Consider the following 56695-nt stretch of genomic DNA (forward strand, 5'->3'; position numbering starts at 1 on the left):
GGTTGCCCACCAGCTCAGCCAGCATGTTGTTGACGCCATCGCTCATCGGGGTGAAGCGGGTGAGCGGCGAGCGCGTCACCACCACAAATACGCCGACGTTGTGCTGTGGCACCATCGCCATGTAGGTGATGAAGCCGCCGCCGCCGCCGGTTTTCTGAATGATGCCCGGATGGCCCGCCTTCGGTGCCATGTAAACCCAGCCCATGCCCAGCGCGTCGGCGCGTCCTGGCACGTCCATGCCTTCCACTTTGGTCAGCTGGTCGCGGCGATAAATCAGCGTTTGCAGCCGATCGATCTGCGGCGTGCGGTGATTCACCGCCGAGTTGAGAAACTGCTGCATCCAGCGTCCCATATCGTCCGGCGTGGAATACACGCCGCCGCTGCCGATGGCTGCCAGCGTGTTATTGCACGGGCTGGCCCCTTTTTCGGCAATCATCAGGCGCTGGCACTGGTCCGGTGATGGCGTGAAAGTGGTGTCCTTCATGCCGAGCGGACGCGTTACCAGCTGCTGCAGTAGGGCCGGATAAGGCATACCGGCGGCTTTAGCCAGCGCGTCGCCCAGCAGATCGAAGGCGAGGTTGGAGTAAGCCGCCTGCGTGCCCGGCGCGGCTTTTAGCTGCGCGCCACGCAGCCACTGCCAGCGATCCGCTTTGGTTGGCCAGACAAACACCGGACGATGCGGTTTGCCGCCGGGCTGCTCGCGCGGCAGGCTGCTGGTGTGGGTGGCGAGATTGATCAGCCGAATCGGCTGGCCGTTGTAAGTCGGTACGCGGGCACCTGGCGGCGCGTATTTGCTCAGCGGATCGTCAAGACGAATCTGGCCGCGCTCGGCCATCTTCACCATTACTTCGCTGGTCATCAGTTTGCTCAGCGAGGCGATACGGATCAGTGAGTCCTGCTGTGGGCGCACATTATTGCCGGGACGGGTTTCGCCAAAGCTGGCGAACACGCGCTGATTACCGTCAATCGCCACCAGCGCCATGCCGGTCGCACCGCTGCCATAGAAGATGTGTTCGGCATAACGATCGACAATCTGCGAGGCCAGCAGCGGATCGGGTGATACCTGCGCCGCGCTGGTAAAGGGCAGCACGGCAACCATTAAGGCCAGTAAAAAAGGAGTACGTTTTTTCAACGGGAAAGCGTCCGCTATAGGAATCGGAGGAAAACCTATAGTAATCAGTTTGCGCAAAGCGGGAAGGGGGCGGGGCGGATTTTTTTCTGTATCAGGCTGTGAAATAAAACGGCCCTCTCCCGGTAGCGGGAAAGGGCCAGACACTCAGGCAGGCTTAAGCAGCGATTCGGCGTGGCTCACCACGTTCTCGACGGTAAAGCCAAAGGCCGGGAACAGCTTGCCGGCTGGCGCGGATTCGCCGAAGGTGGTCATGCCGACAATTTTGCCGTCGATGCCGACGTATTTGTACCAGTAGTCGGCAATACCGGCTTCAACCGCCACGCGCGCGCGCACGGTGGAAGGCAGCACCGATTCACGATAGGCCACGTCCTGTTTATCAAACACGTCAGTGCTCGGCAGCGACACCACGCGCACCTTGTGGCCGTCGGCAGTGAGTTTCGCTTCGGCGCCCAGCGTGATCTCCACTTCAGAACCGGTGGCAATCAGGATGACGTCCGGCGTGCCGTCACAATCCTTGAGGATGTAGCCGCCGCGCGCGATGTTCTCAACCTGTTGCGCGCTGCGCTCCGGCTGCAGCAGGTTCTGACGCGACAGAATCAGCGCGGTCGGACCGTGATGGCGCTCAATCGCCGCTTTCCACGCCACGGCGGTCTCGACCTGATCGCACGGTCGCCAGGTGCTGAAGTTTGGCGTCACGCGCAGGCTGGCCAGCTGTTCAACCGGCTGGTGCGTCGGGCCATCTTCGCCCAGACCAATTGAGTCGTGGGTGTAGACCATAATCTGGCGCGCTTTCATCAGGGCGGCCATGCGCGCTGCGTTACGCGCGTATTCCACGAACATCAGGAAGGTGGCGGTATAAGGCACAAAGCCACCGTGATGCGCGATACCGTTGGCAATCGCCGTCATGCCAAATTCGCGTACGCCGTAATGAATGTAGTTACCGGCGTGATCCTCTTTGATCGGCTTCGAACCGGACCAGATGGTGAGGTTGCTGGGTGCGAGGTCGGCGGAACCGCCGAGGAACTCCGGCAGCAGTTTACCGAAGGCTTCCAGCGTGTTCTGTGAGGCTTTACGGCTGGCGATCTTCTGCGGGTTAGCCTGCAGATCGCGAATGAACTGGCTGGTTTTGTTTTCCCAGTCAGCCGGCATTTCGCCCTTCAGGCGGCGGCTGAATTCGTCCGCCAGCTGCGGATGTGCCTGCTGATAAGCCGTGAACTTCTCTTCCCAGGATTGCTCCTGCGCGGCCCCGGCTTCTCTGGCATCCCACTGCTGATAAATATCCTGCGGGATCTCAAACGGACCGTAATTCCAGCCGAGCTGTTTACGCGTCAGCGCCACTTCTTCTTCGCCCAGCGCGGCCCCGTGCGACTCCTCTTTGCCGGCTTTGTTTGGCGAGCCAAAGCCGATTACCGTACGGCAGATGATCAGCGAAGGCTTGTCGGTGACGCTTTGCGCTTCTTTGATGGCCGCCGCGATGGCGTCCGGATCGTGGCCGTCGATGCCTTCGGCGCTGCCCACCACGTGCCAGTTATAAGCTTCAAAACGCTTGTGGGTGTCGTCGGTGAACCAGCCTTCGGTTTCGCCGTCTATGGAGATACCGTTGTGATCGTAGAAGCCAATCAGTTTGCCGAGGCCCAGCGTGCCGGCCAGCGAACAGACTTCGTGCGAGATGCCTTCCATCAGACAGCCGTCGCCCATAAATACATAGGTAAAGTGGTCGACGATATCGTGGCCCGGCTGGTTGAACTGGGCCGCCAGCGTGCGCTCGGCAATCGCCAGACCGACGGCGTTGGCCAGCCCCTGGCCGAGCGGGCCGGTGGTGGTTTCAACGCCCGGCGTGTAGCCAATTTCCGGGTGGCCCGGCGTTTTTGAGTGCAGCTGGCGGAAGTTTTTCAGCTCTTCCAGCGGCAGATCATAGCCGGTGAGATGCAGCAGGCTATACAGCAGCATCGAGCCATGCCCGTTAGACAGAATGAAGCGATCGCGATCCGCCCAAGCCGGGTTGGTCGGGTTGTGCTTCAGGAAGTCGCGCCACAGCACCTCGGCGATGTCAGCCATGCCCATCGGCATACCTGGGTGGCCGGAATTTGCTTTCTGTACCGCATCCATGCTCAGGGCGCGGATCGCGTTAGCCAACTCTCTGCGTGAAGACATAGGGTTCTCCCTTGTGATTGGGCAAAAGCGGACGGGCCGCGACCCGTCCGGCAGAAGGTGAGGTCAGGATTACAGGCGGGCGGCCAGCACGTCTTCCAGCTTCTGCTGGTCAACGGCAAACTGGCGGATACCGTCGGACAGTTTCTCCACCGCCATCGCATCCTGGTTATGCTCCCAGCGGAACTCCGCTTCGGAGAGCGGTGCCGGCTGGTGGAAGCCCTCGGTTGATGGCTCCAGTTTGCGCTCCACCGGCGCTTCGCTGTTGGCCAGCTCTTCCAGCAGGTTCGGGGAGATGGTCAGGCGATCGCAGCCGGCCAGCGCCACAATCTGCTCCACTTTACGGAAGCTGGCACCCATGATGACGGTGTTGTAACGGTGCTTTTTGTAGTAGTCGTAAATACGACGCACCGATTTAACGCCCGGATCTTCGTCGACCACATACGGATCGAGCGGTTTGCGCGTGTTGTACCAGTCGTAGATTCGGCCGACAAACGGCGAAATCAGGAACACGCCGGCTTCGGCACAGGCGCGCGCCTGGGCGAAGGAGAACAGCAGCGTCAGGTTACAGTTGATGCCGTTCTTCTCCAGCTCTTCCGCCGCTTTGATGCCTTCCCAGGTGGACGCCAGTTTGATCAGAATACGTGAGCGGTCGATGCCGTTCTCTTCATACAGGCGGACCAGTTTCTCCGCTTTGGTCACACACATGCCACGATCGAAAGAGAGGCGCGCATCCACTTCGGTCGAAACACGGCCCGGTACGCTTTTCAGAATTTCCATACCGAGGTTGATCGCCACTTTATCGCTGGCGTTGATGATTTGCGTCTCTTTGCTGCCGCCCTGTTTTTTCGCGTACTCAATGGCGTCATCAATCAGGTGTTTGTAAGCGTCGAGGCCGGCAGCTTTGAGGATCAGGGATGGGTTAGTGGTGGCATCTTCCGGATGGTAATGGCGAATGGATTCGATATCGCCGCTGTCCGCCACCACGGTGGTGAACTGTTTTAATGCATCTAGCTGGTTCATCGCTTAACTCCTTGATTAGCAATAATGTGGGCAAAACAGGCACCCGGGCAGTCATCGTCTTAGGTGCGCCCTTATCGGGGAAGGGAGGTTCCACACAGTGCAACAGACGCCGGATGAAGAAAATGCGTTTTCTCTGATTGTGACGTCGGGGCGCGTTTCTGATAGTCAGGCCTGCCTGATCGGTTCAGCTCAGCGTTTTGCCACCCTTAAGCATAGCAGGCTGTCCCAAAGCCGCAGGCGAAGCCGTGGCAATCCGTGCCCTGGCGACTGTGCGTTCTTTGAGCGCCTTCACCCTCTTTTGCGCCGCGCGTTCTTATACTGAGGGCTTTTCAGCCGTGCAAAAGGATGTCTGATGGACGATCAACTCAAGCAAAGCGCGCTCGATTTTCACCAATATCCCACCCCCGGAAAAATTCAGGTGTCACCCACTAAGCCGCTGGCGACGCAGCGCGATCTGGCACTGGCCTATTCCCCCGGTGTGGCGGCACCCTGTCTGGAAATTGCCGCCGATCCGCTGGCCGCGCACAAATACACCGCGCGCGGCAATCTGGTGGCGGTGATCTCCAACGGCACGGCGGTGCTGGGGCTCGGTAATATTGGCGCGCTGGCCGGCAAGCCAGTGATGGAAGGCAAGGGCGTGCTGTTCAAAAAGTTTGCCGGCATTGATGTGTTCGACATCGAAATCGACGAGCACGATCCGGACAAGCTGATTGAGGTGATCGCCGCGCTGGAGCCGACGTTCGGCGGCATCAACCTTGAGGACATTAAAGCGCCGGAGTGTTTTTACATTGAGCAGCAGCTGCGGCAGCGCATGCAGATCCCAGTGTTTCATGACGATCAGCACGGCACCGCCATCATCTGTACCGCGGCAGTGCTTAACGGCCTGACTATCGTGAATAAGGCGATTGCCGACGTGCGGCTGGTGGTGTCGGGCGCTGGCGCGTCAGCCATTGCCTGCCTCAATCTGCTGGTGGCGCTTGGCATGCAGCAGAAAAATATCGTGGTGTGTGATTCAAAAGGCGTGATTTACCGCGATCGCGAAGCGGACATGACGCCGACCAAAGCCGCCTATGCCGTGGAAGACAGCGGGGCGCGCACGCTGGATGAGGTGATTGGCGGCGCGGATATTTTTCTCGGCTGCTCCGGTCCGAAAGCGCTGACGCCAGCGATGGTGCAGAAGATGGCGCCAAATCCGCTGATTCTGGCGCTGGCCAATCCGGAGCCGGAGATCATGCCGCCGCTGGCGAAGCAGGTGCGGCCGGATGCGATTATCTGCACCGGGCGCTCGGATTTCCCCAACCAGGTGAATAACGTGCTGTGCTTCCCGTTCATCTTCCGCGGCGCGCTGGACGTCGGTGCCACCGCCATCAACGAAGAGATGAAGCTGGCGGCGGTACATGCGATTGCCGCCCTGGCGCAGGCGGAACAGAGCGACGTGGTGGCGTCCGCTTACGACGATCAGGATCTGAGCTTTGGCCCGGAATACCTGATTCCCAAACCGTTCGATCCGCGTTTGATTGTGCAGATAGCTCCGGCCGTTGCCAGAGCGGCGATGGATTCCGGCGTGGCGACGCGACCGATTGCTGACTTTGACGCCTACCGCGAGCAGCTCACCGAGTTCGTGTATAAAACCAATCTGTTCATGAAGCCGATCTTCTCGCAGGCGCGTAAAGCGCCGCAGCGCGTGGTGCTGGCGGAAGGCGAAGAGGTGCGGGTGCTGCACGCCACTCAGGAGCTGGTGTCGCTCGGGCTGGCGAAGCCGATCCTGATTGGTCGTCCCAACGTGATTGCCATGCGTTTGCAAAAGCAGGGGCTGAAAATCGAGGCCGGGCGTGATTTTGAGATCGTGAACAACGAGTCCGACCCGCGCTTTAAGGAGTACTGGAATGAATATTATCAGCTGATGAAGCGGCGCGGCGTCACGCCGGAAACCGCCCAGCGCGCGGTGATTGGCAATCCCACGCTGATCGGCGCCATCATGGTGCATCGCGGCGAAGCGGACGCGATGATTTGCGGTACCATCGGCGACTACCGTGAACATTATGACGTGGTGGAGAAGGTGTTTGGCTTCCGCGATGACGTCAAGGTCGCCGGGGCGATGAACGCGCTGCTGCTGCCGAGCGGCAACACGTTTATTGCCGATACTTATGTGAATGAGGATCCCAGCGCTGAGCAGCTGGCGGATATCACGCTGCTGGCGGCAGAAACCGTGCGGCGTTTCGGCATCGAACCGCGCGTGGCGCTGCTGTCGCACTCCAGTTTCGGCACTTCGAACGCCCCCGGCGCGCGGAAGATGCGTGAGGCGCTGGCGCTGATTCAGCAGCGAGCACCGGAACTGGAAATTGATGGCGAGATGCACGGCGATGCAGCGCTGGTGGAGAGTATTCGTCGCGAGCTGATGCCGGACAGCCCGCTGAAAGGTACCGCCAATCTGCTGATCATGCCGAACGTTGAGGCCGCACGCATCAGCTACAACCTGCTGCGCGTGTCCTGTTCGGAAGGGGTGACGGTGGGGCCGGTGCTGATGGGCATCCGCAAGCCGGTGCATGTGCTGACGCGCATCGCCTCGGTGCGACGCATTGTTAACATGGTGGCGCTGGCGGTGGTGGAGGCGCAGACCGAGCCGTTGTAAGCGGCAGGGCGACCCCACGGGGGCGCGTTTTATCGGGTTATTTAGCAGGATGCGCATGAATGCGCACCTGGCTTATTTTTCCAGCCCCAGCCAATCCTGCACCGGCAGGAAATCGCGGGTCAGCGCGGCTTCCGGGGAGTCGTCGGCGGGTTGATAATCATATTCCCAGCGCACCAGCGGCGGCATCGACATCAGAATCGATTCGGTGCGACCGCCGGTCTGCAATCCGAACAGCGTGCCGCGATCCCACACCAGATTGAACTCAACGTAGCGGCCCCGGCGGTAAAGCTGGAACTGACGCTCGCGCTCGCCCCATGCCACCTGTTTACGCTTTGCCACAATCGGCTGATAGGCCTGCATGAAACCGTTGCCGACCGCCTGCATGAAATCAAAGCAGTGGTCAAAATCCGGCGTATTCAAATCATCAAAAAACAGGCCGCCAATGCCGCGCTGCTCGTTGCGGTGTTTCAGGTAGAAGTAGTCGTCACACCACTTTTTGTAGCGCGCATAGACGTCGTCGCCAAACGGCTGGCACAGATCGAACGCGGTCTGATGCCAGTGCCGGGCATCTTCTGTGAAACCGTAATAAGGGGTGAGATCGAAACCGCCACCAAACCACCAGACCGGATCGGCGCCCGGCTTTTCGGCAATGAAAAAGCGCACGTTGGCGTGGCTGGTTGGCACATACGGATTTTCCGGGTGTACCACCAGCGACACGCCCATCGCTTCGAAGCTGCGGCCCGCCAGCTCCGGGCGGTGCGCGGTGGCTGAGGCGGGCATCTGCTCGCCATACACATGGGAGAAATTAACCCCAGCCTGCTCGAACACCTTGCCATTACGCAGCACGCGGCTGCGTCCACCGCCGCCGCCGGGGCGTTGCCAGGTGTCTTCGGCAAAGCTGGCGCTGCCGTCTTCCGCCGCCAGACCGGCGCAAATATCATCCTGCAGCGCCAGCAGATAGGCTTTGACGCGCGAAATATCGGGATTGCTCATGGCTCACTCATTGCAAAAATTTGCCGCGATTCTAGCACAAAACGCTATCAGGCCTGGCGACGATCGTACTCATCAAAGTAATTGACGATACCGTCGGCAATCGCCCGGGCAATTTTCTGGCGAAACGCCGTGGTGCCCAACAGCTGTTCTTCACGCGGGTTGGTGATAAACGAGGTTTCCACCAGCACCGACGGAATGGACGGGGATTTTAGCACCGCGAACGCCGCCTGCTCGGTGTGCTGGCTGTGCAGGTGATGCACCGGACGAATCTGGTCCAGCACGTGTTTACCCAGCGTCAGGCTGTTGCGAATGGTATCGGTCTGCACCAGGTCGAACAGGATCTGGTTAAGGTAATTATCTTTTTCCTGTACCGCCGCGCCGCCCACTTTATCGGCGTCGTTTTCGCGCTGCGACATATAGCGCGCCATGGCGCTGCTGGCACCGCGATTGGAGAGGGCAAACACCGACGCACCGTTAGCTTCCGGGCTGGTGTAGCCGTCGGCGTGAATCGACATAAACAGGTTGGCGCCGTGCTGATGCGCAATCTCCACGCGCTGGTAGAGCGGAATGAAGTGGTCGCTGTCGCGCGTCAGCCGCACTTCCACCTTCGGGTGGTTCTGCAGCAGCGTACGCACGGTGTTGGCGATCTCCAGTACGATGTGCTTCTCTTCTGAGCCTTCCTGACCCACCGCGCCAGAATCAATGCCGCCGTGACCGGGATCGATCATCACAATGCGCTTGCCGCTGGTGGCCGGTTTCGGCGGTGTATGGCGTGCGCTGACGGGCACTGCCGCGCGCGTTTCCTGCGCCTGGACCGCGCGCGGCGACAGCACCGCCAGCGCCAGGCCGGAGAGGATCAGCTGGCGGCGATTGGTCAGGCGCCGCAACAGTGAAATCTTGTTCATTAACATGTCCCTGAGAGTAAACCTGCCCCGTGTTATAGCCTAAGCGCCGTCCGGCGGCGACTGCCGAACCATTTCAGGACATTACTTTGTATTTCAGGCCGCGAATCGCTATTTAGCCGTTTTTTTCAGCCGTTGCGCCCTGCGAGGGTTGCGCCTGGCAAAGAATGCGTGATAATCAGCGAATTGTGCCTCATTGCAGGGTAACGCCGATGGAAATCCGCTCCTTCCGCCAGGAAGATTTTGAAGAAGTCATTACGCTCTGGGAGCGTTGCGATCTGTTACGGCCGTGGAACGATCCGGAACTCGACATCGAACGCAAAATGAACCATGACCCGGAGCTGTTTCTGGTGGCTGAGGTAGGCGGCGAGGTCGTGGGCACGCTGATGGGCGGCTACGATGGCCATCGCGGCTCCGCCTACTATCTGGCGGTGCATCCTGATTATCAGGGCCGGGGATTTGCCAATGCGCTGATGAACCGGCTGGAGAAAAAGCTGATTGCGCGCGGCTGCCCGAAAATCCATCTGATGGTGCGCGAAGAGAACGATCAGGTGGTGGCTTTCTACGAGAAGCTGGATTACGAGCCGGTCGACTCGCTGCTGCTGGGCAAACGCCTGATTGAAGACCGTGAATACTGATTCCACGCGTCGCGCGGCCGGGTTTCTGCCCGCCATGCAGCAAAGCGAATAAACTTTTTGCCGGTTTGCGACTCCAACAGGCACGCCAGTCGGCACAAAAGAAAGGAGTTTGCATGAAAGTTGTTCGTCCCGCCCTGCTGGTCAGCGCCCTGGTGCTGGCCGGTTGCGCCAGTTCCGGTTCCTCTTCCCCTGCCAGCACCAGCGAAAGTCACTGGTACAATCCGCTCAGCTATCACTGGTCGGCGCTCAATCCGTTTAGCTGGTTTGGCAGTTCGCTCACTGTCACCGAGCAGGGCGTCGCCGGGCTGAACAGCAACACGGCAATGTCGGAGTCCACCATTAGCGCCGCGCTGAACAATGATTATCAGCTGCGTCAGGGTATGCGCACGCAGAACGGGCAGGTGGTGGATTTCTGGCAGGCGCTGGATGACGGTAAGGTTAAGCTGGTGATCAATGGCCAGCGCAGCGTCGAGCGCATTGAAGTGCTCGATAGCGACGCGCGCAGCGCCGACGGCAGTAAAATCGGTGATGCGTTCAGCGATAAATTCAGCAAAGCGTTTGATAACTGCAAAATGGTTGCCGGGCTGGATGTGCGCGATGTTGAGTGCCGCGCGCCGGGTAGTCAGCATATCGCCTATATCTACAGCGGCGAGTGGCACGGTCCGACCGGGCTGATGCCGTCAGATGATACGTTAAAAAGCTGGAAAATCAGTAAGATCGTCTGGCAGCGTTAACTGGCGAAAAATTGCGTTAACGCATCTTCTGCGCAGGGCTTTCCGGTATGATACCGGCGAAAAAACGCCGTTAACTTTTATGCCGGAGAGCATTGTCATGTCTCAGTTTCAGAGCGGGATCCTGCTGGAGCACCGCCGTTTCGCCATTTGGCTGGAAGCCCGCGCCACCGGCGACCTCGCTGCGCTGCGTCAGGGTTGCCACGCCTTTCTGCAACAGCTGGCTGCGCTACAGCAGCAATTCCCGGACGCCGGTCTCGGTGCGGTCATCGCCTTTGGTGATGCGCTGTGGCGCGATCTGCAGGGCACCGACTCAGCTCCCGAACTCAAAGCTTTCACGCCGCTCGGCAAAGGTGCGGCACCGGCGACCCAGCGCGATCTGTTGATCCATATTCAGTCGCTGCGTCACGACGTGAACTTTTCGCTGGCGCAGGCGGCGCTGACGGCGTTTGCCGGCGCGGTCGCCATTGAAGAAGAGACGCACGGTTTCCGCTGGGTCGAGGATCGCGATCTTTCCGGTTTTGTTGATGGCACCGAAAACCCGCAGGGCGAGGCGCGCCAGCAGGTGGCGATCATTGCTGACGGCCCGGATGCCGGCGGCAGCTATGTGTTTACCCAGCGCTGGGAGCATAACCTGCCGCAGTTCAACCGGCTGGCGATTGATAAGCAGGAAGCGATTATTGGCCGCACCAAACAGGACAATGAAGAGCTGCCGGGCGATCAGCGGCCAGCGACGTCGCACCTGAGCCGCGTGGATTTGAAAGAAGCGGGCAAAGGCCTGAAGATTCTGCGCCAGAGCCTGCCGTACGGCACCGTCAGCGGTCGCCATGGCCTCTATTTTATTTCGTACTGTCATCGCCTGTATAACATCGAGCAGCAGCTGCTGAGCATGTTTGGCGAGCGCGACGGTAAGATGGATGCCATGTTACGGTTCACCAAACCGGTGAGCGGCAGCTACTTCTTTGCCCCTTCGCTGACGGCGCTGCAGGCGCTGTCACGTTAATCCATCGTGTTTTACCGGTGCGCCGCCGTGCGCACCTCATCCCCGCTTGACGCGGCTCAGTTAATCCCGCCCTGCGCATAAACTCTGCCGCTGGCTTATGCCTTTTTAGACTTTGAAATCCCTAAACGATATATAAAACCGTTACAGCTTTCGCCAGAGTTATAAATACACTGACAGCATCTAATGGCATAGGCTCGAACTCCATTTCTCAGGGTGCAGCATGACACGTTCGGTTTCGAAAAAATGGCTTGGCGGTATAGCGCTGTCGCTGAGTTTAGCGGGCGCGGCACAGGCAACAGAGCTGCTCAATAGCTCTTACGATGTGTCACGTGAACTGTTTGTTGCCCTGAATGCGCCGTTTGAACAGCAGTGGGACGCGGCGCACCCTGACGACAAGCTGACCATTAAGCAGTCACATGCGGGCTCCTCAAAACAGGCGCTGGCCATTCTGCAGGGGCTGCGTGCTGATGTTGTCACGTACAACCAGGTGACCGATGTGCAGGTGCTGCACGACAAAGGCAACCTGATCCCGGCCGACTGGCAGAGCCGTCTGCCTAACAGCAGCTCACCGTTTTATTCCACCATGGCGTTCCTGGTGCGCAAGGGGAATCCAAAGCAGATTCACGACTGGGCCGATCTGGCGCGCGATAACGTGAAACTGATTTTCCCGAATCCGAAAACCTCCGGTAACGGCCGTTACACCTATCTGGCCGCGTGGGGCGCAGCCGACCAGGCGGACGGCAAAGATCAGGCCAAAACCGAAGCGTTTATGACGAAGTTCCTGAAAAACGTCGAAGTGTTTGATACCGGCGGCCGTGGTGCCACCACCACTTTTGCCGAGCGCGGGCTGGGTGATGTGCTGATCAGCTTTGAATCGGAAGTGAACAATATCCGTAACCAGTACGGCAAAGACCAATACGAAGTGATTGTGCCGAAAACCAACATTCTTGCTGAATTCCCGGTCGCGTGGGTCGATAAAAACGTCGAACACAATGGCACGGCGGAAGCGGCGAAAGCCTATCTTAACTACCTCTACACGCCGCAGGCACAGAAAATCATCACCGGCTTTTACTATCGCGTGAACAACCCGCAGCTGATGGCGGAGCAGAAAGATCGCTTCCCGCAGACTGCGCTGTTCAATGTTAATGACGCGTTTGGCGGCTGGCCACAGGTGATGAAAACCCATTTCGCCAGCGGCGGTGAGCTGGATAAATTACTGGCAGCGGGGCGCGGCTGATGTTGGCTTCTGCACAGAAACGCGTTCTGCCCGGTTTTGGTCTCAGCCTTGGCACCAGCCTGCTGTTTACCTGCCTGATTCTGCTGCTGCCGATCAGCGCGCTGATCATGCAGCTGTCGCAGATGACGCTGGCGCAGTACTGGCAGGTGATCAGCAATCCGCAGCTGGTGGCGGCGTATAAAGTTACGCTGCTGTCAGCGGGCGTGGCCTCGCTGTTTAACGCGGTGTTTGGCATGCTGATGGCGTGGATTCTGACCCGCTATCGCTTTCCCGGCCGTACGCTGCTGGATGGCCTGATGGACCTGCCGTTTGCGCTGCCGACGGCGGTGGCCGGCCTGACGCTGGCCGGGCTGTTTTCGGTTAACGGCTGGTACGGTCAGTGGCTGGCACATTTTGATATCAAAGTGTCTTACACCTGGCTCGGTATCGCGGTGGCGATGGCTTTCACCAGCATTCCGTTTGTGGTGCGTACCGTGCAGCCGGTGCTGGAAGAGTTAGGCCCGGAGTATGAGGAAGCGGCGGAAACCCTCGGTGCCACGCCGTGGCAGAGTTTCCGGCGCGTAGTGCTGCCGGAAGTCGCGCCGGCGCTGCTGGCCGGGACCGCGCTGTCGTTTACCCGCAGCCTCGGTGAATTTGGCGCGGTGATCTTTATCGCCGGTAACATCGCCTGGAAAACTGAAGTGACCTCGCTGATGATTTTTGTTCGCCTGCAGGAGTTTGATTATCCGGCTGCCAGCGCCATCGCTTCGGTGATCCTCGCGGCGTCGTTGCTGCTGCTGTTTGCGATTAACACCCTGCAGAGCCGCTTTGGCCGCCGTCTGGGAGGTCACTGATGGCTGAGATTTCACAGATCAATCATGCCGAGCGTCAGCCGGTGAACTGGGGCAAATGGCTGCTGATCGGCATTGGCGTGCTGGTATCGATTGGCCTGCTGGTGGTGCCGATGGTCTCCATCTTCTGGGAGGCGCTGGGGCAGGGCATCGGCAAGGCCTTTAGCAACCTGCAGGATGGTGACATGCTGCATGCTATCTGGCTGACGGTGCTGGTGGCGCTGATTACCGTGCCGGTTAACCTGGTGTTCGGCACGCTGCTGGCCTGGCTGGTGACGCGCTTCACTTTCCCCGGTCGCCAGCTGCTGCTGACCCTGTTCGATATTCCGTTTGCCGTGTCGCCGGTGGTGGCTGGTCTGATGTATCTGCTGTTCTGGGGCGTGAACGGCCCGGCTGGCGGCTGGCTTGATGCGCACAACATCCAGGTGATGTTTGCCTGGCCGGGTATGGTGCTGGCAACGATTTTCGTCACCTGTCCGTTTGTGGTGCGCGAGCTGGTGCCGGTGATGCTGAGCCAGGGCAGCCATGAAGATGAAGCCGCCGTGCTGCTGGGCGCGTCTGGCTGGCAGATGTTCCGCCGCGTGACGCTGCCAAATATCCGCTGGGCGCTGCTGTACGGCGTGGTGCTTACCAACGCGCGCGCCATCGGCGAATTTGGTGCGGTATCGGTAGTGTCCGGCTCGATTCGCGGCGAAACCTATACCTTACCTTTACAGGTTGAATTACTGCATCAGGATTACAACACCGTGGGCGCTTTTACCGCCGCCGCGCTGCTGACCCTGATGGCAATTGTGACGCTGTTTCTGAAAAGCGTGGTGCAGTGGCGATTAGAGCATCAGCAGAAGCGCCAACAGGAGGAAAATCATGAGCATTGAGATTAAACACATTAATAAAGCATTTGGCGGCACGCCGGTGCTGAACGATATCTCTCTGGATATTCCTTCCGGCAAGATGGTGGCGCTGCTCGGACCGTCCGGTTCCGGTAAAACCACGCTGCTGCGCATTATCGCCGGGCTGGAGCACCAGAACAGCGGGCAGATCCATTTTCATGGCAAAGACGTCAGCCGCACGCACGCGCGCGATCGTCAGGTCGGCTTTGTGTTTCAGCACTATGCGCTGTTCCGCCATATGACGGTGTTCGACAACATCGCCTTTGGCCTGACGGTGCTGCCGCGCCGCGAGCGTCCGAACAGCGCCGAAATTAAGCAGCGCGTTACCCGCCTGCTGGAGATGGTACAGCTGGCACATCTGGCCAACCGCTACCCGGCACAGCTCTCCGGTGGACAGAAACAGCGCGTGGCGCTGGCGCGTGCGCTGGCGGTTGAGCCGCAGATTCTGCTGCTGGACGAACCCTTTGGCGCGCTGGATGCCCAGGTACGTAAAGAGCTGCGCCGCTGGCTGCGTCAGCTGCATGAAGAGCTGAAATTTACCAGCGTGTTTGTGACCCACGACCAGGAAGAAGCGATGGAAGTGGCGGATAGCGTGGTGGTAATGAGTCAGGGCAATATTGAGCAGGTGGGCGCACCGGATGACGTGTGGCGCGAACCCGCGACCCGCTTCGTGCTGGAGTTCCTCGGCGAAGTGAACCGCTTTGACGGCGAAGTGCACGGCTCGCAGTTCCATGTGGGCGCGCATCGCTGGCCGCTGGGCTATACGCCAGCGCATCAGGGCGACGTGGAGCTGTTCCTGCGTCCGTGGGAAGTTGACGTGTCACGCCAGAGTAGCCTGGAGACGCCGTTGCCGGTACAGGTGCTGGAGGTCAGTCCGCGTGGCCACTTCTGGCAGCTGGTGGTTCAGCCCGTCGGCTGGCAGAGCGAGCCAATCTCGGTAGTGTTTGCCGGTGAACAGACGGCGCCGATCCGCGGCGAACGGCTGTTTGTTGGTCTGCAACAGGCACGTATCTATCAGGGCACCACGCCGCTGCGCCCGGTTGCCTTTGCCGAAAGCGCCTGATATTTTTGTCACTCCTTCGGGCGGGATTTTCCCGCCCGATTTATTTGTACTCCTTTCGGCTGGAATGACACCGTGACCACTCTGGAAAACACCATCGGCAACACGCCGCTGATTAAGTTGCAGCGCCTGACGCCGGATAACGGCAGCGAAATCTGGCTCAAGCTGGAAGGCAACAATCCGGCAGGTTCGGTGAAAGATCGCGCGGCCTGGTCGATGATCCACCACGCTGAGTTGCGGGGTGAAATCCAGCCCGGCGACACCCTGATTGAGGCCACCAGCGGCAATACCGGCATTGCGCTGGCGATGATTGCCGCGCTGAAAGGCTACCGGTTACGCCTGCTGATGCCGGAGAACATGAGTCAGGAGCGTCAGGATGCGATGCGCGCCTACGGGGCTGAGCTGGTTTTGGTGACACGCGAGCAGGGCATGGAGGGCGCACGCGATCTGGCGCAGGCCATGGCGCAGCGCGGTGAAGGCAAAGTGCTGGATCAGTTTAATAATCCCGACAACCCGCTCGGCCATTATCTCACCACCGGTCCGGAGATCTGGCAGCAAAGCCACGGTCGTATGACGCATTTTGTCTCCAGCATGGGCACCACCGGCACCATCAGCGGCGTCGGGCGCTATCTGAAAGAGTTTGCCCCGGCGGTGAAAGTGATTGGATTGCAGCCGCAGGAGGGCAGCAGTATTCCCGGTATTCGTCGCTGGCCGGCGGCCTATCTGCCGGGGATTTATCGTCCGGAACTGGTGGATGAAGTGATAGATATGGCGCAGCAGGAGGCAGAAGAGACCATGCGCGCGCTGGCGCAGCGCGAAGGCATTTTCTGCGGCGTCAGTTCAGGTGGGTCAGTGGCTGGCGCATTGCGCATCGCGACGGCGCAGCCGGGCAGTGTGGTTGTCGCCATTGTCTGCGATCGCGGCGATCGCTATCTTTCCACCGGTGTTTTTCACCGCTAGTTCCCCCCGCCTGTTTCTGGCTTCGTGCGCTCTGTGACGCGGCGTACGGGCCATTTTTGTCTATAGTCTCCCTAAGCATGTTCTGACGCGGTCACTGTAAGGATCGCGTAAAACCGGCTGCTTTCCCGCGGCACTCAGGACAAAATAGCGGCAATTTTGTACGAGAGAAAAAGATGAAAATCCTGCTTGTTGATGACGATGTTGAGCTTGGCACCATGCTGAGCCAGTACCTGATTGCCGAAGGTTTTGAAACCCAGCTGGTGCTGACCGGCAGCGCCGGGATAGAAGGGGCGTTATCCGGACACTACACCGCGATGATTCTCGACATCATGCTGCCGGATATGAGCGGTATTGATGTGCTGCGTCAGGTGCGGCAGAACAGCCGCCTGCCGGTGATTATGCTGACGGCGAAGGGCGACAATATCGACCGCGTTATCGGCCTGGAGATGGGCGCGGACGACTACGTGCCCAAACCCTGCTATCCGCGCGAGCTGGTGGCGCGTCTGCGCGCGGTGCTGCGTCGCTTTGAAGATCAGGCACCGGTGCCGGATAAGAAAGAGGTCCTGCGCTGGGGCGATCTCAGCCTGAACCCGGCCACGCGTATCACGGAGTGGCAGGGCAAAGCTTTTGATCTCACCGCGTCGGAGTTCAATCTGCTGGATTTGCTGCTGCGCGCACCGGACCGCGTGGTGTCCAAAGATGAGCTGTCGGAGAAGGGGCTGGGCCGACCGCGTGAAGCTTACGATCGCAGCGTGGATGTGCACATCAGCAACATCCGCCAGAAGCTGGCTGCGCTGACCGCAGACAGCGTGAATATTGAAACCGTGCGCAGCATTGGTTATCGCATTCGATGAAACACAGCTACCGTGGCCGCATGTTCTGGAAGATCCTGCTGGGCTTCTGGATTGTGTTTGTGATTATCAGCCAGCTGCTGTGGCTGGGCTTTACCTTGTCAGGAAACCGTCACGAGCCGCCGGAGATTGTGGCGGTGCGTCGGATCGTTAATCTGCAAATGGCTTCGGCGGTGTCGGTACTGGAGCGCGGCGGCCCCAGCTCGCTCGACGATATGATGGCCGACTGGGAGCCGAACGATCGTCAGTTTTTCTCGGTGATTCAGCACGCGAGACCGGCCACTACGCCGGACAATGCGCCGCCGGAGACCTTTAATCAGCCGTTTCACGGGCCGTTTCCGCAGGTGATTGTGCGCTGGGTGAAGGGCGCTGACGGTAAAGAGTATGAACTGCGCTATGACGTAAAAGGGCTGCGCGAAGACAGTTCAATGGGCGGCGGAGGCCCGCGTCGTATTCTGAATATCCCCGAGCCGATGTTTACCTTTGCCGGCGCGCTGGGGCTGCTGTTCAGTCTGCTGCTGGCGTGGAACCTGACGCGGCCAATGCGTCAGCTGCGCGAGGGGTTTGCCCGCGTGTCGCGCGGTGATTTGTCGGTGCGGCTCTATCCGGTAATGCGCCGCCGCCATGATGAGCTGTCGATTGTGGCTCAGGATTTTGATGCGATGGTGGAGCGGCTGGATACGCTGGTGAAAGCGCGCGAGGAGCTGCTGCACGATATCTCCCACGAGCTGCGCTCACCGCTGGCGCGCCTGCAGTTAGCCACCGGTCTGGCGCGCCAGACGCCGGAGTCGGTAGCCTCCTCACTGAACCGCATCGACGAGGAGGCGCGCCGTCTGGATAAGATGATCGGCGAACTGCTGACGCTGTCGCGCGCTGAACATGAGAGCATGCCTGGCGAGCAGTATTTTGACCTGACCGGCCTGCTGCATGCGGTGGTAACCGATGTGCGCTACGAAGCGCAGATCCCCGGTGTGCGCGTAGATTTTCTGGTGGATGAGAACGCGGATTACACCGTGCGCGGTAATGCTGAGCTGATCCGCCGCGGCGTGGAGAATGTGCTGCGCAACGCGCTGCGTTTCTCGCATCAGGGGCAGCATATCAGCGTGCAGTTGCAGGCGGAAAATCAGTGGCTGGCGATTCGCGTGCGCGATCAGGGGCCGGGCGTGGATGATGAGAAGCTGTCGAGTATCTTCGATCCGTTCGTTCGGGTGAATTCACCGCTAATGGGCAAAGGCTACGGGCTGGGGCTGTCGATCGTGCGCAAAGTGGTTCTGGCACATCACGGCGAAGTTCAGGCGGTGAATCGTCCGGAAGGCGGGCTGGAAGTGACGCTGCGGCTGCCGCGCTGGAAGCAGGCGTAAATCATCACGTCAGGCGCAGGCGGTCAGGACGACCGGACAGATCGCAAAGACGGCATAAACCGTCCCTGGGCCTCGGCCCGCGCCATCCATGGCGCGGGACGCTTTGCTCCTCTGCCCGGTCGTCCCGCCCTCAAACAGGCACGGTGCGCTTTGCCAGAAGCGCTCGCCTGCAAATCTTTCATCAACGTGTGAAACAAACAAAAACGGCACCCATTGGGTGCCGTTTTCACGCAATCAGCGCGGTTTACTTCCTGATGCGGATAACCGGCGTTTCGCCCACGGTAACCTGACCGGAGAGTTTCACCAGGTCTTTGATCTCATCCATATTCGAGATCACGACCGGGGTCAGCGTGGATTTGGCTTTCTCTTCCAGCAGCGGCAGATCAAACTCGATTACCACATCGCCTTTTTTCACTTTCTGGCCTTCTTCAGCGATGCGTTTGAAGCCTTCACCTTTCAGTTCTACCGTGTCGATACCGAAGTGCACGAACAGTTCGATGCCGTTATCAGACTCGATAGAAAACGCGTGGTTGGTTTCGAAAATCTTGCCGATAGTACCATCCACTGGTGCAACCATTTTGTTGCCAGTAGGTTTGATGGCGATACCATCACCGACGATTTTCTCTGCGAATACCACATCAGGTACGTCTTCGATATTCACGATTTCGCCTGACAGAGGCGCAACGATATCGATAGTCCCTGACGCGCTCTCTGATTTATCGCCAAAAAGTTTAGAAAACAAACCCATGATCTTCTCCTAAGCAGTAATTTGGGGCCAGCGTCTCGTGGCTCAGCAGAGCGTTTTTTCTTTGATGAACTTGTTCACCAGGTTCATCAAATCTTCCGCTGTGGGTTGAGCCAGAGCCTGCTCTGCCAGTGCCTTCGCATCTTCGAAATTGGTATTGCGAATGATCTTCTTGATGCTTGGGATTGAAATGGCACTCATGCTGAATTCGTCCAGCCCCATTCCCAGTAACAGTAGTGTAGCACGTTCATCACCAGCCAGCTCACCACACATGCCGGTCCATTTCCCTTCGGCATGTGATGCGTCGATCACTTGCTTAATGAGGCCCAGTACAGATGGCGTCATTGGGTTATAGAGGTGTGAAATCAAATCATTACCACGATCGACCGCCAGAGTATACTGCGTCAGGTCATTTGTCCCAATACTAAAGAAGTCGACTTCTTTCGCCAGATGGCGGGCAATCACTGCGGAAGCCGGGGTTTCTACCATGATGCCTACTTCAATGGACTCATCAAAGGCTTTACCTTCTTCACGCAGCTGTGCCTTCAGCATCTCCAGCTCAGCCTTCAGGAAGCGCACTTCTTCCACCGAAATGATCATCGGGAACATGATGCGCAGTTTGCCGAAGGAAGACGCACGCAGAATAGCACGCAGCTGGGCATGCAGAATCTCTTTGCGGTCCATAGCGATACGAATCGCACGCCAGCCGAGGAACGGGTTCTCTTCTTTTGGCAGGTTCATGTACGGCAGATCTTTGTCGCCGCCGATGTCCATGGTGCGCACGATCACGGCCTGGGAACCCATCGCTTCCGCCACGGCTTTGTAAGCCTGGAACTGCTCTTCTTCGCTTGGCAGCGAATCGCGGTCCATGAACAGGAATTCAGTACGGTAAAGACCAACACCTTCCGCGCCGTTGCGCTCAGCACCGGCGACATCACGCACGGTACCGATGTTGGCGCACACTTCAACCTGATGGCCGTCCAGCGTAATCGCTGGCAGATCTTTCAGTTTCGCCAGCTCGTGCTTCTCAGACAGATACTGCGTCTGAATCGCTTTCAGCTCTTCCTGCACGTCGTCGGTCGGATTGACGTAAATCTTGTTGTTCACGCCATCGATAATCAGGAAATCACCGTTTTTCACGGTAGCGGTCACGTTACCGGTGCCGACAATCGCAGGCAGTTCCAGCGAACGCGCCATGATCGAGGTGTGTGAAGTACGACCACCCAGATCGGTAATAAAGCCCAGCACCTTTTTCAGGTTCAGCTGTGCGGTTTCGGATGGCGTCAGATCTTTCGCCACCAGAATGGATTCGTCAGCAATGGCGCTCAGGTCAACGATATGCAGACCCAGAATGTTCTGCAGCAGACGCTTGCCGATGTCACGTACGTCAGCCGCGCGCTCTTTCAGATATTCGTCGTCGAGCTCTTCCAGCGCTTTCGCCTGGCCTTCAACCACAGAGTGGGCGGCGGCGTCAGCGGTTACGTGATCTTTTTTAATCAGGTCGATGATTTCCTGCTCAAGCTCTTCGTCTTCGAGCAGCATGATGTGACCTTCAAAGATCGCCGCTTTCTCTTCACCGAAGGTTTCACCGGCTTTCACACGGATGGCTTCAAGCTGCCCGGCTGCTTTGCTGCGACCGTCGAGGAAGCGCTGAACTTCCTGCTCAACCTGGTCGTCAGTAATCTTTTTACGGCTGATGACGATCTCGTCTTCCTTCAGCAGCAGTGCTTTGCCGAAAGCGATACCCGGTGATGCTAAAATGCCTGAAATCATAACCCTACCTTTTAATCACGATGGCTCATTGACCCAATGCGTTGCCACTGTCGCGGAGCAGTACTCTAAGGAAGCAATAACGCGGACAGGTTGTCCGCGATCAACATAATTGCACTCAATGGGGCAAAGGAGTCGGTTTAATGGCTTGCCGGAGCGGAATTACTCCAGTTCAGCCATCAGTTTGACCAGATGCTCAACCGCCTGCTGCTCGTCTTCACCTTCTGCAGAAAGCGTAACAACCGTACCCTGAGTCAGACCCAGAGTCTGCAGTTTGAACAGGCTTTTCGCGCTGGCAGATTTGCCGTTAGAAGTAACGGTGATTTCAGACTGGAAAGCCTTTGCTTCTTTCACGAACTGAGCTGCAGGACGGGTATGGAGGCCGTTAGGTGCGGTAATGGTAACTTCTTGCTGGAACATTCTATTTCCCCAACTTTATCAGGTTTGGTGTTATGGATCTAAAGTCTAGCCTGGAGCCGTAACTTTAGCCTGTGTAGGTGCGCTGGTACGGCATCACGCTGACCAAAAAATGCGCTTGAATGAAAAAGTCATTTTTTCGATGACGGATCAAAACTGCTGCAATACGTCACTTTGCTGATTATGCCGTGATTCGCCGTTTCACCAAATCAGTAAATCGATTCAGCTTGATCCACTTCAAAGGCAGATTAATTTCAGGCACCGAAATAATTGGCTGCTTAAATACCAGAGCCGCATCACTGAAATCAATCTGCCCGGTGATAAAAGTGAGATCTGCGCCACAAAAAAGCACCCATTTGGGTGCTTTTTTCATCATTTTCAGACTCTGGCGTTTACTGTTGCAGCTCTTTTTCGGTGAACAGATCGGCAAACAGTGCGGTACTGAGATAGCGTTCGCCGGAAGAGGGCAGAATCACCACGATATTTTTATTGGCGAAGGCTTCATCTTCCTGCAGCTTAAGGGCAGCCGCCACTGCTGCACCGGAAGAGATACCGGCCAGAATGCCTTCCTCTTCCATCAGTTGACGCGCGGTGCTGATCGCTTCTTCATTGGTGATGGCTACCACGCGATCAATCAGTTTCAGGTCAAGGTTGCCCGGAATGAAACCGGCACCGATGCCCTGAATCTTATGCGGACCCGGTTTGATCTCTTCTCCCGCCAGCGCCTGTGCGATGACCGGGGAATCCGTAGGCTCAACGGCCACGGTGATCAAATCCTGCTTGCCTTTGGTGTTCTTGATGTAGCGGCTCACGCCGGTCAGCGTACCGCCGGTGCCCACGCCGGCAATGAAAACGTCTACGGCGCCGTCAGTGTCTTCCCAGATCTCCGGGCCAGTAGTCTTTTCGTGAATTTCCGGGTTGGCCGGGTTGCTGAACTGCTGCAGCAGCACATATTTGTCCGGATCGCTGGCAACAATCTCTTCTGCTTTAGCGATGGCGCCCTTCATGCCTTTTGGCCCTTCGGTCAGCACCAGATTGGCGCCCAGCGCTTTCAGCAGCTTGCGACGTTCAATCGACATGGTCTCAGGCATGGTCAGCGTCAGCTTGTAGCCGCGCGCAGCGGCGACATAGGCCAGCGCAATGCCGGTGTTGCCGCTGGTTGGCTCTACCAGCTCAACGCCCGGTTTCAGAATACCGCGTTTTTCTGCGTCCCAAATCATATTGGCACCGATACGGCATTTAACGCTGAAGCTCGGGTTACGCGACTCGACCTTCGCCAGAATGCGTCCATTACCGATGCGGTTCAGTCGAACCAGCGGCGTATGACCAATTGTCAGAGAGTTGTCTTCATAGATCTTACTCATAGCCCGTCCTTAACTGTATGAAATATTGGGAACCCTCAGAGCATACCTGTTCTGACCCCCGGCGGAAGGAAAGAAATCGTATATCTATATAGCCTGCGACCATAAGCCTGATGCAAAAATGCATAAGGCTTTTTGATGCATTATAGATGACGCGCATGCTGGCTGCGGTAGCGATCGACCCACATGGCGGTCGCGCCGCATACCGCGACCGGCATGATGGCGAGATTGAGGATCGGAATCATGGTGAACAGACTGACCAGCGCGCCAAACTGCATATTGGCGGTTTTATGCTGACGCAGCGCGTTACGCATCTGAGGAAAACTGACTTTGTGGTTGTCGAACGGATAGTCGCAATATTGTATTGATAGTATCCAGGCGCTAAACAGAAACCACAACACCGGCGCCACGGTCTGGCCAAAGCCGGGGATAAAATAGAGCAGCAGCAGGCCCAGTGCGCGCGGCAAATAGTAGCCGAGCTTCTGTAACTCGCGCTTCATGATGCGCGGGATGTCTTTCATCATGCCGAGCCAGCCACTGTCCGGCAGGGGTTTTCCGGTCAGACGCCCTTCCAGCTGCTCCGCCAGCAGGCCGCAAAACGGCGCGGCAATCCAGTTGGCGATGGTGGAGAAGAAATAGCTGAATACCAGCACAATCGAAATCACCGACAGCGGCCACAGCAGATAGCTCAGCCACTGCAGCCAGTCCGGCACGTGCGACATCAGCCGGGGAATCCACTGGCCGAGGCGCTGAAACAGCCAGATAAACGCACCGCCCAGCAGCACAATGTTTACCAGCAGCGGGATGATGACGTAGCGGCGGATACCGGGCAGACGCACCAGTTTCCAGCCCTGGGCAAAATAATGAATACCATTCATGGATGAGACCGAATTCTCAGCGGGCATAGCGAGCCTTTCTCCTTTATGTAGCGGCGCCAACATCATAACCTGGCTTTTTATCGGTGACAGGCGCACTTTGCGCGAAAAAACAGCAAAAAAGCGTGGGGCAGCTATCTTATTTGTCAGAAAATACTGCACAGACTTGCACTTGTGTAGCTGGGCAAATACAGTTAGAGGATAAAGTTTGCCGTGGTGGCAAGGTATTGGAACAACAGAGAATACAATGATGCAGGATTTGCGTCTGATATTAATCGTTGTTGGCGCGATCGCCATAATAGCGCTGCTTCTTCACGGACTGTGGACCAGCCGTAAAGAGCGCTCTTCCGTGTTTCGCGATCGCCCGCACAAACGTCTGAAACAGCGTGAAGAAGCGGATGACGATGATCTGCTGAACAGCGAAGACGATGGCGTCGGCGAAGTACGCGTGCGTCGTCAGCGTGATGCCGAAGACGAGCCGCCGTTCGATGCGCCGGTCACCAAACCTGCTGCTCCGCGTGCGCCGGAACCGGTGCGTCAACCGTTCCCACGCCAGGAAACGCCGTTAAGCGGCGATCCGCTGCTGGACGATGAGCCGGTACGTCAGCCTGCAACTGCGCCACAACCGCAGGCGCCAGTGGCGCAGCCTGTGCCGCGGCCACAACCGATTCAGGCCGATCCGCTGCTGGATAATGAACCGCTGTCCGCCACCCAGCCGGCTCCGGAGTTTACCGCCGCCGAGCCGGAGGTTAAACAACCTGAACCTGCGCCTGTGCAGGAAGCTGCACCGCAGCCCGCTGCGCCGGGCAGTAAAAAAGAAGCGGTACTGGTGTTGCACGTTGCCGCGCATGCCGGTGGCGCACTGAACGGTGAAGCGCTACTGCAGGGCATTCTGCAGGCTGGCTTCCAGTTTGGTGAAATGAACATTTTCCATCGCCATCTCAGCCCGGCCGGCAGCGGTCCGGTGCTGTTCAGCCTGGCAAACATGGTCAAACCGGGTTCGTTCAATCCGGATGAAATGGGCGATTTCACTACGCCGGGCGTCTCGATCTTTATGATGGTGCCGTCCTACGGTGACGCCAATCAGAACTTTAAGCTGATGCTGCAATCAGCACAGCGCATCGCCGATGATGTTGGTGGCGTGGTGCTGGATGATGAGCGTCGCATGATGACACCACAAAAGCTGGAAACCTACAAAGCACGCATCCGCGAGGTTATTGGCTAAACGCCGCCAGCAGTATCACCTTTTAACTAAATAACCCCCGCTTGCCGGGGGTTTTTTATCGGACGAGAGAATATGACATCGGTTCAGGAGCAGATCACCGAGCTGCGCACCACGTTACGCCACCACGAATACCTCTATCACGTGATGGATACGCCGGAAATCCCGGATGCAGAATATGACCGATTGATGCGCGAACTGCGTGAGCTTGAGAGCGCGCATCCCGATTTAATCACCCCGGATTCTCCTACCCAGCGCGTGGGCGCGGCACCGCTTGCCACCTTTGAACAGGTGCGCCACGAAGTGCCGATGCTGTCGCTCGATAACACCTTTGATGAAGCCGGATTTCTTGCCTTCAATAAGCGCGTGCAGGATCGCCTGAAAAGCACTGACGATCTCACCTATTGTTGCGAGCTGAAGCTGGATGGTCTGGCAGTGAGTTTACTGTATGAAAACGGCCTGCTGGTGCGTGCCGCCACGCGCGGCGATGGCACCACCGGCGAAAACATCACGGCGAACGTGCGCACCATTCACGCCATTCCGCTGCGCCTGCACGGCGACAATATTCCGGCGCGGGTAGAAGTGCGCGGCGAAGTATTTATGACTGAAAGCGGCTTTGAGAAGCTGAATGAGGAAGCGCGACGCACCGGCGGCAAAGTGTTTGCCAACCCGCGTAATGCGGCGGCTGGCTCGCTGCGCCAGCTCGATCCGCGTATCACCGCGAAACGTCCGCTGACCTTCTTCTGCTACGGCTTTGGCCTGCTGGAGGGCGGTGAAATGCCTGCCAGCCACTGGCAGCGTCTGCAACAGTTTAAGGCCTGGGGATTACCGGTCAGCGACCGGATTCGTCTGGTGCACACCGCGGATGAAGTGCTGGCGTTTTATCGTCAGGTTGAGCAGGACCGTCCGTCACTCGGCTTTGATATTGACGGCGTGGTGATCAAAGTCGACTCGCAGGCGCTGCAGGAGCAGCTGGGCTTTGTGGCGCGCGCACCGCGCTGGGCGGTGGCATTCAAGTTCCCGGCGCAGGAGCAGATGACGATCGTGCGCGACGTTGAGTTTCAGGTCGGACGTACCGGCGCGATTACGCCGGTGGCGCGCCTCGAACCGGTGCAGGTCGCGGGCGTCATAGTCAGTAATGCGACGCTGCACAACGCCGATGAAATCGCCCGGCTGGGGCTGCGTATCGGTGACAAAGTGGTGATTCGTCGCGCCGGTGACGTGATTCCGCAGGTGGTCAACGTGGTGGAATCTGAGCGTCCGGCGGATGCGCGCGAGATTGTGTTCCCCAGCCACTGTCCGGTGTGCGGCTCTGACGTAGAGCGTGTGGAAGGCGAAGCCGTAACGCGCTGTACCGGCGGGCTGATTTGCGGCGCGCAGCGCAAAGAGGCGCTGAAGCACTTTGTCTCACGCCGTGCGATGGACGTGGACGGCATGGGCGATAAAATCATCGACCAGCTGGTGGAAAAAGAGTACGTCAAAACCCCGGCCGATCTGTTCCGTCTCACCGCCGGCAAGCTGACCGGACTGGACCGCATGGGGCCGAAATCAGCGCAAAATGTGGTGGACGCGCTGGAAAAAGCCAAATTCACTACACTGCCGCGCTTCCTGTATGCGCTCGGCATCCGCGAAGTGGGCGAGGCGACGGCGGCCAACCTGGCGAACCACTTTGGCGAGCTGGAAAAAGTCATGAACGCCGATCTCGATGCGCTAATCGCGGTACAGGACGTCGGCAAAGTGGTGGCAGCGCACGTGCGCAACTTCATGGAAGAGGAGAGCAACCGTGAAGTGATCCGCCAGCTGACGGAGGAGGTGGGCGTGCACTGGCCGGCGGTGGTAGTGGTCAAAGCCGAAGAGATCGACAGCCCGTTTGCCGGAAAAACCGTGGTACTGACTGGCTCGCTGTCGCAGATGAACCGTGACGATGCCAAAGCGCGGCTGACGGCGCTGGGGGCCAAAGTCAGCGGCAGCGTATCGAAAAAAACCGATCTGCTGATCGCCGGTGAGGCCGCCGGTTCCAAGCTGGCAAAAGCGCAGGAGCTGGGGATTGCGGTGATCGATGAAGCCGAAATGATTCGGTTACTGGGCGCCTGAGATGGATAAGCAGCAGCTGGTTGAAATTGCCAATACCGCGATGCCGTTTGGCAAATACAAAGGACGGATGCTGATCGATGTGCCGGAAGAGTATCTGCTATGGTTTGCGCGTAAAAATGAGTTTCCCGCCGGCAAACTGGGTGAGCTGATGCAGCTGACGCTGGCGATCAAAATCGAAGGCTTACAGGACTTAGTTAAACCGCTCAAGCGCAGTGAATAAGTGACAGGCCCGCAATTGCGGGCCTGATGTTTTATGACTTCTGCGCTTCAATCTGTTGCTTCGCCAGCTTCTTCTCATTGCCGGCTTTATAGCGCTGGGCAATGAACGAGCACACCATCAGCTGGACCTGATGGAAGATCATCAGCGGCAGGACAATAATCCCCACTGCACTGGCCGGGAACAGAATGTTGGCCATCGGCACGCCGTTTGCCAGGCTCTTTTTCGAGCCGCAAAACAGCACCACAATCTCATCCGCACGGCTAAAGCCAAACAGCCGGGAAGCGCCAAGGTTGATTGCCAGTGCGACGAACAGAATCAGCAGGCTGCCAGCCAGAATCCACAGCAGGGTATCAACGCCGACGCGGTGCCAGATGCCGTTAACCACCGCTTCACTAAACGCCGAATAGACCACCAGCAGAATCGAGGTTTGATCGGTTTTGCCAATCAGGCTGCGATGCTTCTCTACCCAGCCACCAATCCAGCGGCGTGCCAGGTGGCCCAGCACAAAGGGCACCAGCAGCTGCAGCATGATTTTACCAATCTGCTCCAGACCGTTACCCGGCGCATCGCTGTGCACATTCATCACCAGGTTAACCAGCAGCGGCGAAATAAAGACGCCCAGCAGACTGGAGGCGGAGGCAGCACACACCGCCGCGGCAACGTTACCGCCCGCCATGGAGGTGAAAGCAATCGCGGACTGCACTGTCGCCGGCAGGATACACAGGTAGAGGAAACCGGTGTAGATCTCCGCGCCGACGTTGACCGGATGCCACCACACCAGCAGCAGGCCAAGGATCGGGAAAATCACGAAGGTACTGCACATAATCCACAGATGCAGCCGCCAGTGGCTGCTGCCGGCGATGATCTTCTCGCGCGACAGTTTGGCACCGTGCATGAAGAACAGCAGGGCGATGGCCGCGGTGGTCAGGTATTCGAAGAAATCGACAAACCCGCCTTTGGCCGGGAAGAAGCTGGCCAGCAGCACGGTGATGATGAGTTTGACCATCATCGGGTCAAGTCGTAAAAAGCCCATTGTTACAATCCGGTTAAATGTAATAAATGATGTTGCTGATTGTGCGTCAGTCGCGTTTAGAAATAAAATTGATTTATTGCATTAATCTATGAGCGTAATCGATGAATTACACCTTACGACAGTTGCGCACCTTTGTGGCGGTGGCGCAGCACGGCAGTTTCAGCCAGGCAGGGCAGGCGATTGGGCTGAGCCAGTCGGCTGTCAGTCACAGTATTAAAGAGCTGGAAGCGGAGATGGGCGTACGGCTGCTGGATCGCACCACGCGCGAAGTGTTACTGAGTGAAGCCGGACAGCAACTGGCAACGCGGCTGGAACGACTGCTGGAGGAGCTCAATACCACGCTGCTCGATGTGCGCAGCTATGGCGAGCAGCGCAGCGGCACGGTGCGCGTGGCGGCCAGCCAGACGCCCTCGGCGCATCTGATGCCGCAATGTCTGGCCAGCAGCCAGCTGCGCTACCCCGACATTCGGGTGATTCTGCACGACCGCGTGCAGCAGTGGGTATTGCAGAGCGTGCGCAATGCGGAAGTCGATTTTGGCATCGTCATCGGTCCGCTGCAGGATGCGGATTTCGATAGCGAGGAGATTCTGCAGGAGCCGTTTTTACTGTTGTGCCATCAGGATGATGCGCTGGCGCAGGTGCCGCAGGCTCAGTGGTCAATGCTGGCTGGTCGCGCTATGGTGCTGCAGGATTACGCGTCGGGCAGCCGTTTGCTGGTCGATGCCGCATTGCAGCGGCTGGCGCTGAACGTGCAGGTGGTGCAGGAGATTGGCCATCCGGCCACGCTTTATCCGATGGTGGAAGCGGGCATTGGCATCAGTATCTTACCGGCACTGGCGCTGCCGCTGCCGTCTGGTCGTAAGCTGACGGTGCGCCGGCTCTATCCGGAGATCAATCGCAGCCTGATGCTGATTAAACGCAAAAACCGGTCACTTACGCCGGCAGCGGAGGCTATCTGGCAGGAAGTGCGTCAGCAGGCGGCGCTGCTGACGCAGGATCGCGCGCTTAATCCGGCGTTTTAAACATAAACGTCAAGTTGGTTGCTGTCGGTTGGGCGGTTGATGCCATCCGCTTTCACTGCAGTAACCTCCTGTTTCTCCTGCTTCTGCTCCGCTTTCTCCTTTTCCTGCTTCTGCAACTGCTGGATTTGCGCCTGCAGCAGCTGAATCTGCGCGTTAATCGTCTCCTGCTTATCCTTTCTTTGCTTCTCGGTCAGGCTTTTGTCCTTCGCGATGTCTTTCAGTTCATCGTTCAGGCTGGCGATTTGTTTGGTCAGGCTGGCGATTTTCGAAGCGCTATCGCTACTGCCGGATGCGTTTCCGGATCCCGAAGTACTGCTGCTGCCAATATTGGTATTGGTCGAAATGGTGGTCATAACGTTCTCCTTGCAAATGTGCCCTTTCGTTATCGGAACGCAGCCGCTGCGGCTTGAGGGTGAGAGGTGTTAAATTTGCGAAAAGGTTTCGTCAGGAATGAGGATGCGGAAGGGGATAGGGCGGGCACGGCCTCAGGCAGAGCGGGTTCTTTCTTCACAGCTGAAGCGGAAAAGCGCCCTGAGAACGTAAGAGCGGTCAGGTAAGGCAATCGCAAATCGCACATTATTCGTAGCGGCGCGATTCATCGCGCAATAAATTGCGCCGCTACCAAACGTGCAACCGTAGTTGAATGCAGTTGCAGCTTAGCTGATAGCCTGGGAAGTGGGATGTGAAGAAACAAAAAAAGCGCCCTAAGGACGTAAGAGCAACCAGGTAAGGCAACCGCAAGTCGCACCCTATTCGTAGCGGCGCGATTTATCGCGCAATAAATTGCGCCGCTACCAAACGTGCAACCGTGGTTGAACGCAGTTGCAGCTTAACCGGTAGCCTGGGAAGTGGGATATGAAGAAAAGAAAAAAGCGCCCTGAGGACGTAAGAGCAACCAGGTAAGGCAACCGCAAATCGCACACCATTTGTAGCGGCGCGATTCATCGCGCAATAAATTGCGCCGCTACCACATGTGCAACTTTGATTGAATGCAGTTTCAGCTTAACTGGCAGCCTTGGGGGTGGGATGTGAAGAAACGAAAAAAGCGCCCTGATGGCGTAAGGGCAACCAGGTAAGGCAACCGCAAATCGTACACCATTTGTAGCGGCGCGATTTATCGCGCAATAAATTGCGCCGCTACCAAACGTGCAAACGTGGTTGAATGCAGTTGCAGCTTAGCTGGTGGCCTGGGAAGTGGGATGTGAAGAAACGAAAAAAGCGCCCTGAGGGCGCTCTTTTCAGAATTTGGTGGGTTGTGCAGGATATGCCTCGGCCCATCCGGGGCCTCGCCCTGCGGGTGATGCTGGCGCATCAGCCTGAATCGCTCCCGGCGATTCAGTCGAACCTGCAGCAGGTTCTCATCCTGCACGTTCAGCATCGGCGCACAGAAACGAAAAAGGCGCCCTGAGGGCGCTTTTTCCTGAATTTGGTGGGTCGTGCAGGATTCGAACCTGCGACCAATTGATTAAAAGTCAACTGCTCTACCAACTGAGCTAACGACCCGAAGTGGTGGGTGATGACGGGCTCGAACCGCCGACCCCCTCCTTGTAAGGGAGATGCTCTACCAACTGAGCTAATCACCCACTTCGGTACTGCTTAACAAGAGTGTCATCTGACTAAGATATGGTGGGTGATGACGGGCTCGAACCGCCGACCCCCTCCTTGTAAGGGAGATGCTCTACCAACTGAGCTAATCACCCATATCTTATCTCTTGTTCACTGCGGGCCATCTCATTAAGAGTGGTGGGTGATGACGGGCTCGAACCGCCGACCCCCTCCTTGTAAGGGAGATGCTCTACCAACTGAGCTAATCACCCCCGCTGTGTGGAGTCGCATTATAGGGATCCTTCGAAGTGAGTCAACGCTTTTTAAAACATAAATGTGCGTTCGCTTTAAATTTAGACATCATGCAGCGCTTTTAGCCAATGTGCTGGTTTTATTAGCAGAAAAACGCACTTCTGCCCGCGCCGCCAGCGTGACAGTGATTGAGGAATCAGCCTCACCTGCTAGAATATGCGCACTGTTTTTCCGCGTTAACCCGTTTTTTTGTCATCCAGACAACGAAACCTGCGCATTTAAGGCAATGCTGAATGAAAATCAAAACTCGCTTCGCACCCAGCCCGACGGGCTATCTGCACGTCGGTGGTGCGCGTACTGCGCTTTACTCATGGCTTTATGCTCGCCATAACCAGGGCGAATTCGTCCTGCGTATCGAAGATACCGACCTGGAACGCTCCACGCCGGAAGCGATCGAAGCCATTATGGATGGGATGAACTGGCTGAATCTCGACTGGGATGAGGGCCCGTACTACCAGACCAAACGTTTCGACCGTTATAACGACGTTATCGACGAAATGCTGGAAGCCGGTACTGCTTATAAATGCTATTGCTCGAAAGAGCGTCTGGACGCGCTGCGTGAAGAGCAGATGGAAAAAGGCGAGAAGCCCCGTTATGACGGCCGCTGCCGCGACAGCCATGAACATCATGCTGCCGATGAGCCGTGCGTGGTGCGCTTCCGCAACCCGCAGGACGGTTCGGTAATTTTTGACGATCAGATTCGTGGTCCGATCGAATTCAGCAACCAGGAGCTGGATGATCTGATCATCCGCCGTACCGACGGTTCACCGACCTACAACTTCTGCGTGGTGGTCGACGACTGGGACATGGGCATCACCCATGTCATTCGTGGTGAAGACCACATCAACAACACGCCGCGTCAGATCAACATCCTGAAAGCGATTGGGGCGGAAGTGCCGACCTACGCGCACGTATCCATGATCCTCGGCGATGACGGTAAAAAGCTGTCCAAGCGTCACGGCGCGGTGGGCGTCATGCAGTATCGCGACGACGGTTATCTGCCGGAAGCGCTGCTTAATTATCTGGTGCGCCTCGGCTGGTCGCATGGCGATCAGGAGATTTTCAGCGTGCCGGAAATGACCGAACTGTTCACCCTTGATGCGGTGAGCAAATCGGCCAGCGCCTTCAACACCGAGAAACTGCAGTGGCTCAATCACCATTACATTAATACGCTGCCGCCGGAATATGTCGCGACCCAGTTGCAGTGGCACATTGAGCAGCAGAATATCGATACCCGCACCGGACCGGAGCTGGCGAAGCTGGTGACGCTGCTGGGTGAGCGCTGCAAAACGCTGGTCGAAATCGCCGCGTCCTGCCGCTACTTCTATGAAGAGTTTGACGCCTTTGATGCGGACGCAGCGAAAAAGCATCTGCGTCCGGTGGCGCGTCAGCCGCTGGAAGTGGTGCGCGACAAGCTGGCGGCCATCAGCGACAGCGACTGGAATGCGGAAAACGTGCATCACGCCATTCAGGCTGCTGCGGATGAACTTGAACTCGGCATGGGCAAAGTCGGTATGCCGCTGCGCGTTGCCGTAACCGGTGCCGGTCAGTCGCCTGGGCTCGACGTGACGGTGGAAGCCATCGGCCGCAGCCGCAGCGTGGCGCGTATAGAAAAAGCGCTGGCGTTCATCGCGGAGCGTGAAGCACAGGCCTGATTGAGCTGAACAGCGGCCTGTCAGGCTGCTGTGATGAGGTAGGCAACAAAAAAGCCGGAAGCATCTCACTGCTTCCGGCTTTTCTATTCTTCCTGGATTCCTAACCGCTGTAATACGCCCCTGATCCCTTCCCGCAATAACAGCGCCGCCAGTTGTTCCTGTTCGGTGGCCGTCATTTGCTGGACAGAATTTATTAATAACGCAGGTAACGTATTTTGCTGAGCGCCGTAATTCGCCGCCGGTTCGTTTGCATGGCGGGTGGACTGAATGAAGCTTTTGACACGCTCATCAATGTGGATTAATCGCGCCTTACCGCCCTGTACACCGGGCTTAGGCGTGGTCGTCCAGTTTTCACGCTTGATCCATTTATTCACCGTCTGCCGACTGTAGCCCGTTTCCAGCGCGAGCTCTTCGGGAGTGAGCCATTCCTTTTTCACGATGCTGTCCCTGTTAAATACATTAGCTCTACATATTACAACAAAACGTTACGGGGAAAAGTAATCAAGGCAGAAAATGCCTTTTGCTGTGCGACAAAAGGCAAAATCGGTTTACTGCGCTTCGCTGACCGCCGCCTGTGCCGGACGGAAGGCGAGGAAATAGGTGAGGCCGACAAAGATCGCACCGCCCACACCATTGCCTAAAAATACCGCAACCACGTTAGGTGCAAATTCTGCCCAGCTCATCTGACCGGCAAAAATTGCGGCAGGCACGATAAACATGTTGGCCACCACGTGCTGGAAACCGATTGCCACGAAGGCCATCACCGGGAACCACATGCCGAAGATTTTGCCGACCATATCTTTACTGGCGAAGGCCAGCCACACCGCCAGGCACACCAGCCAGTTGCAGCCGATGCCGGAGATGAACGCGTGCATGAAATCGGCGTTCACTTTGGCATGGGCGATCGCCACGGTTTTCTTCAGATAGTCGCCTTCGGTCATGCCGAGCAGATGGCCGAAGAACCATGCTACCGCAACGCTGCCAATAAAATTGGCGATGGTGACCCAAAACCAGTTACGCAGCACGCTGAAACCGCTAATGCGGCGCGCGAACCAGGCAATGGGCAGCGTCATCATGTTGCCGGTCAGCAGTTCGCCACCCGCCAGCACGGTCAGAATCAGTCCGACCGGGAATACCGCCGCACCGAGGAAGCCGGCAAACGAGCCCCATTCAGCAGGCAGCTGGTTAATAACGTGCAGATCGAGCAGGAAGCCGGTCGCGATAAACGCGCCAGCCATAAAGCCAAGAATTAATAAGGTGGAAACCGGCAGACGGCTTTTAGCCACGCCGGCCTGAATCGCCAGTTGCGCGATCTCTTTAGGTGTATGCAGCGACATAGTTCACTTTTCTTTTATTAAACAAGGAGGACGTGCTGGCCGGTTAGCGAGTGAATACCCTGGACGGCTAACCGGTTAATTAGCGCGCTAAGTTTTACACGCACCATTAACGAAAACAAGCCTGACGCTAACATCTTTAACCTAAAGTTAACCTCGGCGTGGCCCACCGTTGAGGCAGCGTTGAGATAACGGCTGAGGGCAGGGATGACGAGCACGCGCTGCGCTGAAAAAAAAGCCACGGCGACACAGGGTTGCCGCCTTTTTCAGCGATCGCACGCAGAACGAGAATTTGCCGTTGACACTCAAACAGCGGTCTCATATTATGCCGTCCGTCGAGGTAACTCGGCGGTTTTTTCGGTACGGGGCTATAGCTCAGCTGGGAGAGCGCTTGCATGGCATGCAAGAGGTCAGCGGTTCGATCCCGCTTAGCTCCACCAAACCGCTCCCAACGGTTTGCACTGAAAAAACGAATTCCAGATGTGGGGGTATAGCTCAGCTGGGAGAGCGCTTGCATGGCATGCAAGAGGTCAGCGGTTCGATCCCGCTTATCTCCACCAATTCTCTGTTCGTTCAGAACAAACGTACTTAAAACCCGATAATAATACTGCCCGTTTGCGCAGTGTGACGTTGCATTCGCCGACTGGCTACGCGCAATGGCGCTGACTTGCAGCGCCTTTCCGTGTTAAACCGTCACGGCCTGTGGCTGCAACTGCAGCACGCGAAAACCGTGGGTACCGTCGCGATCCAGTTGCGCCACCAGACCATATTCCCAGTCAAGATAGGCCTGCATCACGTCCGGTTCAATATCGGTGCCTTCGTACGGGCGGCGATAACGATCGATGGGCGGCGAGAGCAGGCGCTGCTCGCCCTGTTCGGTGGGCAGACCGGCGGCGCGCCAGGCTGCATTGCCTCCCGCCAGCACCCGCACTGGTTTGCCGGTCAGCGTGGCAATTTGCTCCACGGCATAGCTGGCCAGCAGACTGCTGCCGCAGGTCAGCACATAGCGGCCAGCATCGGGCAGTAGTGCCTTGCCCTGCTGCTGCAGGGTGGAACGCAGTAGCCAGGCCGCCCCGGGAATATGGCTGTTGCGGTAACTGGCGAGCGTGGTGAAATCCAGCACCTGCGTGTCGCCAGTGGCCAGCCACTCGGCCAGCTGCGCGGGGGAGATCGATTCCGGCGCAGCAACCGGCGCCACCTGCGGCTGCCAGCTACCGACAGCGCTGAAATCGCTGGCCTGCAATGCGTCAAGCACCGCCACCTGCCAGCCAAGCTGCGCCAGCCAGGAGCCGGTCATATTGGCGCGGACACCGTCATCATCCACCAGCACGATACGCGCACCGCGCACGCTGGCGTAATGATCGGTCTCCTGTACCAGCTGGCCGCCCGCCACGTGGCGGCTGCCCGGCAGATGACCGGCGGCGTACTCTTCGGCATCACGCACGTCAAACAGGTAGGTGGTGCGTGCTTCCTGCTGCCAGCGCGTCAGCGTCGCCAGAGGAATGCGCGTCACGCCGGCGCGATCGGCAATGGCGCGGGCCTGGCTCGCGGCCTGACGTTGCGCGGTTTCGCTGGCGTTGCCATAGCGGCGGCTCTGCCCATGCTCCAGCGCATGACCGGCCAGCGTCCAGCCAATGGTGCCGTTGCGCAGCGCGAATACCGGATTACGAATACCGGCATTGACCAGCGACTGCGTGCCAATAATGCTGCGCGTGCGTCCGGCGCAATTCACAATCACTGTGGTGCGCGGTGAGGGGGCTAAATCGCGCACGCGCAGCACCAGTTCGCCGCCCGGTACGCTGGTGGCGCCCGGAATGCTCATGGTGTGATATTCATCGAAGCGCCGCGCATCCAAAACCACCACGTCGGCATCATCGCTAATCAGCGCCTGTACCTCATCGGCGGAGAGCGAAGGGGTGCGGGCATGATGTTCCACCAGTTCGCCAAACGCTTTGCTGGGTGAATTGACATCGATAAACAGCTCACCGCCAGCCGCCTGCCAGCCGGCTAAATCATCGGCCAGTAGCGTGACCTGCTGATAACCCAGTGCGGCGAGACGTTCAGCGGCGGTCTGCGCCAGGCCTTCGCCGTTGTCATACAGCGTAATGGCGGTGTGACGTTGGGGAATGCGGTCCAGCAGCTCCAGCTCCAGCTTTGACAGCGGAATGTTGACGGCAAACAGCGGATGCCCGGTGGCAAACAGCGCCTCATCGCGCACGTCAATGATCGCCACTTCCTGTTGCTGACGCAGCGCTGCCAGCAGTTCCGCCGCCTGGCGAAACGGGAAAACCGGTTTAGTCATGTGAAAGGTCCCAAATGTTAGGTAGATAACGGTTGCTGTAGCCGGAAATAAAGCGCTTTTCGTGGCCGTCGGCGGTGTAGACCGCGCGCTCAACCGCGCCGATATTCGCGCCATACACGTGGATACTGACAGAGACGCGATCGTCAAAGGCGTTGCTGACGCGATGGATATCACCGACCGTTGGCGACACCGCCTCCACGTTGCCGGGTTCAAGCCGCACCGGCGCACCTTCTGCCTGTAAACCGTGCGGGCCCGGCTGCCACGATTGTGAAATCTCGGCGCCGCGCAGCATGCCAATCAGGCCCCAGACGCGGTGATCGTGAATCGGCGTCTGCTGACCCGGCCCCCAGACAAAACTCACCACGGAAAAGCGCTGCTGCGCATCGGCATACAGCAGATATTGCTGATAGTGCTGCGGATGGGGCTGGGTAAACGCCTCATCCAGCCAGTCATCGTGGCGAATCAGTTCGGCCAGCCAGCCGCTGCCCTGCCGCAAAATGGTCGCTTCGTCCGGCTGGCTGTCGAGCAGGGTGGCCAGCCGGGCGACGAAGGTGCGCAGGCGATGGTGCTGATAATCACTCATGATTTGTCTCCCGGCGCGTGCTGGGCGATGCGGTTAGCGGCGGCGGACAGGCTGAAGTCAAACGCCTGACTGACATCGACCTGTTTTGGCAACACCTGATAACGATGGAAAAAGTCGGCGGATTTCTGCAGCGTGGCAATCAGGTGCGTATCAAACACCAGCGGGCGGATACTCGCATCGTCAATCCAGCTGCGGGTAATGGCGGGGGGCATATTCAGGGTTTGGCTCAGCACGCCGGCGAATTCCTGCGGATGGTGTTGCGCCCAGATTTGCGCCTTCGCCAGTCGCGCCAGCAGGTCGGCAATCGCTTCCCGCTTGCCGGCGTCCTGCAACGCTTCATTGCGGGCCAGCGCGTAGGAGTAACCGGACATAATGCCTTTACCCCCGCCGTCCGGTACGCGCACCGTGCCGTCGATGGCGGTCGAGGTGGCGATATAGGGCTCCCACGGCGCCCAGGCCGCGACCGCACCGGACGTCAGCGCCGCGCGGCCATCCACCGGTCCGAGAAAGCGCAGCGTGACATCCTGCGGCGTCAGGCCCGCGCGCTCCAGCAGGCCAAGCAGCAGATAGTGTCCCCAGCCGCCGCGGTTGACCGCGATCTGCTTACCTTTTAAATCCTGCAGCCGGTGAATGCCGGCGTCGGGGCGGGTCAGCAGAGCAATGCTGTCCGGGTTATTTTGCCAGGCACCCACGGCTTTCACCGGCGCACCTGCCGCATAGACAAACAGAAACGGCAAATCGCCGGTAAAGCCAACGTCGAGCGCCCCGGCATTGAGCGCTTCCTGCACCGGCGCGCCGGAGTCAAAGGCGGTGAGCTTAAGATCGTAAGGCAGATTGTTCAGTTCGCCCGAAGCTTTCAGGGCGGCAAAACGATCGCCTTTCACATCGCCGAGGCGCAGCGTGACTTTATCGGCCGCCAGTAGCGGCTGGAGTGACGCGAGGGCCAGCGCAACACCGGCAAACAGAGCGGCGAGACGCATCAGGCGCTCCTTTTTTCAGTTGCGCTGAGCGCAGCCACTTTTTCACGCGTCAGCGGCAGCAGTTCACGGCCGTATTCCACCGCGTCATTCAGCGGGTCAAATCCGCGGATCAGCACGCTATGAATGCCGAGGCGATAGTAATCCAGCAGCGCCTCAGAAACCTGATCCGGCGTGCCGACCAGCGCGGTGGAGTTGTAGCCGCCCTGCACCAGTTTTGCCACGCCGGTCCACAGCACTTTGTCGTGGCGTTCGCTCTCATGCGCCGCCGCCAGCAGACGCTGCGCACCGACACTCTGCGGCTTCGGCAAACCAAAGGTATAGCCGGTCTCCGCCAGCTGCTTCTCTGCGGTGGCGCGGATATGTTCGGCGCGCTCCCAGGCTTCTTTTTCGGTGTTACCCAGAATAGGCCGGAAGGAGATGTTAAACGCAATCTGGCGCCCCTGCGCGGCCGCCGCCGCACGCACGTTACGTACCGTCTCGGCCGCGCCTTTTAACGGTTCGCCCCACAGCGCGAAGACATCAGCATGCCGCGCCGCCACGTCAATCGCCTCCTGTGACGATCCGCCGAAATAGATCGGCAGCTTATGTTGCAACGGTTTAATGGCGGAGAACGCCTGCTCAGCCTGGTAAAACCGGCCCTGATGATCGTAAGGCTGCGGCGATTCAAGGCTCTGTTTCAGCACGCTGAGAAATTCGTCGGTGCGCGCATAGCGTTCAGCCTTGCTGAGAAAATCACCGTCGCGGCGCTGTTCGCTGTCGCTGCCGCCGCTGATAATGTGCACGGCCAGGCGGCCGTCGGTGAGATGGTCGAGCGAAGCCAGCTTGCGGGCCGCCAGCGTGGGCGCGACAAACCCCGGACGGTGCGCCAGCAGGAATTTAATCTTCTGGGTATGCGCCGCTGCGTGAGCGGTGACCAGAAAGCCATCGGGTTGATCGGACCAGTAGCCGACAAGGATGCGGTCGAAACCGGCCGCTTCATGGGCGCGGGCAAAGCGGGCGATGTAATCTTTATCGAACAACGTGCCGGACGCGGGAATGATTTCTGAGGCAAGCCGGTGGCCAATCATGCCAAGGAACTGAATGCTCATGCGATTCTCCTGAGGTGAGGTCAGAAGGAAAAGCTACGGGCGCAGACGGCAACAACGGAAATTCGATATTGTGCAAAGGGTTTGCGGGAAACGGTGAAGCAGGGCGTGACGCGGCGGCAGGCTGACTGGCGCGGGATATAACGCTTAGGTATATAAAAGAAGAGAAGGGCGAGCCGCAGCCCGCCCTGTACATCAGAAGCCCAGCACCAGACCGGCGATGGCGGCGGAAAGCACGCTCACCAGCGTCGAGCCGTACAGCAGTTTCAGGCCAAAACGTGATACCACGTTACCCTGCTCTTCATGCAGACCTTTGATCGCGCCTGCGACAATACCGATTGAGGAGAAGTTGGCGAAGGAGACCAGGAACACCGACAGAATGCCTTCAGCATGCGGCGACAGCTGACCGGCGATTTTCTGCAGGTCCATCATTGCAACGAATTCGTTAGAAACCAGCTTGGTCGCCATGATGCTGCCCACCTGCAGCGCTTCGCTGGATGGCACGCCCATTACCCAGGCAAACGGATAGAACACATAGCCGAGCACACCCTGGAAGCTGATGCCAAAGATGGTATCAAACAGCGCGTTGAGGCCGGAGATCAGCGCGATAAAGCCAATCAGCATCGCCGCAACGATAATCGCCACTTTGAAACCGGCCAGGATGTATTCACCCAGCATCTCAAAGAAGCTCTGACCTTTATGCAGATCCTGCAGCTGCAGGTCTTCTTCGCTGTCCACGCGGTACGGGTTAATCAGCGACAACACGATAAAGGTACTGAACATGTTGAGCACCAGCGCGGCCACTACGTATTTTGGCTGCAGCATCGTCATGTAGGCACCCACAATCGACATCGACACTGTCGACATCGCGGTGGCTGCCATGGTGTACATGCGGCGCTGTGACATTTTGCCAAGGATATCCTTATAGGCGATAAAGTTTTCTGACTGTCCCAGAATCAGAGAGCTGACGGCGTTAAAGGATTCCAGTTTGCCCATGCCGTTGATCTTCGACAGCACGGTACCGATAGCGCGAATCACCCACGGCAGGATGCGGAAATGCTGCAAAATACCGATCAGGGCCGAGATGAAGACGATAGGGCACAAAACATTGAGGAAGAAGAAGGCCAGGCCTTTCTCGTTCATGTTACCGAACACGAAATTGGTGCCTTCTGCTGCATATTTGAGCAGATGATCAAACAGCCCGGCGAAACCTTTAACAAAACCAAGGCCTGCTTCGGAGTTAAGGAAGAACCACGCCAGCAGCACTTCAATCACCAGCAGCTGAACGATATAGCGAATCCGGATACTCTTACGATCGTGACTGACGAGTAACGCCAGCACGGCTACCACCACCAATGCTAAAAGGAAGTGCAAAATATGGGACATATCGGCTCCAAATTTGAGGAGGGTTGTATTTTGCTGCGTATTCTATGTAACGCGTTACTTAAAAACGAGATCAAAACCACAATATAAGTATTCGGTATCGCTTTATTTCTCAGATTAGTCTCACCGCTCACAACCTGTTTACAAATAGATCACAAGAAATATCCACAAAGAGATTGTCTATAATTTGACCCGGGAGTAGAGTGAAACCTGTTGCATAATTTTTAGCAAGCGCTAACTTTACCTTGTGGTATAGCAATGGCTATACTTTATAGCACCATCTATCAATGCGATAACTATAACCAAATTTCACTTGCCTTGAATGCCCCGTAAGCTGGATGGGTCAGACAAGCGTTAGGACAGGGTCAAAACTATGTCAGAAAGTCGCACCGCCGAGCGCGCCGCTCGCGGAGCCAGAAAGATCAAGCTCGCGCTGCTGGGACCGGCCTTCATCGCGGCCATTGGTTATATCGATCCCGGCAACTTTGCCACCAACATCCAGGCGGGGGCCGCGTACGGCTACAAACTGCTGTGGGTGGTGGTATGGGCCAACATCATGGCGATGCTGATCCAGCTGATGTCCGCCAAGCTGGGCATTGCCACCGGTAAAAACCTCGCCGAGCATATTCGCGATCGCTTCCCGCGCCCGGCGGTATGGTTCTACTGGGTACAGGCGGAGATCATCGCCATGGCCACCGATCTGGCGGAATTCATCGGGGCTGCGCTCGGCTTTAAGCTGCTGCTCGGCATCTCGCTACTGCAGGGCGCGGTGTTAACCGGTATCGCCACGTTCCTGATCCTGATGCTGCAAAACCGTGGACAGAAGCCGCTGGAGCTGGTGATTGGCGGGCTGCTGCTGTTTGTCGCCGCCGCTTATATCGTTGAGCTGTTCTTCTCGCAGCCGCGCGTCAGCGATCTGGTGGTGGGCATGGCGCTGCCGAGCCTGCCTACTTCGGACGCGGTATTCCTCGCGGCTGGCGTACTGGGCGCGACCATTATGCCGCACGTCATTTATCTGCACTCGGCGCTGACGCAGTACGGTAATAAAGGCAGCAAGGCGGAGCGCTACTCCTCCACCAAGCTCGACGTGGCGATCGCCATGACCATTGCCGGTTTCGTTAACCTGGCGATGATGGCCACCGCAGCGGCCGCGTTTCACTTTAGCGGTCACACCAGCATTGTCGATCTCGACCAGGCCTATCTGACGCTGCAGCCGCTGCTGGGTCACGCGGCGGCGATTGTGTTCGGGCTGAGTCTGGTAGCGGCCGGCCTCTCTTCTACCGTGGTGGGCACGCTGGCCGGCCAGGTGGTGATGCAGGGCTTTATCCGCTTCCACATTCCGCTGTGGTTCCGTCGTACCATTACTATGCTGCCGTCCTTTATTGTTATCTGGGCGGGCTGGGATCCGACGCGCATTCTGGTGATGAGCCAGGTGCTGCTGAGCTTCGGTATTGCGCTGGCGCTGATTCCGCTGCTGTCGTTCACCGGGAACCGTGACATCATGGGCGATGAACTGGTGAACTCACGCCTGATGCAAAATGCCGGTCGGCTGATTGTGGTGCTGGTGGTGGCGCTGAATATCTATTTGCTGGTGGGCGAAGCGCTCGGCTGGTAAACAAATGACTGAATAAAAAAATCCCGGCTGCGTCTGCGCCGGGATTTTTTTTAATGGTGATGATGGTCGTGGCGGTCGTGCCGGTGATCGTGACGCCAGTGTTCGCGACGTTCGCGCTCGTGCCAGCGGCGCTCACGTTCACGCTCCCAGGCACGGTGGCGTTTCCACTCTTCGTGACGCCACCAGCGATGATCGTTGTACTGATAGCGATCGTGCCACCAGCGCGGTTCACGCCAGCGACCACCGTCCCAGTAGTAGCCGCGACGATCGCGATCGCCGAGATGCAGCGTGACGCCAGGGGCCAGATTGATGGTAGCGCTACTGGCTTCAGCTGTGTGCAGCGCCAGAGGGGATAACGTTGCCAGCAAAGCGGCAAACAAAATTGCACGTTTCATACTTTCTCCTCATCGATAGCATCGAGGCTACCGTGGCGCTAGTGTGCCATATCGGACCAGACACGCCTTGAGATTTAGTCTGAAAAAGTGTCAGCGAAAGGTTGTGCAGCGTTTTCTGCTAAAGACAGCGCCCGGAAAATTCCGGGCGGGTAAACGGTTACACCAGAATTTGCTCAATGGCAGCGATCTCGTCCGCGGTTAATTCAGGCTGGCTCAGCATGTCGACGGCATCGTCAATCTGCGCGGTTTTACTGGCGCCAATCAGCACCGACGTGACGCGCGTGTCGCGCAGCACCCAGCGCAGCGCCATTTGCGCCAGCTTTTGACCGCGCTGATGCGCCAGCGCCTGCAGCTGCTGCACTTTCGCCATCTTCTCTGGCGTCAGCTGGTTTTCGTTGAGGAATTTGCTGCCGCTGGCGATGCGCGAATCCTGCGGAATGCCCTGCAGATAGCGGTCGGTCAGCACGCCACCGGCCAGTGGTGAAAAAGCAATACAGCCGACGCCATTGTCACCCAGCACGTCCAGCAGACCCTGTTCCGGCGTGCGTTCGAACATCGAATAGCGCGGCTGGTGGATCAGGCAGGGGGTGCCGAGATCGCGCAGCATGGCGATAGCGGCGGCGGCTTTATCCGCCGGGTAGTTCGAAATCGCCGCGTACAGCGCTTTACCCTGACGCACCACCTGATCGAGCGCGCGCATGGTCTCTTCCAGCGGCGTTTCCGGATCCGGACGATGGTGATAAAAGATATCCACGTACTCCAGCCCCATGCGCTTCAGGCTTTGATCGAGGCTGGAAATCAGGTACTTGCGTGAGCCCCAGTCGCCGTACGGACCGTCCCACATGGTGTAACCCGCTTTGGTGGAGATCACCAGCTCGTCGCGCAGGCCGTGAAAATCTTCGCGCAGAATGCGGCCAAAGTTGCTCTCCGCAGAACCGGGCGGCGGCCCGTAGTTATTGGCCAGATCAAAATGGGTAATACCGCGATCAAATGCGTGACGCAGCAGCGCGCGGCTGTTGTCGACGCGCGTGCTGTCGCCAAAGTTGTGCCATAGACCCAGCGAAATCGCCGGCAGCTTCAGGCCGCTGCGGCCGCTGCGGCGATACTGCATCTGGTGATAACGTTCGGCGTGGGGAAAAGTACTCATGCAGCGTTCCTGTCTCAGGTGGGAGAAAGTGGCATCAGCATAGCAGTGTATGCGTTTACACTGCGCCGTAACGCGGCAAAGATCGCAACTTACAGAATTTTCTGTCGTCGTAACGAATGCTTGCCATGCATGACAGCGCGATGATGGTGAAAATCTCGCCAGTTCAGCCACATCGCTAATACTCCTGATCATTCCCCCTCACAGGAGCGGTCGATGAACACTCTTAACGTTGGCGACTATTTACTGCATCGTTTGCACCAGGCGGGTATCCGCCATCTGTTCGGCGTACCCGGCGACTACAACCTGCAATTTCTCGACAGCGTCATTGACCATCCCGGCATTACCTGGGTCGGCTGCGCTAATGAACTCAATGCCGCCTATGCGGCCGATGGTTACGGTCGCTGCAACGGCGCGGCCGCGCTGCTGACCACCTTTGGCGTCGGTGAACTTAGTGCGATTAACGGCATCGCCGGCAGCTACGCCGAATATGTGCCGGTGATTCACATCGTCGGCGCTCCCGCCAGCCACGCCCAGCAGCAGGGCGACTGCGTGCATCATTCGCTCGGCGACGGCGATTTTGGCCATTTTCTGCGCATGGCCCAGGAAGTCAGTGCCGCCAGCGCGGTGCTGAGCGCCGACAACGCCGTGGCTGAAATTGATCGGGTCATCGCTGGCGCGCTGCAGCAGCACCGTCCGGGCTATCTGCTGCTGGCGGTGGATGTCGCCGCCGCCACGGTAACGCTGCCGTCAGCCAGCGCCAGCCCGGCACCGGCTGAAAACCGCGACGTGGCGCAGGCGTTTGCCGCAGCGGCGGAACACCTGCTGGCACCGGCGCAGCGCGTGGCGCTGCTGGCCGATTTTCTCGCTGCCCGCTGGCAGCTGCAGGCACCGCTGGCTGAGCTGCGTGCGCTGCGCGCCATTCCGGCTGCGACGCTACTGATGGGCAAGGGCGTGCTGGATGAGCAGCAACCGGGCTTCGTCGGCACCTACGCCGCCAGCGGCAGCCGCGAAACCGTGCGCGCGGCAATTGAAGATACCGATGTCACCCTGTGCGTCGGCGTGCGTTTTACCGACACCCTGACCGCCGGGTTTACCCAGCAGCTGTCGGCGCAGCGGGTGATTGATCTGCAGCCGTTTCATGCCAGCGTCGCCGGAGAAACCTTCGCACCGCTGAGCATGGCGCAGGCGCTGGCCGCGCTGCTGCCGGTTTATCAGCGCCACTGCGCGCACTGGGCCACGGGCGTGGCCGACATGCCGGACGATGCACCGCCCGCTGCTGCCGCCGTAATCAGTCAGCAGGCTTTCTGGCAGGCGATGCAGCGTTTCCTGCAGCCCGGTGATATTATCCTTGCCGATCAGGGCACGGCGGCGTTTGGCGCTGCCGCGCTGCGTTTACCGCATGATGCGCAGCTGCTGGTACAACCTTTATGGGGTTCCATTGGCTATACTTTACCCGCCACCTTTGGTGCCCAGACGGCGCAGCCCGACCGCCGCGTCATTCTGATCATCGGCGATGGATCGGCGCAGCTGACCATTCAGGAACTGGGATCGATCCAGCGCGACGGCTTAAGCCCGATCATTTTTCTGCTGAATAATGAGGGATACACTGTCGAACGCGCGATCCATGGAGCGGAACAGCGCTACAACGACATCGCGCAGTGGAACTGGACCGCGCTGCCGCAGGCGATGAGCCTGAATTGTGCGGCGCAGAGCTGGCGCATCAGTGAAACGGCGCAGCTCGACGCCGTGATGGCGCTGCTCAGCGAGGCGCGTTGCCTGTCACTGATTGAGGTGGTGATGGAGAAACAGGATTTGCCGCCGCTGCTGCGCACCGTCACGGCGGCGCTGCACCAGCGCAATAGCCACAAAGTTTAGGACAGTTGCCTCTGTACAGTTGGGCTGGCGACATTCAGGCTGTGCGTCGCACTGAATGACCAACGCTCATCGTGCAAGGTGAGCGTTGTTGTTTTATTGGCAGGCTTTTATAGTGTCCTGCACTTGTTTATGACCCAAGCGGAGCAGCAGAAGAATGACAAAATACGCCCTGGTCGGCGATGTGGGCGGCACTAACGCTCGTCTCGCCTTGTGTGAGGTGGAGACCGGCGCCATCTCCCAGGCCAAAACATTCTCAACATCAGACTACGACAACCTTGAAGCAGTTATCCGTCACTATCTGGATGAGCAAAAACAGGACATTACCGACGGCTGCATCGCCATCGCCTGTCCGATCACCGGCGACTGGGTGGAGATGACCAACCATGACTGGGCCTTCTCAACGCGTCAGATGAAGGAAAGTCTGGGCTTTACTACGCTTGAAATCATTAACGATTTCACCGCGGTTTCCATGGCGATTCCGATGCTGACGGCGCAGGACGTCCTGCAGTTCGGCGGCAAATCGCCGGTGCAGGATAAACCGATTGCCATCTACGGTGCTGGCACCGGGCTCGGCGTCAGCCATCTGGTGCACGTTGATAAGCGCTGGGTCAGCCTGCCGGGTGAGGGCGGTCACGTTGACTTCGCGCCAAACAGCGAAGAAGAGGACGCGATTCTCGAAGTGCTGCGCGCCGAACTGGGTCACGTTTCTGCCGAGCGCGTGCTGTCGGGTTCCGGACTGGTTAACCTGTATCGCGCGATTGTGAAATCCGATCAGCGCGAGCCGGAAAACCTCAAGCCAAAAGATGTCACCGAGCGGGCACTGCAGGATAGCTGCATTGACTGCCGCCGCGCGCTGACACTGTTCTGCGTCATCATGGGACGGTTTGGCGGCAACCTGGCGCTGAACCTCGGCACCTTTGGCGGCGTCTACATTGCCGGTGGTATCGTGCCACGCTTCCTCGAGTTCTTTAAAGCGTCCGGCTTCCGCGCGGCGTTCGAAGACAAAGGCCGCTTCCGCGATTACCTCGTTGATATCCCGGTCTACATGATTACTCACGACCAGCCGGGCCTGCTTGGCGCCGGTGCCCATCTGCGCCAGGCGCTGGGGCGCGTGCTGTAATCTGACGGGCGAACGGCTTCCCGTGCCGTTCGCCTTCAAAGATGCATCAGCTGGCGAAACGCCTTCACCTTGCTGCGGCTCACCGGCACCTGCGCATCCATATCGCGCAGCTTCACCAGATAGGTGTTGTTAAACCACGGTTCGATCTCGCCAATCTTGCTCAGATTCACGCAGTAGGAACGGTGGCAGCGAAAGAACATCGACTCAGGCAAACGGCTGCAAAACTCGCTGATCGCCATCGACATCACATAGGCTTCGCGCCGCGTGTAGACAAACGTCAGCTTCTCATGCGCTTCAACGTAATAGATATCGTTGATATCGGTCACGATAATGCGCTCATCTTTAACTAAATTCACCGTTTGCGGCGTGCTGGCTGCCGGATTGTGCTGCTGCGCCTGCTGCTGTTGCGCGCTGGCCTCCAGCTTGTTCAGCATGGTGATGATGCGCGACTCGTGATACGGCTTGAGGATGTAGTCAAACGCCTGCAGTTCGAAGGCCTCGACCGCGTGCTCTTTCCACGCGGTGATAAACACAATCAGCGGCTTATGGATAAACTGGTTGATGTTCTGCGCCAGCAACATGCCGTCCAGCGACGGGATGTTGATATCGAGAAAAATCACGTCCACCCGATGAGTCTGCAGATACTTCAGCACTTCCAGCCCATCATCAAAGCAGGCTTCGATGCTGATCTGGCTATGCTGCTGGATCATCCAGCTTAGCTCCTGCTGCGCCAGGAATTCGTCTTCGACAATAATGGCTTTCACGCTGAGGTTTCCGCTAACGGGGTGAGCGGGCCGGACAGCCGCTGACCACTTTTGCTGAGGGTAAAGGCGATTTCCGTACCGGGCTGATGACGGGTTATGGTTAAGCCGTGGCCGGACAGCAGTTTCACCCGGTGATGCACATTCAGCAGGCCAATTTTGTTGCCCGGCATTTCGTTGCGCGCCACCCGGCTGACCACCTCTTCGCTGATGCCGGCACCGGTATCGCGCACCGCCACGCGGACGCGATCGCCCAGATCTTTCACGCTTAGCGTGACCACGCCTTTGCCGCGACAGGGCTGAATACCGTGCACGATGGCGTTCTCCACCAGCGGCTGAATCAGCAGGCTGGGCAGCGAAAAGTGCAGATCTTCGTCGATGTCGTAAATCATCGACAGCTTGTCGCCAAACCGCGCCTGCTCAATGGCGATGTAATCCTTCACCTGCCACAACTCTTTTTTGATGTCGATGAGTTCGTCATCGTTGAGTTCCAGGTTGTAACGCAGGTAGCGCGACAGGTTAATCACCAGCTGGCGCGCCGTGTCCGGATTCAGGCGAATCGATGAGGAGATGGCATTCAGCGCGTTAAACAGGAAGTGCGGGTTGATTTTGCTTTGCAGCGCGCGCAGTTCCGCTTTATTGGCCATCTCGCGTAACTGCTCGGCACGCGAGACTTCCAGCTGCGTCGAGATGATTTGCGACAGACCGACCGCCATCTCTTTCAGTGAGCCGGTAATACGATGGGCGCGGCGATAGTAGATTTTCAGCGTGCCGGTCACTTCCCCTTTTTCCCAAAGGGGAATCACCAGCATCGAGTGAATGTCTTTGGTGCGGTGTGCCTCATCATTATTCTTAATGATAATTTTTCCGCTGGCGATCGCCTGCGCGGTGGTCGGACTGATGCCGTCGTCGCCGTTGTGGTAGTTCTGCTCGCCGTAGCCGACGTAAGCCAGAATCTGTTTGGTGTTAGTGATCGCCACCGCATCGGCATGGATGTCGCTGCGAATGATGGCGCAAACTTTGCGCAGCGAGTCGCTATTAACCTGACGAAACAGCGGCAGGGTTTTGTTGGCAATCTCCAGCGCCAGTTTGGCCTGACGCGCGGCAATCGCCTCCTTTTCCCCTTCGACGCTCTGCACCAGCAGCACAATCAAACCAATGCTCGACGCGCCGAGAATCATCGGCAGCGCAATTTCCGACACGATGGTTAAACCGAGTGACATCGGTTTCGCCCACAGCACGATCAGCAGCATGGTCAGGCTTTCACACAGCATGCCGCCAAGGATGCCGGCGCGCCAGCGCTGCTCTTTGCTGACGAAGCGGTTGATGGCACCGGCGGCGATACCGGCGATGATGCTGGTAATCAGACAGGGCACCGAGGTGATGCCGTCGATATCAATCAGGAAGCGGTGCACGCCGGCAATCACACCGGTTGCAATGCCGACCCACGGCCCGAACAGAATGCCGCCTGCCATGACCGCAATCACCCGGACGTTGAGCAGTGAGCCGTCAACGTTGATGCCGGACCAGGTGCTGAACAGCGCAAACAGCGAGAAGATGGCGGTCACCACGGCTTTTTCGCCGATTGAGTGTTCATCTTTTTGCAGTAGCTGACGAAATACGCGGGTGCGGGTCAGGAAGAACAGGCAGATCAGCATCAGCGCGGCGCGGTCAAACACCGCCAGCAGCATGTCGAAATGGGAAGGCACGGTGTTCTCCGGAGCAGGCAAGGTTGCGGACATGATAAAAAATGTGATCGCGATCCGCCAGCGTCCCGGCAAGCTGCAGACGTTTCTCATAGCCTGGATCAATTTTTAAGGTGCGCGCTGCCGGTGCGCATCAATGCGCACCCTGTAAACACGTAGATGCACCGCAGGGGCGCCATTTATGGCGACCAGATATGAAGGTGCGCACTGCCGGTGCGCATCAATGCGCACCCTACAGGACCGCAGATGCACTGCAGGGGCGCCATTTATGGCGACCAGATACGAAGCGAAGATGCGCGCCGTGTAAAATTGGCCACTGACACACCGTAGGGGCGCCATTTATGGCGACCAGATCCGCCCGTAACACCCGCCCCTGAAGGGAGGCAAGGCAAATTATCCGCTATGAAACCTGAAAAGAGGAAATCCTGAGTGCCAAAAAGAGGATTGCTGAAAGCGTGCAGCGTTCACTGGTTGTCACGGATGCGGTTTGCTATGTTGCCGTAAGCACAACAGCGGAGCGTGGCCATGCAATTACTCACCCCTCGTTTGTCCCTCAGCCGGTTACAGCCGGAAGACTGGCAGATTTTCAAAGCGGTTCATGAAGATGCCGCGACCATGACCTGGGTGAGCGAGATCCCCGATGAAAACGACATCCGCCAGCGCTTTAACGAGCGGCTGGCACCGTGGCAACCCAGCAGTTTTCACATGCTGTGCCTGGTGGCGCGCCTGCGCGACAGCGGTGAAGCGATTGGTCTGTTTGGCTGCAGCGCCGAGTGGCATCCGTATCGTCAGGCCGAAGTGGGTTACATGCTGCGCCACGCCTGTACCGGTCAGGGCTACGGCAGCGAAGCGTTGCAGGCATTGTGCACGTTCCTGCTGCAGGCCGACTTCCACAAACTCAAAGCGCTGGTGATTGAGGGCAACTGGCCGTCGCGGCGCATTCTGGAAAAGAACGGTTTCGCGCTGGAAGGCACGCTGCGCGATAACTACCGCCTCAACGGTCAGTGGGTAAACGATTGGGTGTTTGGGCGCTTAAACGAAGCAGGCTAAGAAAATTTGCCGTTCCCCCTCGACAATATTGTTATCAGCGCGTTATGTTCTTGTTTCGGTCACCGCAGTGACCAGCGTCGCTCGGATGGTCCGGGCGCTAACGTAATCCAGAGGACATCATGGCTGATAACAGCACACCCCGTCGTTTCTCGCGTATTGAACGTCTGCCCCCCTATGTATTTAACATCACGGCTGAATTGAAGATGGCTGCGCGCCGGCGCGGCGAAGACATCATCGATTTCTCCATGGGCAACCCCGATGGCGCGACACCGCCGCACATCGTGGAAAAGCTCTGTCAGGTGGCACAGCGTGAAGACACGCACGGCTACTCTACCTCCAAAGGGATTCCGCGCCTGCGCCGCGCCATTTCGCGCTGGTACGCCGAGCGTTACCAGGTGGATATCGATCCGGAGTCCGAAGCCATCGTTACCATCGGCTCGAAAGAGGGCCTGGCGCACCTGATGCTGGCGACGCTTGATCACGGTGACACCGTGCTGGTGCCTAATCCCAGCTACCCGATTCACATCTACGGTGCGGTGATCGCCGGCGCGCAGGTGCGCTCGGTGCCGCTGGTTGCGGGCGTCGATTTCTTCAATGAGCTGGAACGCGCCATCCGCGAAAGCTACCCGAAACCGAAGATGATGATCCTCGGCTTTCCGTCCAACCCGACATCGCAGTGCGTGGAGCTGGACTTCTTCGAGCGCGTCATCGCGCTGGCGAAACAGTACAACGTGCTGGTCATCCACGATCTGGCCTACGCTGACATCACCTATGATGGCTGGAAAGCGCCCTCGATTATGCAGGTGCCGGGCGCGCGCGATGTGGCGGTGGAATTCTTTACCCTGTCAAAAAGCTACAACATGGCAGGCTGGCGCATCGGCTTTATGGTCGGCAACAAAGAGCTGGTGGCGGCACTGGCACGCATCAAAAGCTATCACGACTACGGCACCTTCACACCGCTGCAGGTGGCGGCGATTGCGGCACTGGAGGGCGATCAGCAGTGCGTGCGTGATATCGCCGAGCAGTATAAACGCCGGCGCGATGTACTGGTGAAAGGGCTGCATGAGGCGGGCTGGATGGTCGATCTGCCGAAAGCGTCCATGTACGTCTGGGCGAAAATCCCCGACCATTACGCGCATCTGGGCTCGCTCGAATTCGCCAAACGGCTGCTGCAGGAGGCGAAAGTGTGCGTCTCGCCGGGCATTGGCTTTGGTGACTACGGCGATACCCACGTGCGTTTTGCCCTGATTGAAAACAGCGATCGTATTCGTCAGGCGGTGCGTGGCATTAAAGCGATGTTCCGCGCCGACGGTATTTTGCCGGGAACGGTAAAAGCGGTGGAAGAAGCAGAGTAACTACAAATCGGGGCGACTGAGCGGTCGCCCCGGCTCGCGTCTTTACAGCATCAGCACGAAGGTGCCGACCCAAAGTAAGACGAAGAAAGAGATTCCCATCAAGGCGTATTTCACAAAACAACTCCTCTGAGCGGTTACAATGATGGCGATCCCAAACCAGCGTAACCCGAACAGAATAAGAGAAAGGTGGAGTTCATCATCGCTACACGCTTTCTACTCAGGTCGCTCCGGGCTGCCCCGAAACAGGATCGAGCGCTAATTTACGCGGAATCGATCCGAAAATAAATAGGTCACTTCTGAGAAGTTGCTCACATTTTCATCGGGTCTCAATCTGCGGAATCGCCGACATGCCGACACGTAATTGCGCCAGATCGCTCTGATGCGGATCCAGCACAATTTTCACCGGCAAACGTTGAACCACTTTAGTGTAGTTGCCGGTGGCGTTATCGGGGGCAATCGCGGAAAACGTGGCGCCGGTAGCGGGCGCAATACTGTCAACGTGACCGGTGAAGGTCTTGCCGGGCAATGCATCAATCTTCACCACCACTCTCTGGCCCGGGCGCACATCCGCCAGCTGCGTCTCCAGATAATTGGCGGTGATGTAAGTCTGCTGTAGCGGCACCACGGCCAGCAGACGCGTACCCGCGCTGACCCAGGCTCCCACGCGCACCGAACGCTGACCCACCATGCCATCCACCGGCGCAATAATACGCGTATAAGAGAGATTCAACCCGGCCTGGTCGACGCTGGCCTGCGCCGCCGCGACATCAGCCTCCGCCTGACGCAGCGCGGCCTCAAGCACCTTCACCTGCTGTTGGGCCGCCGCCAGCGCTGCTGCGCTCTGGCGCACCGTGGCGGCGGCGGAACGCTGGGTTGAGCTGGCTTTCTGCTGATCGTCAGCGGCTATGGTGCCGCTCTTGTACAGCTGGTTGTAGCGCGCCGCGCTCTGCCCGGCATACTGCGCCGATGCCTGACTGGCGGCCAGCGTGGCGCGGGCCTCGGCAATGGTGGACTGCTGCTGGTCGAGCTGCGCCTGCGCGCTCAGCCGTTTGGCGTCGCTGACCTGCAAATTCGCCCGCGCGGTCTCCAGCGCCACGCGATAGTCGCGGTCGTCGAGCGTCGCCAGCACGTCACCAGCCCGCACGCGCTGGTTATCCTGCACGTTGACGTGGGCGATATAGCCGGACACCTTCGGGGCCACCAGCGTGTAATCGGCATTCACCCAGGCATCATCAGTGCGATGGTCGTTGCCGGTCATGGCTGACCACAGCCAGAACGCCATCGCCAGCAAAACCAGCAGCAGGGCGCTCAGCAGGATTGTTCGTTTCATAGCAAAAGCGTGCATAACAGTTATTCCGGAGTTTTGGTAACAGGTTGAATCAGGGTTTGCGGTGGCCAGACGCGTTTCGCCAGGCACAGCGTCAGCACTAACAGCCCGGCAGCGAAGGCGATCAGCATCAGATACGCATCGCTCAGGCTCAGCACCATGGCCTGATGCTTCAGCAGGGTGGCGAAGCCGCTGAGATTGGCCGCGCTGCTGGCGCTGCCGTCGGCCAACAGCGGCAGGCTGCTGCTGGCCTGCTGGCTATCCGCTGCGGTCATCAGCCAGCTGCGACTGGCAGCCTGATCGACCAGCACGCTGGAGTGAAACTGCTCACGATGGCTGATAAACCACTCCACCAGCGTGCTGGCGGCAATGCTGGCAAAGCCGCGTACGGTATTGAAAATGGCGGAGGCGAACGGCCCTTCCGGCGGCGCGACCACGCTGGTGGCGCTCATCAGCACCGGCAGAATCACCATCGGCTGACCAAACGCCTGCAAGATCTGCATCAGCCAGAAGTTTTGCCGCGCCCAGTCGGTGGTGATCTGCATGCCGAGCAGGCAGGCGGTCGCCAGCAGCAGCACACCGGCGCTCAGCACCCAGCGGCAGTCAATCCAGCGGATATTCAGCAGGCTGGCGACCAGCGGTGCAATCAGCAACTGCGGCAGGCCGATGGTCAACGCCAGCGGCGCGAACTGCAGCGTGCGAAACCCCTCCACCTGACCAAAATAGGCCGACGGCAGCGCCGAACCGGACAGCGCCAGAATCAGTACACCCGCCAGCGCCAGCAAACCGTGCGACAAATTACGCCGGCGCAGCATCTGCAACTTAAACAGCGGCAGCGGGTGAAACCATTCATTAATAAAGAACACAATCAGCAACGCCAGCGCGCTGAATAATAGGGCGACAAACAGCGGCGAGCTGAGCCAGTCGAGACGCTCACCCTGCGTCAGCGCCAGAATCAGCAGCGCCATGCCCGAGCAGCCGCTCAGCATGCCGAACAGGTCAATCTGTTTAAATCGCTCAGTGCGCAGCGGATCCTGCGGCAGACCCCAGCCGATCAGCAGCATGGCGATCAGCATGGCCGGCACCACCTGCCAGAACACAAACATCCAGCTGACGTCATCGGTCCAGAACGCCGCCAGCGACGCCGCCAGATTCGGGCCAAACGTGGCGGTGAGGGCGTAAGCACTCAGCCCATAAAGTTTGATCGGCGGTGGCAGAAAGCGCAGCGCCACCGTCATCAGCAGCGGCGGCAGGGCGCCGCCAAACAGTCCCTGCACCACGCGCAGCGCAATAAATAGCGGGGCCGTGGGCATAAAGGGCAGCAGGACACCGCACATCATGAAACCGGCCGACACCGCCAGCGCGAAGCGGCGCAGCGAAAAGGTGACGGCGAACCACGGTGCAATCATCATCGCGGCGACTTCCGCTGCCTGATAAGCCGAAATAATCCAGCTGCCGTCATCGTAGCTAATGCCGACTGCGGCACGGATATCGGCCAGCGCGATGTCGGTAACGCGATCGTTTAATCCGGAGGTCAGTGCGGCGATCAGCACCCCCACCAGCCCCAGCGCGAGGCGCAGGGTAAAAGGATGCGGTGCCGGTGCCGCGACGGGCTGGGCATTCATAGCAGGTGTCTCGTTATTGGTTGATGCGGTGTATTGCGATGTGATACAGCTCGCATCTTACATTTCGATATGGTGTATTGCAATGTGATACAGGGTGTAAAAGTGCGATCGTTCGCGCTAAAGTAGGGCAGGCCAAAAAGGAACGTATCATGGTAGAACCTCCCTCAAGCCGTGAGGATGAAAAAGCGGGTGGCATTCAGGTCATTGCGCGTGCGGCAAAAATTTTAAATGCGCTCGGTGAGCATCCGGGCGGCATGAGTCTGGGTGAAATTGCGCAGGTGGTCGATCTGCCGCGCTCGACGGTGCAGCGCATCGTGGCGGCGCTGGATAGCGCGCAGCTGGTGCGCAGCGGCGGGGCAGGCGGACTGCGCCTCGGTCCGGCGTTGCTGAAGCTGATCTCCAGCGTGCACAGTGACGTGGTGGAAATTGTCCGGCCGTTCCTCGAACAACTCTCGGCGGAAATCAATGAAACGGTATCGCTGGCGCGAGCCAGCGGGACGCAGCTGGCGATTGTCCATTACGTGGTGGCGACGCGTGAGCTGCGCGTGGTGCCACACATCGGCCTGAATCTGCCACTCTACAGTACGTCCGGTGGCCGGGCGCTGCTGGCGCTGGAGAGCGACGAAGATGTGCGGGTAATGGTCGGCGAAGCCTATGCGGAACTGACGGAAATGACGGTAAAAACGCTGCCGCAGTTGCTGACGCTGATTGCGGAGGTGCGCGCCAGCGGACTGGCTATCGATCGCGGCGAAACGCTGGAGGGCATTTCCACCATGGCGGTCGCGATTGATACGCTGTTCGGGCGCTTCTCGATCTCACTGCTGGTGCCGACCGCACGTTTTCACCGCCAGGAAGCGCATTACCGGACAGCGCTGATAAAGTGTAAAGAGGCGCTGATTCGCGAAATTGGCAAAATAACTGCTGCGGAAGGATAACCGACTGATGAAAACCTTGCTGATGGCCATTGATAACTCACCGGTGGCGGAAAAAGTGATCGCCCTGACCATTGAACAGGCGCTGGCGCAACAGGCGCAGGTCACCGTGCTGTGCTGTGTCGATCCGGCTTATTCGTCGTGCAATCAGCCGATTGAGATCGACGCCGGGGAAGACCCGGACGATTTTGTCGTGGCGCAGGATGAACAAAACACGGCTGAAATGGTGGTACGCCATGCGCTGGCACCGCTGCTGCGCGCTGGCATTGACGCACGCGGGCTGATTCTGGCCGGTGAAGCGGCAGAAACCATTGTGGCGCAGTCTGAGGCGTTGCACGCCAGTATGATTATAATGGGCCGTCGTCACCTGTCGCCGCTCAACCGTCTGCTGAAAGGCTCGGTAAGCGCAGCAGTGATTGAACGCGCCAGCTGTCCGGTTTTAATTGACGTTCGCAAGGATTAATGTCGCTCCATGTTCTCGCTTTTCCCGCTCACGCTGGCCGCTTTTGTGCTGCTGGCGATCATCATCGTGATACTGCTGCGCACCACCGCGTTGCGCGTCTGGCAGGGTGTCCTGCTGTTTTTGCTGCCTGTGCTGCTGGCTAATCTGCTGTGGTTTAGCTGGCTGCATCCGCGTCAGGAGCGCGAGGCGCTGGCGGCGCAGGTGGCTATCCAACTGAGCGACGCGCCGGGTTATCGCGTGCTGAAAGTGCAGGAGCCGGCGCTGTGGCAACTGCTCAATCGCGAGTTGCAGCACAAGCTGGCAGAGGGCGTACCTGCGGAGCAGGCGCTGGGCGATATGCGCGGCTGGCTGATGGATTTGGTGAATCAGCGCATGGCGCGCGCCAGCGATGCGGCGATCATCAACTACATCCGCGTTTCGGTGCAGGAGATGCAGGCGCTGCAGCAGCAGGATACGCAGCGCTGCTTCCGTTTCCTCTATCCGCAGGTCAGCGGTGGCGTCAATCTGCAACAGGTGCTGTCGCCGGAGCTTAATCAGCGCGATGGTGAAGCGCTCGAGGCACTGTTGCAAAACAGTACCGGCGATGAGCTGGCGGTGGATCAGCCTCAGGCGCAGCGCGATCTGCAGCGCGTGGTGGAAAAACTGTATGGCAAGTGGGGCGATAAGCTGCAGCAGCTGAATATGCCGGCGGATACGGCGGTGGATCGCGGCACGATGTGCGCGATGTCGATTGATCTTTACAGCGGAATTCTCGCATTGCCGGACAAACAAGCGGCCAATCTTTTGCGTAAGATGGTCAGCCTTACCGGATAACGGGCGAAAAAAAGCCCGCTCAGCACGGGCATAAAGGTCACTTTCAGTATGTCTTTTTGTGGGTATCACCTGGTGTGGTGCAGACTTCGTTTTGTCTGAAGTCATCTTCTCACTGCTGATGTGATAAGGAAAACCGTTTGGTTTTATTGATTTGATTGGCGAAAGCTTTGCATTAATCG

General features: G+C 58.2%; 51 protein-coding genes, 6 tRNA genes and 1 other RNA gene (1 of these 58 cut by a window edge). 26 read left to right on the plus strand and 32 right to left on the minus strand.

Annotated features, from left to right (window positions below; translation table 11 throughout):
- The 3 genes from ampH to tal all read right to left on the minus strand — a co-directional run.
- A protein-coding gene (gene ampH, locus AC6I79_RS05690; RefSeq protein WP_031279806.1) for a D-alanyl-D-alanine-carboxypeptidase/endopeptidase AmpH crosses the window boundary here: on the minus strand, positions 1–1132 show its 5' portion. The gene continues 38 nt to the left of window position 1, outside the view; 1132 of the gene's 1170 nt are visible here — the first part of the coding sequence; the start codon lies at positions 1130–1132; its stop codon lies beyond the left edge, outside the window.
- A 144-nt stretch (positions 1133–1276) separates the two neighbouring features.
- Complete coding sequence (gene tkt, locus AC6I79_RS05695) at positions 1277–3286, minus strand: transketolase (RefSeq protein ID WP_159378605.1); 2010 nt, start codon at positions 3284–3286, stop codon at positions 1277–1279.
- Between the two features lie 69 nt (positions 3287–3355).
- Positions 3356–4306 (minus strand): transaldolase, encoded by a 951-nt coding sequence (gene tal / locus AC6I79_RS05700; protein WP_021508067.1) that lies wholly within the window; start codon positions 4304–4306, stop codon positions 3356–3358.
- A gap of 352 nt (positions 4307–4658) precedes the next feature.
- Here tal and maeB point away from each other — a divergent pair, with 352 nt between their 5' ends.
- Positions 4659–6938: an NADP-dependent oxaloacetate-decarboxylating malate dehydrogenase gene (gene maeB, locus AC6I79_RS05705; RefSeq protein ID WP_058781769.1), complete on the plus strand. Its 2280-nt coding sequence runs from the start codon at positions 4659–4661 to the stop codon at positions 6936–6938.
- 72 nt (positions 6939–7010) lie between these two features.
- Here the strand turns inward: maeB and hemF are convergent, their stop codons facing one another.
- Together hemF and amiA are read right to left on the minus strand one after the other, a co-directional pair.
- Entirely contained in the window at positions 7011–7931 is a 921-nt protein-coding gene (hemF, locus tag AC6I79_RS05710; protein ID WP_136547588.1) for an oxygen-dependent coproporphyrinogen oxidase, read from the minus strand.
- A 47-nt stretch (positions 7932–7978) separates the two neighbouring features.
- A complete protein-coding gene (amiA, locus tag AC6I79_RS05715; protein WP_021508070.1) occupies positions 7979–8836 on the minus strand; it encodes an N-acetylmuramoyl-L-alanine amidase AmiA in 858 nt (285 codons plus the stop codon).
- Positions 8837–9045: 209 nt separating this feature from the next.
- On the opposite strand from amiA, the gene AC6I79_RS05720 reads away from it, so the two are divergent.
- The 10 genes from AC6I79_RS05720 (at position 9046) to AC6I79_RS05765 (ending at position 18394) form a co-directional block, all read left to right on the plus strand.
- The gene (locus AC6I79_RS05720; protein WP_021508071.1) at positions 9046–9471 is read left to right on the plus strand and encodes a GNAT family acetyltransferase; all 426 of its coding nucleotides are present in this window, start codon (positions 9046–9048) and stop codon (positions 9469–9471) included.
- 113 nt (positions 9472–9584) lie between these two features.
- Positions 9585–10205 carry an RpoE-regulated lipoprotein gene (locus AC6I79_RS05725; protein ID WP_159378603.1) on the plus strand — a complete coding sequence of 207 codons (621 nt, stop codon included), beginning with the start codon at positions 9585–9587 and terminating at the stop codon, positions 10203–10205.
- Between the two features lie 97 nt (positions 10206–10302).
- Positions 10303–11205 carry a Dyp-type peroxidase gene (locus AC6I79_RS05730; protein ID WP_394521497.1) on the plus strand — a complete coding sequence of 301 codons (903 nt, stop codon included), beginning with the start codon at positions 10303–10305 and terminating at the stop codon, positions 11203–11205.
- A 220-nt stretch (positions 11206–11425) separates the two neighbouring features.
- On the plus strand, positions 11426–12442 hold the full coding sequence (locus AC6I79_RS05735; protein ID WP_058775688.1) for a sulfate ABC transporter substrate-binding protein: 1017 nt from the start codon (positions 11426–11428) through the stop codon (positions 12440–12442).
- On the plus strand, positions 12442–13275 hold the full coding sequence (gene cysT / locus AC6I79_RS05740) for a sulfate/thiosulfate ABC transporter permease CysT (RefSeq protein ID WP_021508075.1): 834 nt from the start codon (positions 12442–12444) through the stop codon (positions 13273–13275). The genes AC6I79_RS05735 and cysT overlap by 1 nt, the downstream gene beginning before the upstream one ends.
- Positions 13275–14147 carry a sulfate/thiosulfate ABC transporter permease CysW gene (gene cysW / locus AC6I79_RS05745; protein ID WP_021508076.1) on the plus strand — a complete coding sequence of 291 codons (873 nt, stop codon included), beginning with the start codon at positions 13275–13277 and terminating at the stop codon, positions 14145–14147. The genes cysT and cysW overlap by 1 nt, the downstream gene beginning before the upstream one ends.
- Positions 14137–15225, plus strand: a complete 1089-nt coding sequence (gene cysA, locus AC6I79_RS05750; RefSeq protein ID WP_278708105.1) for a sulfate/thiosulfate ABC transporter ATP-binding protein CysA — start codon at positions 14137–14139, stop codon at positions 15223–15225. The genes cysW and cysA overlap by 11 nt, the downstream gene beginning before the upstream one ends.
- 72 nt (positions 15226–15297) lie before the next feature.
- Entirely contained in the window at positions 15298–16182 is an 885-nt protein-coding gene (gene cysM, locus AC6I79_RS05755; RefSeq protein ID WP_104188616.1) for a cysteine synthase CysM, read from the plus strand.
- A gap of 173 nt (positions 16183–16355) precedes the next feature.
- Complete coding sequence (locus AC6I79_RS05760) at positions 16356–17036, plus strand: response regulator transcription factor (protein WP_021508079.1); 681 nt, start codon at positions 16356–16358, stop codon at positions 17034–17036.
- Positions 17033–18394: an ATP-binding protein gene (locus tag AC6I79_RS05765; RefSeq protein WP_059011545.1), complete on the plus strand. Its 1362-nt coding sequence runs from the start codon at positions 17033–17035 to the stop codon at positions 18392–18394. Before AC6I79_RS05760 ends, AC6I79_RS05765 begins: the two co-directional genes overlap by 4 nt.
- Positions 18395–18638: 244 nt before the next feature.
- On the opposite strand, the gene crr is transcribed toward AC6I79_RS05765, so the two are convergent.
- The 6 genes from crr to cysZ form a co-directional block, all read right to left on the minus strand.
- Positions 18639–19142 (minus strand): PTS glucose transporter subunit IIA, encoded by a 504-nt coding sequence (crr, locus tag AC6I79_RS05770; protein ID WP_010617547.1) that lies wholly within the window; start codon positions 19140–19142, stop codon positions 18639–18641.
- A 42-nt stretch (positions 19143–19184) separates the two neighbouring features.
- A complete protein-coding gene (gene ptsI, locus AC6I79_RS05775) occupies positions 19185–20912 on the minus strand; it encodes a phosphoenolpyruvate-protein phosphotransferase PtsI (RefSeq protein WP_021508081.1) in 1728 nt (575 codons plus the stop codon).
- A gap of 159 nt (positions 20913–21071) precedes the next feature.
- A complete protein-coding gene (gene ptsH, locus AC6I79_RS05780) occupies positions 21072–21329 on the minus strand; it encodes a phosphocarrier protein Hpr (RefSeq protein WP_007889063.1) in 258 nt (85 codons plus the stop codon).
- Positions 21330–21507: 178 nt separating this feature from the next.
- Positions 21508–21702 carry a hypothetical protein gene (locus AC6I79_RS05785; protein ID WP_159378601.1) on the minus strand — a complete coding sequence of 65 codons (195 nt, stop codon included), beginning with the start codon at positions 21700–21702 and terminating at the stop codon, positions 21508–21510.
- Positions 21703–21718: 16 nt separating this feature from the next.
- The gene (gene cysK / locus AC6I79_RS05790) at positions 21719–22690 is read right to left on the minus strand and encodes a cysteine synthase A (protein WP_021508083.1); all 972 of its coding nucleotides are present in this window, start codon (positions 22688–22690) and stop codon (positions 21719–21721) included.
- A gap of 140 nt (positions 22691–22830) precedes the next feature.
- On the minus strand, positions 22831–23592 hold the full coding sequence (gene cysZ, locus AC6I79_RS05795; RefSeq protein ID WP_211727060.1) for a sulfate transporter CysZ: 762 nt from the start codon (positions 23590–23592) through the stop codon (positions 22831–22833).
- A gap of 217 nt (positions 23593–23809) precedes the next feature.
- Between cysZ and zipA the strand changes: the two genes are divergently transcribed.
- From zipA to AC6I79_RS05810, 3 genes are all read left to right on the plus strand, one after another.
- Positions 23810–24787: a cell division protein ZipA gene (gene zipA, locus AC6I79_RS05800; RefSeq protein WP_159378600.1), complete on the plus strand. Its 978-nt coding sequence runs from the start codon at positions 23810–23812 to the stop codon at positions 24785–24787.
- Between the two features lie 72 nt (positions 24788–24859).
- Positions 24860–26878, plus strand: a complete 2019-nt coding sequence (gene ligA, locus AC6I79_RS05805; protein WP_211727059.1) for an NAD-dependent DNA ligase LigA — start codon at positions 24860–24862, stop codon at positions 26876–26878.
- 1 nt (position 26879) lies between these two features.
- On the plus strand, positions 26880–27098 hold the full coding sequence (locus tag AC6I79_RS05810) for a DUF3820 family protein (RefSeq protein ID WP_211727058.1): 219 nt from the start codon (positions 26880–26882) through the stop codon (positions 27096–27098).
- Positions 27099–27129: 31 nt separating this feature from the next.
- Here AC6I79_RS05810 and AC6I79_RS05815 read toward each other — a convergent pair whose 3' ends face one another.
- Complete coding sequence (locus AC6I79_RS05815) at positions 27130–28131, minus strand: bile acid:sodium symporter family protein (RefSeq protein ID WP_021508088.1); 1002 nt, start codon at positions 28129–28131, stop codon at positions 27130–27132.
- 101 nt (positions 28132–28232) lie between these two features.
- Between AC6I79_RS05815 and AC6I79_RS05820 the strand changes: the two genes are divergently transcribed.
- Positions 28233–29153 carry a LysR family transcriptional regulator gene (locus AC6I79_RS05820; protein WP_021508089.1) on the plus strand — a complete coding sequence of 307 codons (921 nt, stop codon included), beginning with the start codon at positions 28233–28235 and terminating at the stop codon, positions 29151–29153.
- Here the strand turns inward: AC6I79_RS05820 and AC6I79_RS05825 are convergent.
- The 6 genes from AC6I79_RS05825 to AC6I79_RS05850 form a co-directional block, all read right to left on the minus strand.
- Entirely contained in the window at positions 29150–29506 is a 357-nt protein-coding gene (locus AC6I79_RS05825) for a FlxA-like family protein (protein WP_058781778.1), read from the minus strand. The genes AC6I79_RS05820 and AC6I79_RS05825 overlap by 4 nt on opposite strands.
- Before the next feature lie 893 nt (positions 29507–30399).
- Positions 30400–30536: non-coding RNA, RtT sRNA (locus AC6I79_RS05830), on the minus strand.
- Positions 30537–30580: 44 nt separating this feature from the next.
- Positions 30581–30656: transfer RNA gene (locus AC6I79_RS05835), tRNA-Lys, on the minus strand.
- A 4-nt stretch (positions 30657–30660) separates the two neighbouring features.
- Positions 30661–30736: transfer RNA gene (locus AC6I79_RS05840), tRNA-Val, on the minus strand.
- Between the two features lie 41 nt (positions 30737–30777).
- Positions 30778–30853 (minus strand) — tRNA-Val (locus AC6I79_RS05845).
- 41 nt (positions 30854–30894) lie between these two features.
- Positions 30895–30970, minus strand: a tRNA-Val gene (locus AC6I79_RS05850).
- Positions 30971–31243: 273 nt separating this feature from the next.
- On the opposite strand from AC6I79_RS05850, the gene gltX reads away from it, so the two are divergent.
- Positions 31244–32665: a glutamate--tRNA ligase gene (gene gltX, locus AC6I79_RS05855; RefSeq protein WP_264251106.1), complete on the plus strand. Its 1422-nt coding sequence runs from the start codon at positions 31244–31246 to the stop codon at positions 32663–32665.
- Positions 32666–32748: 83 nt separating this feature from the next.
- On the opposite strand, the gene AC6I79_RS05860 is transcribed toward gltX, so the two are convergent.
- Both AC6I79_RS05860 and AC6I79_RS05865 read right to left on the minus strand, forming a co-directional pair.
- Positions 32749–33102 carry a YfeC-like transcriptional regulator gene (locus tag AC6I79_RS05860; protein WP_058758359.1) on the minus strand — a complete coding sequence of 118 codons (354 nt, stop codon included), beginning with the start codon at positions 33100–33102 and terminating at the stop codon, positions 32749–32751.
- Positions 33103–33213: 111 nt separating this feature from the next.
- Positions 33214–34002 carry a formate/nitrite transporter family protein gene (locus AC6I79_RS05865; protein ID WP_021508241.1) on the minus strand — a complete coding sequence of 263 codons (789 nt, stop codon included), beginning with the start codon at positions 34000–34002 and terminating at the stop codon, positions 33214–33216.
- A 361-nt stretch (positions 34003–34363) separates the two neighbouring features.
- Here AC6I79_RS05865 and AC6I79_RS05870 point away from each other — a divergent pair.
- Together AC6I79_RS05870 and AC6I79_RS05875 are read left to right on the plus strand one after the other, a co-directional pair.
- Positions 34364–34439 (plus strand) — tRNA-Ala (locus tag AC6I79_RS05870).
- 44 nt (positions 34440–34483) lie between these two features.
- Positions 34484–34559, plus strand: a tRNA-Ala gene (locus AC6I79_RS05875).
- Positions 34560–34684: 125 nt separating this feature from the next.
- Here AC6I79_RS05875 and AC6I79_RS05880 read toward each other — a convergent pair.
- The 5 genes from AC6I79_RS05880 to AC6I79_RS05900 all read right to left on the minus strand — a co-directional run bounded on the left by AC6I79_RS05880 (position 34685) and on the right by AC6I79_RS05900 (position 40335).
- Positions 34685–36301, minus strand: coding sequence for a rhodanese homology domain-containing protein (locus AC6I79_RS05880; protein ID WP_264251109.1), 1617 nt, complete (start codon positions 36299–36301; stop codon positions 34685–34687).
- Complete coding sequence (locus AC6I79_RS05885) at positions 36294–36884, minus strand: cysteine dioxygenase family protein (protein WP_059012166.1); 591 nt, start codon at positions 36882–36884, stop codon at positions 36294–36296. Before AC6I79_RS05885 ends, AC6I79_RS05880 begins: the two co-directional genes overlap by 8 nt.
- Complete coding sequence (locus AC6I79_RS05890; RefSeq protein WP_264251114.1) at positions 36881–37864, minus strand: ABC transporter substrate-binding protein; 984 nt, start codon at positions 37862–37864, stop codon at positions 36881–36883. Before AC6I79_RS05890 ends, AC6I79_RS05885 begins: the two co-directional genes overlap by 4 nt.
- Positions 37864–38952, minus strand: a complete 1089-nt coding sequence (locus AC6I79_RS05895) for an LLM class flavin-dependent oxidoreductase (protein WP_264251117.1) — start codon at positions 38950–38952, stop codon at positions 37864–37866. The genes AC6I79_RS05890 and AC6I79_RS05895 overlap by 1 nt, the downstream gene beginning before the upstream one ends.
- A 192-nt stretch (positions 38953–39144) precedes the next feature.
- On the minus strand, positions 39145–40335 hold the full coding sequence (locus tag AC6I79_RS05900) for a NupC/NupG family nucleoside CNT transporter (RefSeq protein WP_031279840.1): 1191 nt from the start codon (positions 40333–40335) through the stop codon (positions 39145–39147).
- A 370-nt stretch (positions 40336–40705) separates the two neighbouring features.
- Between AC6I79_RS05900 and AC6I79_RS05905 the strand changes: the two genes are divergently transcribed.
- Positions 40706–41947 (plus strand): Nramp family divalent metal transporter, encoded by a 1242-nt coding sequence (locus tag AC6I79_RS05905; protein WP_021508247.1) that lies wholly within the window; start codon positions 40706–40708, stop codon positions 41945–41947.
- A gap of 50 nt (positions 41948–41997) precedes the next feature.
- Here AC6I79_RS05905 and AC6I79_RS05910 read toward each other — a convergent pair whose 3' ends face one another.
- Positions 41998–42342 (minus strand): DUF2502 domain-containing protein, encoded by a 345-nt coding sequence (locus AC6I79_RS05910; RefSeq protein ID WP_059012163.1) that lies wholly within the window; start codon positions 42340–42342, stop codon positions 41998–42000.
- A 157-nt stretch (positions 42343–42499) separates the two neighbouring features.
- The gene (locus tag AC6I79_RS05915) at positions 42500–43489 is read right to left on the minus strand and encodes an aldo/keto reductase (RefSeq protein ID WP_215480569.1); all 990 of its coding nucleotides are present in this window, start codon (positions 43487–43489) and stop codon (positions 42500–42502) included.
- 213 nt (positions 43490–43702) lie between these two features.
- Here AC6I79_RS05915 and AC6I79_RS05920 point away from each other — a divergent pair, with 213 nt between their 5' ends.
- The gene (locus tag AC6I79_RS05920) at positions 43703–45364 is read left to right on the plus strand and encodes an alpha-keto acid decarboxylase family protein (protein WP_104093029.1); all 1662 of its coding nucleotides are present in this window, start codon (positions 43703–43705) and stop codon (positions 45362–45364) included.
- A 154-nt stretch (positions 45365–45518) separates the two neighbouring features.
- On the plus strand, positions 45519–46484 hold the full coding sequence (glk, locus tag AC6I79_RS05925; RefSeq protein WP_058781785.1) for a glucokinase: 966 nt from the start codon (positions 45519–45521) through the stop codon (positions 46482–46484).
- A gap of 35 nt (positions 46485–46519) precedes the next feature.
- Here the strand turns inward: glk and AC6I79_RS05930 are convergent, their stop codons facing one another.
- The gene (locus AC6I79_RS05930; protein ID WP_058781786.1) at positions 46520–47248 is read right to left on the minus strand and encodes a LytR/AlgR family response regulator transcription factor; all 729 of its coding nucleotides are present in this window, start codon (positions 47246–47248) and stop codon (positions 46520–46522) included.
- Complete coding sequence (locus AC6I79_RS05935; protein ID WP_305798613.1) at positions 47245–48936, minus strand: sensor histidine kinase; 1692 nt, start codon at positions 48934–48936, stop codon at positions 47245–47247. The genes AC6I79_RS05930 and AC6I79_RS05935 overlap by 4 nt, the downstream gene beginning before the upstream one ends.
- A gap of 540 nt (positions 48937–49476) precedes the next feature.
- Here AC6I79_RS05935 and AC6I79_RS05940 point away from each other — a divergent pair.
- Together AC6I79_RS05940 and alaC are read left to right on the plus strand one after the other, a co-directional pair.
- Positions 49477–50001 (plus strand): GNAT family N-acetyltransferase, encoded by a 525-nt coding sequence (locus tag AC6I79_RS05940; RefSeq protein ID WP_031280018.1) that lies wholly within the window; start codon positions 49477–49479, stop codon positions 49999–50001.
- Between the two features lie 119 nt (positions 50002–50120).
- Complete coding sequence (gene alaC / locus AC6I79_RS05945; protein WP_059012156.1) at positions 50121–51356, plus strand: alanine transaminase; 1236 nt, start codon at positions 50121–50123, stop codon at positions 51354–51356.
- Positions 51357–51398: 42 nt separating this feature from the next.
- On the opposite strand, the gene ypdK is transcribed toward alaC, so the two are convergent.
- The 3 genes from ypdK to AC6I79_RS05960 all read right to left on the minus strand — a co-directional run bounded on the left by ypdK (position 51399) and on the right by AC6I79_RS05960 (position 54308).
- The gene (gene ypdK / locus AC6I79_RS05950) at positions 51399–51470 is read right to left on the minus strand and encodes a membrane protein YpdK (protein WP_006120362.1); all 72 of its coding nucleotides are present in this window, start codon (positions 51468–51470) and stop codon (positions 51399–51401) included.
- A 202-nt stretch (positions 51471–51672) separates the two neighbouring features.
- Complete coding sequence (locus tag AC6I79_RS05955; protein ID WP_125311816.1) at positions 51673–52701, minus strand: HlyD family secretion protein; 1029 nt, start codon at positions 52699–52701, stop codon at positions 51673–51675.
- Between the two features lie 5 nt (positions 52702–52706).
- Complete coding sequence (locus AC6I79_RS05960) at positions 52707–54308, minus strand: MFS transporter (RefSeq protein WP_498027622.1); 1602 nt, start codon at positions 54306–54308, stop codon at positions 52707–52709.
- Between the two features lie 149 nt (positions 54309–54457).
- Here AC6I79_RS05960 and AC6I79_RS05965 point away from each other — a divergent pair, with 149 nt between their 5' ends.
- Genes AC6I79_RS05965 through AC6I79_RS05975 form a run of 3 tightly spaced genes read left to right on the plus strand, consistent with a single transcriptional unit; the run spans position 54458 to position 56516 of the window.
- A complete protein-coding gene (locus AC6I79_RS05965) occupies positions 54458–55243 on the plus strand; it encodes an IclR family transcriptional regulator (RefSeq protein WP_021509102.1) in 786 nt (261 codons plus the stop codon).
- A 7-nt stretch (positions 55244–55250) separates the two neighbouring features.
- Positions 55251–55703 (plus strand): universal stress protein, encoded by a 453-nt coding sequence (locus tag AC6I79_RS05970; RefSeq protein ID WP_058758371.1) that lies wholly within the window; start codon positions 55251–55253, stop codon positions 55701–55703.
- 9 nt (positions 55704–55712) lie between these two features.
- A complete protein-coding gene (locus AC6I79_RS05975; protein ID WP_125311820.1) occupies positions 55713–56516 on the plus strand; it encodes a hypothetical protein in 804 nt (267 codons plus the stop codon).
- Positions 56517–56695 lie beyond the last annotated feature (179 nt).

It is taken from the genome of gamma proteobacterium symbiont of Scutellera amethystina, assembly GCF_059730845.1.

Coding starts and splice junctions, on each gene's coding strand:
- AC6I79_RS05725 (WP_159378603.1), top strand. CDS start 9,585: ATGAAAGTTGTTCGTCCCGCCCTGCTGGTCAGCGCCCTGGTGCTGGCC.
- AC6I79_RS05785 (WP_159378601.1), bottom strand. CDS start 21,702: ATGATGAAAAAAGCACCCAAATGGGTGCTTTTTTGTGGCGCAGATCTC.
- AC6I79_RS05815 (WP_021508088.1), bottom strand. CDS start 28,131: ATGGGCTTTTTACGACTTGACCCGATGATGGTCAAACTCATCATCACC.
- alaC (WP_059012156.1), top strand. CDS start 50,121: ATGGCTGATAACAGCACACCCCGTCGTTTCTCGCGTATTGAACGTCTG.
- AC6I79_RS05900 (WP_031279840.1), bottom strand. CDS start 40,335: ATGTCCCATATTTTGCACTTCCTTTTAGCATTGGTGGTGGTAGCCGTG.
- AC6I79_RS05865 (WP_021508241.1), bottom strand. CDS start 34,002: ATGTCGCTGCATACACCTAAAGAGATCGCGCAACTGGCGATTCAGGCC.
- crr (WP_010617547.1), bottom strand. CDS start 19,142: ATGGGTTTGTTTTCTAAACTTTTTGGCGATAAATCAGAGAGCGCGTCA.
- gltX (WP_264251106.1), top strand. CDS start 31,244: ATGAAAATCAAAACTCGCTTCGCACCCAGCCCGACGGGCTATCTGCAC.
- AC6I79_RS05935 (WP_305798613.1), bottom strand. CDS start 48,936: ATGCTGCTGGCGGTGTTTGACCGCGCCGCGCTGATGCTGATCTGCCTG.
- AC6I79_RS05940 (WP_031280018.1), top strand. CDS start 49,477: ATGCAATTACTCACCCCTCGTTTGTCCCTCAGCCGGTTACAGCCGGAA.
- AC6I79_RS05960 (WP_498027622.1), bottom strand. CDS start 54,308: ATGAATGCCCAGCCCGTCGCGGCACCGGCACCGCATCCTTTTACCCTG.
- glk (WP_058781785.1), top strand. CDS start 45,519: ATGACAAAATACGCCCTGGTCGGCGATGTGGGCGGCACTAACGCTCGT.
- AC6I79_RS05910 (WP_059012163.1), bottom strand. CDS start 42,342: ATGAAACGTGCAATTTTGTTTGCCGCTTTGCTGGCAACGTTATCCCCT.
- AC6I79_RS05965 (WP_021509102.1), top strand. CDS start 54,458: ATGGTAGAACCTCCCTCAAGCCGTGAGGATGAAAAAGCGGGTGGCATT.
- AC6I79_RS05820 (WP_021508089.1), top strand. CDS start 28,233: ATGAATTACACCTTACGACAGTTGCGCACCTTTGTGGCGGTGGCGCAG.
- cysW (WP_021508076.1), top strand. CDS start 13,275: ATGGCTGAGATTTCACAGATCAATCATGCCGAGCGTCAGCCGGTGAAC.
- cysZ (WP_211727060.1), bottom strand. CDS start 23,592: ATGCCCGCTGAGAATTCGGTCTCATCCATGAATGGTATTCATTATTTT.
- hemF (WP_136547588.1), bottom strand. CDS start 7,931: ATGAGCAATCCCGATATTTCGCGCGTCAAAGCCTATCTGCTGGCGCTG.
- ligA (WP_211727059.1), top strand. CDS start 24,860: ATGACATCGGTTCAGGAGCAGATCACCGAGCTGCGCACCACGTTACGC.
- tkt (WP_159378605.1), bottom strand. CDS start 3,286: ATGTCTTCACGCAGAGAGTTGGCTAACGCGATCCGCGCCCTGAGCATG.
- tal (WP_021508067.1), bottom strand. CDS start 4,306: ATGAACCAGCTAGATGCATTAAAACAGTTCACCACCGTGGTGGCGGAC.
- cysT (WP_021508075.1), top strand. CDS start 12,442: ATGTTGGCTTCTGCACAGAAACGCGTTCTGCCCGGTTTTGGTCTCAGC.
- maeB (WP_058781769.1), top strand. CDS start 4,659: ATGGACGATCAACTCAAGCAAAGCGCGCTCGATTTTCACCAATATCCC.
- amiA (WP_021508070.1), bottom strand. CDS start 8,836: ATGAACAAGATTTCACTGTTGCGGCGCCTGACCAATCGCCGCCAGCTG.
- zipA (WP_159378600.1), top strand. CDS start 23,810: ATGATGCAGGATTTGCGTCTGATATTAATCGTTGTTGGCGCGATCGCC.
- AC6I79_RS05760 (WP_021508079.1), top strand. CDS start 16,356: ATGAAAATCCTGCTTGTTGATGACGATGTTGAGCTTGGCACCATGCTG.
- AC6I79_RS05890 (WP_264251114.1), bottom strand. CDS start 37,864: ATGCGTCTCGCCGCTCTGTTTGCCGGTGTTGCGCTGGCCCTCGCGTCA.
- AC6I79_RS05970 (WP_058758371.1), top strand. CDS start 55,251: ATGAAAACCTTGCTGATGGCCATTGATAACTCACCGGTGGCGGAAAAA.
- AC6I79_RS05885 (WP_059012166.1), bottom strand. CDS start 36,884: ATGAGTGATTATCAGCACCATCGCCTGCGCACCTTCGTCGCCCGGCTG.
- AC6I79_RS05765 (WP_059011545.1), top strand. CDS start 17,033: ATGAAACACAGCTACCGTGGCCGCATGTTCTGGAAGATCCTGCTGGGC.
- AC6I79_RS05975 (WP_125311820.1), top strand. CDS start 55,713: ATGTTCTCGCTTTTCCCGCTCACGCTGGCCGCTTTTGTGCTGCTGGCG.
- AC6I79_RS05895 (WP_264251117.1), bottom strand. CDS start 38,952: ATGAGCATTCAGTTCCTTGGCATGATTGGCCACCGGCTTGCCTCAGAA.
- ptsI (WP_021508081.1), bottom strand. CDS start 20,912: ATGATTTCAGGCATTTTAGCATCACCGGGTATCGCTTTCGGCAAAGCA.
- cysA (WP_278708105.1), top strand. CDS start 14,137: ATGAGCATTGAGATTAAACACATTAATAAAGCATTTGGCGGCACGCCG.
- AC6I79_RS05905 (WP_021508247.1), top strand. CDS start 40,706: ATGTCAGAAAGTCGCACCGCCGAGCGCGCCGCTCGCGGAGCCAGAAAG.
- cysK (WP_021508083.1), bottom strand. CDS start 22,690: ATGAGTAAGATCTATGAAGACAACTCTCTGACAATTGGTCATACGCCG.
- ptsH (WP_007889063.1), bottom strand. CDS start 21,329: ATGTTCCAGCAAGAAGTTACCATTACCGCACCTAACGGCCTCCATACC.
- AC6I79_RS05730 (WP_394521497.1), top strand. CDS start 10,303: ATGTCTCAGTTTCAGAGCGGGATCCTGCTGGAGCACCGCCGTTTCGCC.
- AC6I79_RS05720 (WP_021508071.1), top strand. CDS start 9,046: ATGGAAATCCGCTCCTTCCGCCAGGAAGATTTTGAAGAAGTCATTACG.
- AC6I79_RS05955 (WP_125311816.1), bottom strand. CDS start 52,701: ATGCACGCTTTTGCTATGAAACGAACAATCCTGCTGAGCGCCCTGCTG.
- AC6I79_RS05810 (WP_211727058.1), top strand. CDS start 26,880: ATGGATAAGCAGCAGCTGGTTGAAATTGCCAATACCGCGATGCCGTTT.
- AC6I79_RS05880 (WP_264251109.1), bottom strand. CDS start 36,301: ATGACTAAACCGGTTTTCCCGTTTCGCCAGGCGGCGGAACTGCTGGCA.
- AC6I79_RS05735 (WP_058775688.1), top strand. CDS start 11,426: ATGACACGTTCGGTTTCGAAAAAATGGCTTGGCGGTATAGCGCTGTCG.
- AC6I79_RS05915 (WP_215480569.1), bottom strand. CDS start 43,489: ATGAGTACTTTTCCCCACGCCGAACGTTATCACCAGATGCAGTATCGC.
- AC6I79_RS05825 (WP_058781778.1), bottom strand. CDS start 29,506: ATGACCACCATTTCGACCAATACCAATATTGGCAGCAGCAGTACTTCG.
- AC6I79_RS05920 (WP_104093029.1), top strand. CDS start 43,703: ATGAACACTCTTAACGTTGGCGACTATTTACTGCATCGTTTGCACCAG.